Consider the following 56,745-nt stretch of genomic DNA (forward strand, 5'->3'; position numbering starts at 1 on the left):
AATAACATTTGTTTTTATAAAATTATCATTACTTTGTCCAACATAATTTTCAACAGTTTGTATTCGAGGGTCATCACTATCCACTAACCATGCAGGATTGTAGTATCTATTTACGGGAAAATATAATATTGCGTTCTTTTCAAAAATACCTTTTGTATCACCATTAATTGTTTTAGAAAACCCATAGTCAATAAATTCCTGATTCAGATTTATATTGTAATGCTGAAGCAATTCTCGTGTCTTAGTGGGTTGAGTGCTGGCAATGTCATTATAATAAATGCTTGAACCATCACCCTTTGAAAACTCAACACGAACAAAACTGTAGTTTTCTCCTACAGTTATATAGTCTTTTTTTCCAGCTTTGTAATAGGAGTTTTCCTTAGTTTCATTAATTGTGCGAAAATTGGCTCGTTTTATCTCAATTAATGAATCAACAATGCTTGAGGTAAGCAAAGTTTTACCGGAACCATTTTTCCCAACGAGTACAATGGGCTTCGGAGAGCCATTTTCATTGAAAGGAAATTCTAAATTAAATGAACTTAATGCACCATAATTATTTATGAGGATATTCTTAATATACATTTTTACTATCCTAAATACGAAACCTTTGTACTTGCTAATCATACTATTTAGTTAGACATATTGAAAATGGTTTTTCTGTATATTCTGGAAAGTATGCGACAGACATTAAATTATGTGACGTGGATCAAAACTCTCCTATTTTATCAAGAGAAGATGGCTATATCATTGATACATCTTTACTTATGTTACGTATAACATATTTTAATAGCGATTAGCGGCGTTCATTATGCAGGTATAATTTTGTTTAGCTAATATTTTAGTTGAGATAACGATGTATTATTAAGTATGCATCATTTTATTAAATGTTCTTTTTTATAACATTTTTATCATAATAAAAATGATGTGGTAAATATTCATGTGGCTATTCTTCCTTTTTCAACCAAAGGGCGAAAAAGCAAGGTCAACCCGAAGAAGCATACGCAGTAGCTTCGTAGGGTTAGCCCTTGCTTGTCTTATAATTGGTATTATTCATTAAATAATAATAAGATCTTCGCTTGCACAAGAGAAGCTATAATATAAAACTGGCGATTAATTATTATAAAAGATTTAACCAAATCTCTTGACATAAACAAAATATAAGTTATTTATAACGTATGCCATAAATAAAAGAGTTTTTATGTCATACGTCTCCTGCACCATGTGCAGTTAATATACTACTTGCCCCATATATGGGGATATTGGAAAGGTTACTTTGTTTTTGAAGTAGCCTTTCGTCTTTCAAGGCTCACCATCGCTTCTTGTTCCCACCGAAGCCAACAGAATTGAAGAACCTTATCTATCTGAAACGACTTCGAACACCCGGTTAAAGTCCAGAAAATGTATCCCATACGTAGACCAACGAAAAAGAAATAGTATTTACTGTATTTTTTTTCATGGTGTTAGGTTGATTGCTCAAGTACTGCTGCATCATGGGGGTGTGATTGGAGAAGTCCTTATCAAATGACTCATTCATATTGATTTTACTCGTTTTTTTATTCTTTCAAGTGCTCATGTGGCCCCCGGGTAAAACGCTTATAAACTCACATAAACTCATAAATTTGTAGCTCACCTGTAGCCTAAAATGTGACAGGTTACATTCTCATCATTCCTGGACTACAACAGGGGTGATACTTTGAAAACAACTCTCAGCCAGCCTTTCATTATCAACAAGTTAAGTATCAATGTTAAGCCTGCACTCAGTCGCTCTGGAAAAATCGTTTTCGAAGCTAACCCAGCTCAAAAACTCTACATTGTTTTCGATGACCACAGAGAAGCTCCTGCTGGTTTCGGGGTAAAAGCCAGTTTGACGAAAAAAACCTACGTAATCCAGCGAAGAGTAGCCTCGTCAGATCGTAATGTCAGTGAGGGTAGGAAGCCAAGTTCTGTCTTGAAAGTAAAAGTTGGAAATGTGTTCGATTTTCCAAATATTGACGAAACAAGGCAAGTAGCCAGGCAATTAGTTCAGACCATGCTCGCAACAAAGAGAAATCCCAACAAAATTAAGAGGGAAACGGATGCTTCCAAACTCGAGACTGTAATCAAGATTGTGTTGCATGAAGGCAAGCCGATCCATTTCGCCACCACGGTTATTGCGCTTTCTTCCGATAGGTATCTTGAGATGTGCGATCTTTACTCGTCTCAGGCGCTCGAGTAACTACCTGCGTCGGATTACGGCTTCGTTTTTTTGGCCTGCGATCTTAATGCTGAAATGGGCAGAAAAACGCGAAATTTAGACGCTATTACGAATGGGCAATGGTACTTATTGAAGGCTATATCATTGCCCATAATGCAGGGAGGGTTAATATTCTATGATAGAATTCTATGTTTGAGTATATATCCTCAGAATACAAAATAAAGTAACGCTATCGTTGCGTATATTATATAATTCTATTTCCAGATTACTTTATTTTAAAAAAAGACAGATTGCCTGAACAGAAAGAACCGGTGTCAATGTAGATTTGATTGGCGAATGTTGTTGTGTAGTCAACAATCATATGGCCGAAGATAAAAGTATCCGCACCGCGTATTGGATGGATATTCCCCTGTAACGAACCAAGCAGACGATCGCGTGACCATAGAACGCTATCAATATCAACTTGCTTCCCATAATCGTAGCTGTCATCTGGATAATCGGCATGGGCAATCACGTACTTCTTTGAGGACGTTTCAACCTCTATGATGTGAGGACGCTGCTTAAAAGTTAGTAATAGCTCAGTGGCTTCTTGCCTGTCTTTTTCGGTGACCGAGTCGTACCAGTAACCACCGTTTACATACCAGAAATTGCCATCCTGTGTTTCAAAAGCGTCAAGCGCCATAGCTTCATGATTACCCACTACAGAAATAAACCATAAGGTATTTAACAGTCTCAGTGTTTCAAGGTTTTCTTTTCCTCGATCAATGTTATCTCCAGTGGAGATCAAGAGATCGGTATCAGGAGAGAAATTTAATTGAGCCAGTCTGGTTAACAATAAGGAGTAACATCCATGAATATCACCAACGACCCAAATGTGGCGATAGAGATCGCTGTTGATGTCAGCATAACGAATTAATTCCATGATGTTCCTATAGCACAATTTTGGAGGCTGGTATTATAACAAAGAAGTAGGGTGATATTAATTTTTATTCTTTAAAATACACAGTTATTAAAATAACCTACAAGCTAGAAATGAACAGGTAATATATATTTTATGAATCGGTTAATTAAAGTAGACGATGTGCTTGAAAGATGCACTATTTCTCGCGCAACACTTTCCTGATTAATTGCAAAGGCATACTTTCCCGCTCAGCGGAAGCTCTATCCCGAAGGGCTTTGTTGAATAAAGAGATTGGCGGATCTGATCGTTACTGTCGTTTCAGCATCGGGTTCCCATGGCAAAGCAAAAGTTTAAAATCAACATCGGAGCGGCAGCAATGAGGTCTGGAAAAGAAAGTGGGCTATCACCGTCGTTCAGTAGCGGAAACGGTCATGTTCCGTATCAAAACCTTGCTGGGCGGCCATCTGAGCCTGCGGAACTATGGTGCGCAGGTGGGTGAAGCGATGGCGATGGCCAAAGCGCTGAACTGGATAACGTTGTTGGCAATGCCGACCAGCGTCAGGCTCGTATAACGAGTGCTCCGGTGGGAGTCCTGTATCCTTATCGTTGGCCGATTCTGAATTATTCAACCAAGCCTCATGTTGTCATAACCTACCAGATGCAGATAAAGCAGCATAAAGCGTTTTAAACGACAGCAATAAGGAAAGGGGTTGATCGTTTAATGGTACTGCGCCAAATCCTTTGTACCAGTCGCAAACCTGTTTATTTTTGGCATCAATAAGCAGGGCTACGCCACCGACCTGCAAAGCCGCCTGTATGCAACGCTTTCCGGCAGATAACAAAAGTTGTGCTCCCAGCCCTTGCCCCTGCATAGATTTGTCTACGGCTAAACGACCCAGACGAAACACTGGCACATCGTATCTCCCTAATCCTTTGCTGATTGCGCCGGGAACCTGTGCATATATCAGTGATGCAGGACTGACTGAGTAAAAGCCGTGGATACGTGTAACATCCGAATTATCAAGCGCAACATAGGTTTTCGTTGTCCCTTTCTCATGATTTTGTCGTGCATGGCGTTGCAGGAATTGGTTCAGATCGGCATCCCCACAATCAAAATTCATTCGATTGTGGGTTTTCCCTATCGCGGCCTCATGCCAGTCTGTAAACATCATTTCTTCATGTCCGGCAGGGCGAAAGCAGCGGCAAGAAGCTTTTCATTCGGCGCTGGCGGGTTATCTAAAATTTCCATGATCATTTGAGTATCGCGCTCCGTCAGATATACCCGTTCGGCGGCATCAACAATCTTCTGTGCGACAGGTAGTACGTTACTGACCACAAAATCCGTCAGGTTGGTTTGCTGGATTGCCGCAGCGCGGACTATCAACTTTTTGGCATCCGTCGATACACGTAACGACAGCCTTTCGTTAGATTCTATAGCTATCTGAGGCATGGTTTTCATCCTCCTGTTTATGAACAATATGTACAATTATAATACATATCTGTACGCTTTCAAGGCGTACATATGAGGCTGATATAGTCCAGGCATGGCAAGAAGGTCGCTCACTGTCTTTAAACAGGGGATTAACTTCGGTTTATCGCGATTGCATTATTTTAATCTCACTGATTACGTATCATCAGGGAGTTTGCTAAATATATCCATGATTCTCTTTTTTGCCGTAACTGCTTGATTGATCCTACCCGCGTAATAGGGACACAACCCTAAGCGGCGGACATCTCCTGCTCACGTTCAGAAGAAGAGAGCTGAGTTTCGCCAGCTGTAGATCTGTGATTTATACAGGTTAAGCTCGCTGGTGGCAGCGGCCACCCCAATGCGTTCCGCCAGTTTCAGGGCTTTCAGGCGTGTGCTGCTTGCGTGGCTTTTTGGTGGTTGATGCTGGTTTTGTCATGTGAGTCACCTCTTGCTTGAGCGTTTACTCACTTAGTTGCGTGTCCACTATTGCTGAGTAAGATCAGATGGTTAAAAATCAACAAAGGCCCAACGGCGTGCATTAGGCCCTGGTGATGAAGGTGGCATACGGGAGGATGTATATCCTACATTTTCATCCGGATGATGTAACAAAAATACAGATATCGGTAATGAAAGGATCATCACCGTTTAATAGAGGCCCATATATTGAGGTTCTATAATGGAAGAAGTTAACGCTGAGTTCACAATCGTTGTTGAGTCTGATCTGGATAAATATGAGTTAATTGATTTTTTATCCCAAGGGATTCCAGACATAATAAAAGTGAATTCATTATATTTAAGATACGAAAATACAATGATTACAATAGAAAGAAATTATGACTGTAATCCTAAATTGATAAATGAGAATGATGGTTGGCTGTATTATAAATATGAATTAACGGTATTTTCCATGGAGAATACCTCGTATGAATATCAGTATGAATTAGCGAATAAAATTATGAATGCTCTACGTGAGGTGGGATATCTGGCAGAATCAATTTGGTAATATACCGGTACCTATGTAACAGCATCGTCGCCACCATACATGCAGGCTAAAAAAGAGTGAATAGTCAAGCACTTCAGAAATATCTACTCGCGATATACCACCAGAACAAAATGGTCAATTTAAAACTGATGGCGTCAAAGTTACTGGTGATCGAAAGGTAGATACAACAAATTATTTTAATTTGAAAAGCATATGAAATTTACTACTTTTAATTTTAACCGATTAACAAAATTCATAGTAATTAACTCCTGATTAATTCGACATATTTTTCACTAATCATAAAGCCATTTCCCAGCTTTCGCTGACTCAGAAAACATTCTGATTGTTAAAGGTGTACGAGTTCGTTCTACATCTTCCCGTTTTAATTTAAACCATCGTGTAAGCAGTGGAGTATTCTCCCAAGGAAAATAACACGACCATTTAACTTGTGATAAATCTACATTAAATTTTTTTTCAAATTTATCCAAAGCTTCATGCAGGTCATCGCCTGGAGCTTCAAATAAATCAGAATCAAGTTCTAAAGGGATTTCTTTCCAATTGCTGTCTAAATATCCGGGAATCTCTTCACGGAAGAGTGCTAACACCTCTTGCTGAATTGTGTCCATCAAAAGGATGTCCATTGTATACGATCTTTAGGGCGTGCTATTAGGTTGTATTTTGCCTGAGTTCTCCTTGATACCTGGTAAATTGAATTCACAAGACCAACCCAACCTAACCATGGAACATATCGTGCTATGACTGCGGCAAGATTATTTGTTTTTCGCATTCTTATACCAACGGGTGTAGGAACTCTAATACCAAAAGGAGTTCGTGCATTTCGTAAAAGCATTCTCCCATACCTGGAGATAACACTTGTCCCTTTGATTGCCTCTCCCGGTTTCGTTCTGGTTTTTAACCACGGTTGCCCGGCGAGGATGGCAGCACCTGACTCAATACCAATCCCAGGTTCATCACAAAATTGCTCAAGGAAAATTACATCAAATAGTTCACCTGCTGGCAGGTTCGATTGTCCGTGGTAGAAGTAGGTTCCGTTTAGTTCTTCTGTCGTATCCATTCAATCACCTTATAGACTGTTTGCCATTCATTCCAGACATCGGGACGTTTCTGCCGCTATACTAGCCTGGTCGTCAATACGCTGTCACAGGTAAAAAGAACGTTATTCGCGAAAAGTGGATGAGGTATCGTAAGAATGCCAACATGTGGGGCAAGAGGGGGATGTCAGTTTATCGCGATATACGAGACGATAGTTTGTCAGTATAAGTTTCGGCTATTTTCCCGAGTCTGGGAGACAGTTCTTTATCACAAATAAAAAAAGCAGCAGCGAGGTGCTGCTGTATCAAAAAGCAGATTGATAAATGCAACGTAAGAGACAAATGGCCAACCGTAAAAGTGACCATAGCTATAATAATTATATTGATATTAAGTGGCAATGCAAAATATGGTCTTAATTATATCATGATGAGTTCAGCCAACGGTGATATGGCCTTATAAGGCTTGCAGTCTTTCATGGGCAGCAAGTAACGTCTGATATATGCTTAAATTCTTACTTCCGGGTTCAAGCAAAACTTTTTTAAATTCGGTCATGAGTTGCTCTTCATCTTCTTTCGAACGCATGTATTGTGGATGTTCCTGGAAGAAGGTGAGCGCCTGCTCTTTGGTTTGTTTATATTTTTCGCAAAAAATGCTTGAGCTGATTGCGCTATTTTTTGATGCGGAATTATCAGCGTTCTGGTTTGATAATGATTTATTCTTCGCAAGGTCTGACGGCACATACGGAAGAGACTGACACTCATCAATACTATTTGCGTTGGCCAGTTGCTCTTTCTGAGCGCCAGGTTGCTGTACCGGTTTGCTCACGGAGGAAGGGAGGGGCACCTGGGCACAGCCGATCAGTAAAAAGACAGGAAGACAGCTATAAAATTTTTTCATATTAACTCCAACTACAGAAGAATGAGGCGCAATGTTTTTACACAACCGTCAGAACGTTATCTGACAATAGTGATAAGGGGCGAATGCGTTTCAGGAATGCTAGCAAAAAAAACTCCTGATATAAATAATTAATTCTCCATCCCGATGACAATATCTGAATTTTTGCTGCTGCAGAACAATAAGCCAGAATTTATATACTATGAGCTGATTTTCTATTTTAAATCAGCGAGCGCTGTGCAAGTTGGCTAATTTAATTAGCGGGTGGCATCAGTTTCATAATGATTGCATCAGGATTTTGCCACCCGCTCCCGGTATTGTTTACATATTAAAATGATTTTTAACTGGTGCTGACAACTATGCTAAATACGCAGGAAGTACTTAAAGAAGGAGAGAAGCGGAAAATCCGCAGCCCGGAAGCATGGTTTATACAGACGTGTTCCGCGCAAAAGCTGCATATGTCATTTTCTGAAGGCCGACACAATGAAAACTGCCTGATTCAGGAAGGCGCGCTGCTTTTTTGCGAGCAGGCCGTTGTCGCACCAGTATCAGGAGACCTGGTTTTTCGACCGTTAAAAATTGAAGTACTCAGCAAATTACTGGCATTTATCGATGGCGCAGGATTAGTGGACACGACATATGCTGAATCCGATAAATGGGTTTTGCTGAGTCCTGAGTTTCGCGCTATTTGGCAAGATCGTAAACGCTGCGAGTACTGGTTTTTGCAGCAAATTATTACGCCTTCTCCGGCCTTCAATAAGGTACTGGCGCTGTTACGAAAAAGCGAGAGTTACTGGTTGGTTGGCTATTTACTCGCTCAGTCAACCAGCGGCAACACGATGAGAATGCTGGGAGAAGACTATGGCGTTTCTTATACCCATTTTCGTCGTTTGTGCAGCAGAGCGTTGGGCGGAAAAGCGAAGAGTGAATTACGAAACTGGCGTATGGCGCAATCGCTGCTGAATAGTGTAGAAGGCCACGAGAACATCACCCAATTAGCCGTTAATCATGGTTACTCATCGCCTTCACATTTTTCTAGTGAGATCAAAGAGCTGATCGGCGTTTCGCCGCGGAAATTATCAAATATTATTCAATTGGCAGACAAATGAAGACACATATTCTTTTGGCCAGAGTGCTGGCATGTGCCGCGCTTGTTCTGGTTGCACCTGGTTATTCTAGTGAAAAAATACCTGTAACGGGAAGTGGGTTTGTTGCGAAAGACGATAGCCTGCGGACATTTTTCGATGCCATGGCGCTACAGCTAAAGGAGCCTGTCATTGTTAGCAAAATGGCGGCACGAAAAAAAATTACGGGCAACTTTGAGTTTCACGATCCTAACGCATTACTGGAGAAGCTTTCCCTACAACTGGGGCTGATTTGGTATTTCGATGGGCAGGCTATCTATATTTATGACGCCAGTGAAATGCGCAATGCCGTGGTTTCTTTACGCAACGTCTCACTCAATGAGTTCAACAATTTTCTAAAACGCTCAGGTTTATATAACAAAAATTACCCGCTACGTGGCGATAACCGTAAAGGAACATTCTATGTTTCAGGGCCACCCGTCTATGTTGATATGGTGGTCAACGCCGCCACCATGATGGACAAGCAAAACGATGGTATTGAGCTGGGACGCCAGAAAATAGGGGTGATGCGTCTGAACAATACCTTCGTGGGCGATCGTACCTATAATCTGCGCGATCAGAAAATGGTTATTCCCGGTATTGCTACGGCCATTGAAAGGTTATTGCAGGGAGAAGAGCAACCCTTAGGTAATATTGTCAGTAGCGAACCCCCGGCGATGCCAGCGTTTTCAGCGAATGGAGAAAAAGGTAAAGCAGCAAATTATGCCGGTGGCATGAGTCTGCAGGAAGCTTTAAAGCAAAATGCCGCGGCGGGCAATATTAAAATCGTGGCCTATCCGGATACCAACAGTTTGTTAGTAAAGGGAACGGCTGAGCAGGTGCATTTTATCGAAATGCTGGTTAAAGCGCTGGATGTCGCCAAACGTCACGTAGAATTATCCCTGTGGATTGTCGATCTTAATAAAAGCGATCTGGAGCGTTTGGGCACTTCATGGAGCGGCAGTATTACTATTGGGGACAAACTTGGCGTGTCATTAAACCAGTCTTCAATAAGTACCCTCGATGGCAGTCGATTCATCGCCGCGGTCAATGCGTTAGAAGAGAAGAAACAGGCGACGGTGGTTTCACGCCCGGTATTACTGACTCAGGAAAATGTTCCCGCTATTTTTGATAACAACAGAACGTTTTACACCAAGCTGATTGGGGAACGTAATGTGGCGCTTGAGCATGTAACATACGGAACAATGATCCGAGTGCTGCCCCGTTTTTCCGCAGATGGTCAGATAGAAATGTCGCTGGACATTGAAGATGGCAACGATAAGACGCCGCAATCCGATACTACCACCTCCGTAGATGCGTTACCCGAAGTCGGGCGAACGTTAATTAGCACTATTGCGAGAGTTCCGCACGGAAAAAGTTTGCTGGTCGGTGGTTATACACGGGATGCAAATACCGATACTGTTCAAAGTATTCCGTTTTTAGGCAAATTACCGCTTATTGGTAGCCTGTTCCGTTATTCCAGTAAGAATAAAAGTAATGTTGTTCGTGTGTTCATGATTGAACCAAAAGAAATTGTCGACCCGTTAACGCCGGATGCCAGCGAATCGGTAAACAATATTCTGAAGCAAAGCGGTGCCTGGAGTGGGGACGATAAGTTACAGAAATGGGTTCGTGTTTATCTGGATAGAGGTCAGGAGGCAATTAAATGATTCCTGGCTCAACCTCCGGTATTTCATTTTCCAGAATATTGTCCCGGCAGACATCTCATCAGGATGCGACCCAGCATACTGATGCGCAACAGGCGGAAATACAACAGGCCGCAGAGGATTCGTCTCCAGGGGCGGAAGTACAAAAATTTGTCCAGTCGACGGACGAAATGTCAGCGGCGCTGGCGCAATTTCGTAACCGTCGCGATTATGAAAAAAAATCCAGTAATTTATCTAACAGTTTTGAACGCGTGCTGGAGGATGAGGCTTTACCGAAGGCGAAGCAAATATTAAAGCTAATTAGCGTACATGGCGGCGCGTTAGAAGATTTTTTACGTCAGGCGCGTAGCTTATTTCCTGACCCCAGTGATTTAGTCCTTGTGTTACGTGAATTGCTTCGTCGTAAAGATCTGGAAGAGATCGTGCGGAAAAAGCTGGAGTCGTTACTTAAGCACGTTGAAGAGCAAACCGATCCGAAGACCCTCAAGGCAGGGATTAATTGTGCGTTGAAGGCCCGGCTTTTTGGGAAAACATTATCGTTAAAACCAGGCTTATTGCGCGCCAGCTATCGGCAATTTATCCAGAGTGAATCACATGAAGTGGAGATTTACTCTGACTGGATAGCCAGTTATGGCTATCAACGTCGACTGGTGGTACTGGATTTTATCGAGGGTTCGCTATTAACCGATATTGACGCGAATGACGCCAGCTGTTCGCGTCTGGAGTTTGGCCAGCTTTTACGACGCCTGACGCAACTCAAAATGTTGCGCTCCGCTGACCTACTGTTTGTGAGTACATTGTTGTCGTATTCGTTTACCAAAGCGTTTAATGCGGAGGAGTCGTCGTGGCTACTACTGATGCTTTCGCTATTGCAACAGCCACATGAAGTGGATTCGCTGTTAGCCGATATTATAGGTTTGAATGCGTTATTGCTTAGTCATAAAGAACATGCATCCTTTTTGCAGATATTTTATCAAGTATGTAAAGCCATACCCTCTTCACTCTTTTATGAAGAATATTGGCAGGAAGAATTGTTAATGGCGTTACGTAGTATGACCGATATTGCCTACAAGCATGAAATGGCAGAACAGCGTCGTACTATTGAAAAGCTGTCTTAATTTAATATTAACAGGATACCTATAGTGCTGCTTTCTCTACTTAACAGTGCTCGTTTACGACCTGAATTACTGATTCTGGTACTAATGGTGATGATCATTTCTATGTTCGTCATTCCATTACCTACCTATCTGGTTGATTTCCTGATCGCACTGAATATCGTACTGGCGATATTGGTGTTTATGGGGTCGTTCTACATTGACAGAATCCTCAGTTTTTCAACGTTTCCTGCGGTACTGTTAATTACCACGCTCTTTCGTCTGGCATTATCGATCAGTACCAGCCGTCTTATCTTGATTGAAGCCGATGCCGGTGAAATTATCGCCACGTTCGGGCAATTCGTTATTGGCGATAGCCTGGCGGTGGGTTTTGTTGTCTTCTCTATTGTCACCGTGGTCCAGTTTATCGTTATTACCAAAGGTTCAGAACGCGTCGCGGAAGTTGCGGCCCGATTTTCTCTGGATGGTATGCCCGGTAAACAGATGAGTATTGATGCCGATTTGAAGGCCGGTATTATTGATGCGGATGCCGCGCGCGAACGGCGAAGCGTACTGGAAAGGGAAAGCCAGCTTTACGGTTCCTTTGACGGTGCGATGAAGTTTATCAAAGGTGACGCTATTGCCGGCATCATTATTATCTTTGTGAACTTTATTGGCGGTATTTCGGTGGGGATGACCCGCCATGGTATGGATTTGTCCTCCGCTCTGTCTACTTATACCATGCTGACCATTGGTGATGGTCTTGTCGCCCAGATCCCCGCATTGTTGATTGCGATTAGTGCCGGTTTTATCGTGACTCGCGTAAATGGCGATAGCGATAACATGGGGCGGAATATCATGACGCAGCTGTTGAACAACCCATTTGTATTGGTTGTTACGGCTATTTTGACCATTTCAATGGGAACTCTGCCGGGATTCCCGCTGCCGGTTTTTGTTATTTTATCGGTGGTTTTAAGCGTACTCTTCTATTTTAAATTCCGTGAAGCAAAACGTAGCGCCGCCAAACCTAAAACCAGCAAAGGCGAGCAGCCGCTCAGTATTGAGGAAAAAGAAGGGTCGTCGTTAGGACTGATTGGCGATCTCGATAAAGTCTCTACAGAGACTGTACCGTTGATATTACTTGTGCCGAAGAGCCGGCGTGAAGATCTGGAAAAAGCTCAACTTGCGGAGCGTCTACGTAGTCAGTTCTTTATTGATTATGGCGTGCGCCTGCCGGAAGTATTGTTACGCGATGGCGAGGGCCTGGACGATAACAGCATCGTATTGTTGATTAATGAGATCCGTGTTGAACAATTTACGGTCTATTTTGATTTGATGCGAGTGGTAAATTATTCCGATGAAGTCGTGTCCTTTGGTATTAATCCAACAATCCATCAGCAAGGTAGCAGTCAGTATTTCTGGGTAACGCATGAAGAGGGGGAGAAACTCCGGGAGCTTGGCTATGTGTTGCGGAACGCGCTTGATGAGCTTTACCACTGTCTGGCGGTGACGCTGGCGCGCAACGTCAATGAATATTTCGGTATTCAGGAAACAAAACATATGCTGGACCAACTGGAAGCGAAATTTCCTGATTTACTTAAAGAAGTGCTCAGACATGCCACGGTACAACGTATATCTGAAGTTTTGCAGCGTTTGTTAAGCGAACGTGTTTCCGTGCGTAATATGAAATTAATTATGGAAGCGCTCGCATTGTGGGCGCCAAGAGAAAAAGATGTCATTAACCTTGTGGAGCATATTCGTGGAGCAATGGCGCGTTATATTTGTCATAAATTCGCCAATGGCGGCGAATTACGAGCAGTAATGGTATCTGCTGAAGTTGAGGATGTTATTCGCAAAGGGATCCGTCAGACCTCTGGCAGTACCTTCCTCAGCCTTGACCCGGAAGCCTCCGCTAATTTGATGGATCTCATTACACTTAAGTTGGATGATTTATTGATTGCACATAAAGATCTTGTCCTCCTTACGTCTGTCGATGTCCGTCGATTTATTAAGAAAATGATTGAAGGTCGTTTTCCGGATCTGGAGGTTTTATCTTTCGGTGAGATAGCAGATAGCAAGTCAGTGAATGTTATAAAAACAATATAAGGGCTTAATTAAGGAAAAGATCTATGCAACATTTGGATATCGCTGAATTAGTTCGTTCCGCACTGGAAGTAAGTGGTTGCGATCCTTCACTCATCGGAGGAATAGATAGCCATTCAACAATTGTTCTGGATTTATTTGCATTGCCAAGTATCTGTATCAGCGTCAAGGACGATGATGTATGGATCTGGGCGCAATTGGGTGCTGACAGCATGGTGGTATTACAACAGCGGGCTTATGAAATCTTAATGACCATAATGGAAGGATGCCATTTTGCCCGCGGCGGGCAATTACTACTGGGGGAGCAGAATGGGGAGCTAACGCTTAAAGCCTTAGTGCATCCGGATTTTTTATCTGACGGTGAAAAGTTCTCTACTGCCTTGAATGGGTTTTACAACTATCTGGAAGTTTTTAGTCGGTCGCTAATGAGATGAAAACACCTCGTTTACTGCAATATCTGGCCTACCCACAAAAAATAACCGGCCCAATTATTGAGGCGGAATTGCGCGATGTAGCCATTGGCGAACTGTGTGAAATACGCCGTGGCTGGCACCAAAAACAGGTTGTTGCACGTGCGCAGGTGGTTGGCTTACAGCGGGAACGCACCGTGCTGAGCCTTATCGGCAATGCCCAGGGGCTGAGCCGCGATGTCGTGCTTTATCCCACTGGACGTGCGTTATCGGCGTGGGTGGGATACTCGGTATTAGGCGCGGTGTTGGATCCGACAGGGAAAATCGTTGAGCGTTTTACCCCTGAAGTGGCGCCGATTAGCGAAGAACGCGTTATTGATGTCGCACCGCCTTCTTACGCTTCGCGCGTTGGCGTCCGTGAACCGCTGATTACCGGTGTGCGCGCGATTGACGGGTTATTGACCTGTGGCGTAGGCCAGCGAATGGGCATTTTTGCCTCCGCAGGATGCGGTAAGACCATGCTGATGCATATGCTGATCGAGCAAACGGAGGCGGATGTCTTTGTTATCGGTCTTATCGGTGAACGAGGCCGTGAGGTCACTGAATTCGTGGATATGTTGCGCGCTTCGCATAAGAAAGAAAAATGCGTGCTGGTTTTTGCCACTTCCGATTTCCCCTCGGTCGATCGCTGCAATGCGGCGCAACTGGCGACAACCGTAGCGGAATATTTTCGTGACCAGGGAAAACGGGTCGTGCTTTTTATCGATTCCATGACCCGTTATGCGCGTGCTTTGCGAGACGTGGCACTGGCGTCGGGCGAGCGTCCGGCTCGTCGAGGTTATCCCGCCTCCGTATTCGATAATTTGCCCCGCTTGCTGGAACGCCCCGGGGCGACCAGCGAGGGAAGCATTACTGCCTTTTATACGGTACTGCTGGAAAGCGAGGAAGAGGCGGACCCGATGGCGGATGAAATTCGCTCTATCCTTGACGGTCACCTGTATCTGAGCAGAAAGCTGGCCGGGCAGGGACATTACCCGGCAATCGATGTACTGAAAAGCGTAAGCCGCGTTTTTGGACAAGTCACGACGCCGACACATGCTGAACAGGCATCTGCCGTGCGTAAATTAATGACGCGTCTGGAAGAGCTCCAGCTTTTCATTGATTTGGGAGAATATCGTCCTGGCGAAAATATCGATAACGATCGGGCGATGCAGATGCGGGATAGCCTGAAAGCCTGGTTATGCCAGCCGGTAGCGCAATATTCATCCTTTGATGACACGTTGAGCGGTATGAATGCATTCGCTGACCAGAATTAAAGTATTGCAGCGGCGCTGTACGGTATTTCATTCACAGTGTGAGTCGATATTACTTCGCTATCAGGATGAGGACCGCGGGCTGCAGGCCGAGGAGGAGGCACTCCTTGAACAAATAGCGGGTCTGAAATTGTTATTAGATACGCTGCGTGCAGAAAACAGACAGCTCAGTCGTGAGGAAATTTATACGTTATTACGTAAGCAGTCTATTGTTCGCCGGCAGATAAAAGATTTAGAACTCCAGATTATACAAATTCAGGAAAAACGGAGCGAGCTGGAAAAGAAAAGGGAAGAGTTTCAGAAAAAAAGTAAATATTGGTTGCGCAAAGAAGGGAACTATCAACGCTGGATAATCCGTCAGAAAAGACACTACATCCAGCGAGAGATACAGCAGGAAGAGGCCGAGTCAGAGGAGATAATTTAATGGGCGATGTGTCAGCTGTCAGTTCATCCGGAAACATTTTACTGCCGCAGCAGGATGAGGTCGGCGGTTTATCAGAAGCATTAAAAAAAGCGGTGGAGAAACATAAGACAGAATATTCCGGTGATAAAAAAGATCGCGACTATGGTGATGCTTTCGTAATGCATAAAGAAACGGCTTTACCGGTATTACTGGCGGCATGGCGACATGGCGCGCCAGCGAAATCAGAACATCACAATGGCAACGTTTCTGGTCTGCATCATAACGGAAAAGGCGAACTCAGGATTGCTGAAAAACTGTTGAAAGTCACTGCTGAAAAATCTGTCGGTTTGATCTCTGCGGAGGCCAAAGTAGATAAATCCGCAGCGTTGCTATCGTCTAAAAATAGGCCGTTAGAAAGCGTAAGCGGTAAAAAATTATCTGCTGATTTAAAAGCCGTGGAATCCGCTAGTGAAGTAGCCGATAACGCCACGGGAATCTCTGACGATAATATCAAGGCATTGCCTGGAGATAACAAAGCCATCGCGGGCGAAGGCGTTCGTAAAGAGGGCGCGCCGCTGGCGCGGGATGTCGCACCTGCCCGAATGGCCGCAGCCAACACCGGTAAGCCTGACGATAAAGATCATAAAAAGGTTAAAGATGTTTCTCAGCTTCCGCTGCAACCAACCACTATCGCCGATCTTAGCCAATTAACCGGCGGCGATGAAAAAATGCCTTTAGCGGCGCAATCAAAGCCGATGATGACTATTTTTCCGACTGCCGATGGCGTGAAAGGAGAGGATAGCTCGCTGACTTACCGTTTTCAGCGCTGGGGAAATGACTATTCCGTCAATATTCAGGCGCGGCAAGCAGGGGAGTTTTCGTTAATACCGTCAAATACGCAGGTTGAACATCGTTTGCATGATCAATGGCAAAACGGTAATCCCCAGCGCTGGCACCTGACGCGAGACGATCAACAAAATCCGCAGCAGCAACAGCACAGACAGCAATCTGGCGAGGAGGATGACGCCTGATGTCATTGCGTGTGAGACAGATTGATCGTCGCGAATGGCTATTGGCGCAAACCGCGACAGAATGCCAGCGCCATGGCCGGGAAGCTACGCTGGAATATCCGACGCGACAGGGAATGTGGGTTCGGTTGAGCGATGCAGAAAAACGGTGGTCGGCCTGGATTAAACCTGGGGACTGGCTTGAGCATGTCTCTCCCGCTCTGGCGGGGGCGGCGGTTTCTGCCGGTGCTGAGCACCTGGTCGTTCCCTGGCTTGCTGCAACAGAGCGACCGTTTGAGTTGCCCGTGCCGCATTTGTCCTGTCGGCGTTTATGCGTAGAGAACCCCGTGCCGGGAAGCGCGCTGCCGGAAGGGAAATTGTTGCACATTATGAGCGATCGGGGCGGCCTGTGGTTTGAGCATCTTCCTGAACTGCCTGCAGTCGGGGGCGGCAGGCCGAAAATGCTGCGTTGGCCGTTGCGCTTTGTAATCGGTAGCAGTGATACGCAGCGTTCGTTGCTGGGCCGAATCGGGATCGGAGATGTACTCCTGATTCGTACTTCCCGTGCGGAAGTTTATTGCTACGCGAAAAAGTTAGGTCATTTCAACCGTGTTGAAGGGGGAATTATTGTGGAAACGTTAGATATTCAACATATCGAAGAAGAAAATAATACAACTGAAACTGCAGAAACTCTGCCTGGCTTGAACCAATTGCCCGTCAAACTGGAATTTGTTTTGTATCGTAAGAACGTTACCCTCGCCGAACTCGAAGCCATGGGGCAGCAACAGCTATTATCACTGCCGACCAATGCTGAACTTAACGTTGAAATTATGGCGAATGGTGTTTTGCTGGGTAATGGCGAACTGGTACAGATGAATGACACCTTAGGCGTTGAGATCCATGAATGGCTGAGCGAGTCTGGTAATGGGGAATGATATCTCATTAATTGCCTTACTGGCATTTTCCACCCTGTTGCCATTTATTATTGCGTCAGGAACCTGTTTCGTTAAATTTTCTATTGTATTTGTCATGGTGCGTAACGCCCTGGGATTGCAGCAGATACCTTCAAATATGACGCTTAACGGCGTCGCCTTGCTGCTTTCTATGTTTGTTATGTGGCCCATAATGCATGATGCCTACGTCTATTTTGAGGACGAAGATGTCACCTTTAATGATATTTCGTCATTAAGTAAACACGTTGATGAAGGTCTGGATGGTTATCGCGATTATCTGATCAAATATTCAGATCGCGAGTTAGTTCAGTTTTTTGAAAACGCGCAACTGAAGCGTCAGTATGGAGAAGAGACCGAGACGGTAAAGCGTGACAAAGATGAAATTGAAAAACCATCAATATTTGCGTTATTACCTGCTTATGCGCTGAGCGAAATAAAAAGCGCGTTTAAAATTGGTTTTTATCTCTATTTGCCCTTTGTTGTCGTCGACCTGGTGGTATCCAGCGTGCTACTGGCGCTGGGGATGATGATGATGAGTCCGGTGACGATATCTACACCTATTAAGCTGGTACTTTTTGTCGCGCTTGATGGCTGGACCTTACTGTCTAAGGGATTGATATTACAGTATATGGACATTGCAACATGACATCATTACGAGACGGGATAGTTAAATGGATGATTTAGTGTTTGCAGGTAATAAGGCGCTCTATCTTGTTTTGATCCTGTCAGGGTGGCCGACGATTGTCGCAACGATTATCGGCCTCCTGGTAGGGTTATTCCAGACGGTAACGCAATTACAGGAACAGACGCTGCCTTTTGGCATTAAATTACTTGGCGTGTGTTTGTGCTTGTTTTTACTGTCTGGCTGGTATGGCGAAGTTTTACTCTCTTACGGGCGTCAGGTGATATTCCTGGCGTTGGCTAAGGGGTAAAAAATGTTTTACGCGTTGTACTTTGAAATTCATCACCTGGTTGCGTCTGCGGCGCTAGGGTTTGCTCGCGTGGCGCCGATTTTTTTCTTCCTGCCGTTTTTGAATAGCGGGGTATTAAGCGGCGCGCCGAGAAACGCCATTATCATCCTGGTGGCATTGGGAGTATGGCCGCATGCATTGAACGAGGCGCCGCCGTTTTTATCGGTGGCGATGATCCCGTTAGTTCTGCAAGAAGCGGCGGTAGGCGTCATGCTGGGCTGTCTGCTGTCATGGCCTTTTTGGGTTATGCATGCGCTGGGTTGTATTATCGATAACCAGCGAGGGGCAACGCTAAGTAGCAGTATCGATCCGGCAAACGGTATTGATACCTCGGAAATGGCTAATTTCCTGAATATGTTTGCCGCTGTCGTTTATTTACAAAACGGCGGTCTGGTCACGATGGTTGACGTGTTAAATAAAAGCTATCAGCTATGCGATCCGATGAACGAGTGCACGCCTTCATTACCGCCGCTATTAACGTTTATTAATCAGGTGGCTCAAAACGCCTTGGTTCTGGCCAGTCCGGTGGTATTAGTGCTGTTGCTGTCAGAAGTATTCCTGGGTTTATTGTCGCGCTTTGCTCCGCAAATGAACGCTTTTGCGATTTCACTGACGGTAAAAAGCGGTATTGCCGTTTTAATTATGCTGCTTTATTTCTCTCCGGTACTACCGGACAATGTACTTCGACTCTCTTTCCAGGCCACAGGATTAAGCAGTTGGTTTTACGAGCGAGGGGCGACGCATGTCCTCGAATAAAACAGAAAAACCGACTAAAAAACGGCTGGAAGACTCCGCTAAAAAAGGCCAGTCATTTAAAAGTAAAGATCTCATTATCGCCTGCCTGACGCTGGGAGGAATTGCCTATCTGGTGTCGTATGGCTCATTTAATGAGTTTATGGGGATAATTAAGATCATTATTGCGGATAATTTTGATCAGAGCATGGCTGACTACAGTTTGGCCGTTTTTGGGATAGGGTTAAAATATCTGATTCCATTTATGCTGCTCTGCTTAGTGTGTTCCGCATTACCGGCGTTATTACAGGCCGGTTTTGTGCTGGCGACAGAAGCATTAAAACCTAATTTATCGGCGTTAAACCCGGTAGAAGGGGCGAAAAAACTTTTTAGTATGCGCACGGTTAAAGATACGGTCAAAACCCTACTGTATCTCTCATCCTTTGTGGTGGCCGCCATCATTTGCTGGAAGAAATATAAGGTTGAAATCTTTTCTCAGTTAAATGGCAATATTGTGGATATAGCCGTCATTTGGCGTGAACTTCTCCTCGCGCTGGTATTAACTTGCCTTGCTTGCGCATTGATTGTCTTATTATTGGATGCTATTGCGGAATATTTCCTGACCATGAAAGACATGAAAATGGATAAGGAAGAAGTGAAGCGTGAAATGAAGGAGCAGGAAGGGAACCCAGAGGTTAAATCTAAAAGACGTGAAGTTCATATGGAAATTCTGTCTGAACAGGTGAAATCCGATATTGAAAACTCACGCCTGATTGTTGCCAACCCCACGCATATTACGATCGGGATTTATTTTAAACCCGAACTGATGCCGATTCCGATGATCTCGGTGTATGAAACGAATCAGCGCGCACTGGCCGTCCGCGCCTATGCGGAGAAGGTTGGCGTACCTGTGATCGTCGATATCAAACTGGCGCGCAGTCTTTTCAAAACCCATCGCCGTTATGATCTGGTGAGTCTGGAAGAAATTGATGAAGTTTTACGTCTTCTGGTTTGGCTGGAAGAGGTAGAAAACGCGGGCAAAGACGTTATTCAGCCACAAGAAAACGAGGTACGGCATTGAGCCGCGTAAAGCAGTAGCGATGTATTCATTGGGCGTTTTTTGAATGTTCACTAACCACCGTCAGGGTTTAATAACTGCATCAGATAAACGCAGTCGTTAAGTTCTACAAAGTCGGTGACAGATAACAGGAGTAAGTAATGGATTATCAAAATAATGTCAGCGAAGAACGTGTTGCGGAAATGATTTGGGATGCCGTTAGTGAAGGCGCCACGCTAAAAGACGTTCATGGGATCCCTCAAGATATGATGGATGGTTTATATGCTCATGCTTATGAGTTTTATAACCAGGGACGACTGGATGAAGCTGAGACATTCTTTCGTTTCTTATGCATTTATGATTTTTACAATCCCGATTACACCATGGGACTGGCGGCGGTATGCCAACTGAAAAAACAATTTCAGAAAGCATGTGACCTTTATGCAGTAGCGTTTACGTTACTTAAAAATGATTATCGCCCCGTTTTTTTTACCGGGCAGTGTCAATTATTAATGCGTAAGGCGGCAAAAGCCAGACAGTGTTTTGAACTTGTCAATGAACGTACTGAAGATGAGTCTCTGCGGGCAAAAGCGTTGGTCTATCTGGAGGCGCTAAAAACGGCGGAGACAGAGCAGCACAGTGAACAAGAAAAGGAATAATTATGGTAAATGACGCAAGTAGCATTAGCCGTAGCGGATATACCCAAAATCCGCGCCTCGCTGAGGCGGCTTTTGAGGGCGTTCGTAAGAACACGGACTTTTTAAAAGCGGCGGATAAAGCTTTTAAAGATGTGGTGGCAACGAAAGCGGGCGACCTTAAAGCCGGAACAAAGTCCGGCGAGAGCGCTATTAATACGGTGGGTCTAAAGCCGCCTACGGACGCCGCCCGGGAAAAACTCTCCAGCGAAGGGCAATTGACGTTACTGCTTGGCAAGTTAATGACGCTACTGGGCGATGTTTCGCTGTCTCAACTGGAGTCTCGTCTGGCGGTATGGCAGGCGATGATTGAGTCACAAAAAGAGATGGGGATTCAGGTATCGAAAGAATTCCAGACGGCTCTGGGAGAGGCTCAGGAGGCGACGGATCTCTATGAAGCCAGTATCAAAAAGACGGATACCGCCAAGAGTGTTTATGACGCTGCGGCCAAAAAACTGACGCAGGCGCAAAATAAATTGCAATCGCTGGACCCGGCTGACCCCGGCTATGCACAAGCTGAAGCCGCGGTAGAACAGGCAGGAAAAGAAGCGACAGAGGCGAAAGAGTCATTAGATAAGGCCACGGATGCGGCGGTTAAAGCAGGCACAGACGCCAAAGCGAAAGCCGAGAAAGCGGATAACATTCTGACTAAATTCCAGGGAACGGCTAATGCCGCCTCTCAGAATCAGGTTTCCCAGGGTGAGCAGGATAATCTGTCAAATGTCGCCCGCCTCACTATGCTCATGGCCATGTTTATTGAGATTGTGGGCAAAAATACGGAAGAAAGCCTGCAAAACGATCTTGCGCTTTTCAACGCCTTGCAGGAAGGGCGTCAGGCGGAGATGGAAAAGAAATCGGCTGAATTTCAGGAAGAGACGCGCAAAGCCGAGGAAACGAACCGCATTATGGGATGTATCGGGAAAGTCCTCGGCGCGCTGCTAACCATTGTCAGCGTTGTGGCCGCTGTTTTTACCGGTGGGGCGAGTCTGGCGCTGGCTGCGGTGGGACTTGCGGTAATGGTTGCCGATGAAATTGTGAAGGCGGCGACGGGGGTGTCGTTTATTCAGCAGGCGCTAAACCCGATTATGGAGCATGTGCTGAAGCCGTTAATGGAGCTGATTGGCAAGGCGATTACCAAAGCGCTGGAAGGATTAGGCGTCGATAAGAAAACGGCAGAGATGGCAGGCAGCATTGTTGGTGCGATTGTTGCCGCTATTGCGATGGTAGCGGTCATTGTGGTGGTCGCAGTTGTCGGGAAAGGCGCGGCGGCGAAACTGGGTAACGCGCTGAGCAAAATGATGGGCGAAACGATTAAGAAGTTGGTGCCTAACGTGCTGAAACAGTTGGCGCAAAACGGCAGCAAACTCTTTACCCAGGGGATGCAACGTATTACTAGCGGTCTGGGTAATGTGGGTAGCAAGATGGGCCTGCAAACGAATGCCTTAAGTAAAGAGCTGGTAGGTAATACTCTAAATAAAGTGGCGCTGGGCATGGAAGTCACGAATACCGCAGCCCAGTCAGCCGGTGGTGTTGCCGAGGGCGTATTTATTAAAAATGCCAGCGAGGCGCTTGCTGATTTTATGCTCGCCCGTTTTGCCATGGATCAGATTCAGCAGTGGCTTAAACAATCCGTAGAAATATTTGGTGAAAACCAGAAGGTAACGGCGGAACTGCAAAAAGCCATGTCTTCCGCGGTACAGCAAAATGCGGATGCTTCGCGTTTTATTCTGCGCCAGAGTCGCGCATAAAAACTGCCAAAATAAAGGGAGAAAAATATGTTAATTAGTAATGTGGGAGTAAATCCCGCCGCTTATTTAAATAATCATTCTGTTGAGAATAGTTCACAGACAGCTTCGCAATCCGTTAGCGCTAAAGATATTCTGAATAGTATTGGTATTAGCAGCAGTAAAGTCAGTGACCTGGGGTTGAGTCCTACACTGAGCGCGCCTGCGCCAGGGGTATTAACGCAAACCCCCGGAACGATCACGTCCTTTTTAAAAGCCAGTATTCAAAATACCGACATGAATCAGGATTTGAATGCTCTGGCAAATAATGTCACGACTAAAGCGAATGAGGTTGTGCAAACCCAGTTACGCGAGCAGCAGGCAGAAGTCGGAAAGTTTTTTGATATTAGCGGAATGTCTTCCAGTGCCGTTGCGCTGTTGGCTGCCGCGAATACGTTAATGCTGACGTTGAACCAGGCTGATAGCAAACTGTCTGGTAAGTTGTCATTAGTCAGCTTTGATGCAGCTAAAACGACGGCAAGCTCCATGATGCGCGAAGGGATGAATGCGTTGTCCGGTAGTATTTCCCAGAGCGCGCTTCAGTTGGGGATCACTGGCGTGGGCGCCAAACTGGAATATAAGGGGCTGCAGAATGAAAGAGGCGCGCTTAAACATAATGCCGCGAAGATCGATAAACTGACCACTGAAAGCCACAGTATTAAAAACGTGCTGAACGGGCAGAATAGCGTCAAACTCGGTGCTGAAGGCGTCGATTCTCTGAAATCGTTAAATATGAAGAAAACCGGTACCGATGCGACGAAAAATCTTAATGATGCGACGCTTAAATCTAATGCCGGAACCAGCGCCACGGAAAGTCTGGGTATTAAAGACAGTAATAAACAAATCTCCCCTGAACATCAGGCTATTCTGTCGAAACGTCTTGAGTCTGTCGAATCCGATATTCGTCTTGAGCAGAATACCATGGATATGACCCGAATCGATGCGCGCAAGATGCAGATGACGGGCGATCTGATTATGAAGAACTCGGTCACGGTCGGTGGTATTGCAGGGGCGTCCGGGCAGTACGCCGCTACTCAGGAACGTTCCGAGCAGCAAATTAGCCAGGTGAATAACCGTGTTGCCAGCACCGCATCGGACGAAGCCCGTGAAAGTTCACGTAAATCGACCAGCCTGATTCAGGAAATGCTGAAAACAATGGAGAGCATTAACCAGTCGAAAGCATCCGCACTTGCTGCTATCGCAGGCAATATTCGCGCTTAATCTGAAAGGTCATCTATACGCCATCATGGGTGTGATTTAATCGCGCTCCTGATGGCGAACTGGGGATATTATGCTTAATATTCAAAATTATTCCGCTTCTCCTCATCCGGGGATCGTTGCCGAACGGCCGCAGACTCCCTCGGCGAGCGAGCATGTCGAGGCTGCCGTGGTACCGTCTACCACAGAACATCGCGGCACAGATATCATTTCATTATCGCAGGCGGCTACTAAAATCCAGCAGGCACAGCAGACGCTGCAGTCAACGCCACCGATTTCTGAAGAGAATAATGACGAGCGCACGCTGGCGCGCCAACAGTTGACCAGCAGCCTGAATGCGCTGGCGAAGTCCGGCGTGTCATTATCCGCAGAACAAAATGAGAACCTGCGGAGCGCGTTTTCTGCGCCGACGTCGGCCTTATTTAGCGCTTCGCCTATGGCGCAGCCGAGAACAACCATTTCTGATGCTGAGATTTGGGATATGGTTTCCCAAAATATATCGGCGATAGGTGACAGCTATCTGGGCGTTTATGAAAACGTTGTCGCAGTCTATACCGATTTTTATCAGGCCTTCAGTGATATTCTTTCTAAAATGGGAGGCTGGTTATTACCAGGTAAGGACGGTAATACCGTTAAGCTAGATGTTACCTCACTCAAAAATGATTTAAACAGTTTAGTCAATAAATATAATCAAATAAACAGTAATACCGTTTTATTTCCAGCGCAGTCAGGCAGCGGCGTTAAAGTAGCCACTGAAGCGGAAGCGAGACAGTGGCTCAGTGAATTGAATTTACCGAATAGCTGCCTGAAATCTTATGGATCCGGTTATGTCGTCACCGTTGATCTGACGCCATTACAAAAAATGGTTCAGGATATTGATGGTTTAGGCGCGCCGGGAAAAGACTCAAAACTCGAAATGGATAACGCCAAATATCAAGCCTGGCAGTCGGGTTTTAAAGCGCAGGAAGAAAATCTGAAAACCACATTACAGACGCTGACGCAAAAATATAGCAATGCCAATTCATTATACGACAACCTGGTAAAAGTGCTGAGCAGTACGATAAGTAGCAGCCTGGAAACCGCCAAAAGCTTCCTGCAAGGATAACAGAAGAGGATATTAATAATGGTTACAAGTGTAAGGACTCAGCCCCCCGTCATAATGCCAGGTATGCAGACCGAGATCAAAACGCAGGCCACGAATCTTGCGGCGAATCTTTCCGCAGTCAGAGAAAGTGCCACAACGACGCTGTCAGGGGAAATTAGAGGCCCGCAACTGGAAGATTTTCCCGCGCTGATCAAACAGGCGAGTCTGGATGCGTTGTTTAAATGCGGGAAAGACGCTGAGGCGTTAAAAGAAGTTTTTACCAATTCAAATAATGTCGCCGGTAAGAAAGCGATAATGGAGTTTGCCGGGCTCTTTCGTTCAGCGCTCAACGCCACCAGTGATTCTCCTGCGGCGAAGACGCTACTGATGAAGGTGGGGGCAGAGTATACCGCGCAAATCATAAAAGATGGCCTGAAAGAAAAGTCAGCTTTTGGGCCATGGCTGCCAGAAACAAAGAAAGCGGAAACGAAGCTGGAAAACCTGGAAAAGCAGCTATTAGATATCATCAAAAATAACACTGGCGGTGAATTAAGTAAATTATCGACGAATCTTGTTATGCAGGAGGTGATGCCCTATATTGCCAGCTGCATTGAACATAACTTTGGCTGTACGTTGGATCCGTTAACCCGCAGCAGTCTTACGCAGCTTGTTGACAAAGCGGCGGCGAAGGCGGTTGAGGCGCTTGATATGTGCCACCAAAAATTAACGCAAGAGCAGGGTACCAGCGTAGGACGGGAAGCCCGGCACCTTGAAACGCAAACGTTGATACCCCTGCTGCTACGTAATGTTTTTGCACAAATTCCTGCAGATAAACTGCCTGACCCTAAAATTCCGGAACCTGCGGCTGGACCAGTACCTGATGGTGGGAAAAAAGCAGAACCTACGGGTATTAATATCAATATTAATATTGATAGCAGTAGCCATAGCGTGGATAACAGTAAGCATATTAACAATAGCCGAAGCCATGTCGATAATAGCCAGCGCCATATCGATAATAGCAACCATGATAATAGCCGGAAGACGATTGATAATAGCCGAACATTTATTGATAACAGCCAACGCCATGGCGAGTCACACCATTCGACTAACAGCAGCAACGTAAGTCATAGTCATTCGCGTGTGGATTCGACTACGCATCAAACGGAGACGGCACACAGCGCCAGCACAGGGGCAATTGACCATGGCATCGCGGGTAAAATTGACGTCACGGCTCATGCGACGGCAGAGGCTGTGACCAACTCTTCATCCGAAAGTAAAAATGGAAAGGTGGTCACGTCAGAAAAAGGCACTACGGGTGAAACCCCCTCTTTTGATGAAGTCGATGGCGTAACCAGCAAGAGCATTATCGGCAAGCCGGTACAGGCCACGGTGCACGGCGTTGATGATAATAAACAGCAAAGCCAGACGGCAGAGATTGTGAATGTGAAGCCGCTTGCCAGTCAACTGGCTGGCGTCGAGAATGTTAAAATCGATACCTTACAATCAGACTCGACGGTAATTACAGGTAATAAAGCCGGTACGACCGATAATGATAATAGCCAGACAGATAAGACTGGCCCATTTTCTGGTTTGAAGTTTAAGCAAAATAGTTTCCTCTCAACAGTACCGAGCGTTACGAATATGCATTCAATGCATTTCGACGCCCGTGAGACGTTTTTGGGGGTGATACGTAAAGCCCTGGAGCCGGATGCCTCTACACCGTTTCCTGTACGCAGAGCGTTTGACGGCTTGCGTGCGGAAATATTACCCAATGACACGATAAAGAGTGCAGCGTTGAAAGCGCAATGTAGCGATATTGACAAGCACCCAGAATTGAAAGCGAAAATGGAGACGCTTAAAGAGGTCATTACTCATCATCCACAAAAAGAAAAACTGGCTGAGATTGCACAGCAGTTTGCCAGAGAGGCGGGGCTGACCAGGCTAAAAGGGGAAACTGACTATGTGTTAAGTAATGTGCTGGACGGCCTTATCGGAGACGGTAGCTGGCGAGCTGGCCCGGCTTACGAGTCATACCTGAATAAACCTGGCGTGGATCGGGTTATTACTACCGTTGATGGCTTGCACATGCAGCGTTAATTAACCGGGAAAGATGCGATGAATATGGATATTGAAGCAAGAGTCAAAAAAGTGATTACCTCCTGTATTGCCGTTGATGTTGATAGTATCAATGGTCAGACCCATCTGGTTGAGGATCTTTACGCTGACTCATTGGATTTAATTGATATTGTATTTGGTCTTAGTGAGGAGTTTGACATTAGTTGTAATGAAAACGATCTTCCTGATATGACGACCTTTGCGGATATATGTCGTGTTGTTAAAAAAAGTCTTGAGTCCAGGGTGTAGTATTTTTGTCTCGCTTGACAACAATTGAACAAGATTAATTGTTATGAAAATCATCACACATGTAGTACCCGGTTCAGGTATGGCTGCAATATATGATGATATTGCTGACAGTTCGCGTTTTGTTATTAAAGGCAAGTTACGTCATGTTGAAAATGATCCGAAGGAGCTGCTGATATGTGTTCCGATGCGTAGTGAATGGCTATTCTACTGGATTAAAGGAGAGAAATATTGCGCCCGGCGATGGGCGCGAAAATGCATCAAAACATCATGTAACCAGATTAAATTTGAAGAAGCAATCTTATAAAAGATATAATTCAAGAGGAAAGTAAATTGCAAGCACACCAGGATATTATCGCTAATATTGGTGAGAAATTGGGTTTACCGCTCACTTTTGACGACAACAATCAGTGCTTATTACTACTCGATAGCGATATTTTTACGTCTATTGAAGCTAAAGATGATATCTGGTTATTGAACGGTATGATTATACCGTTATCGCCTGTTTGTGGCGATTCTATCTGGCGGCAGATTATGGTGATTAATGGTGAACTGGCTGCGAATAATGAAGGTACGTTAGCGTATATTGATGCCGCAGAGACGTTGTTGTTTATACATGCAATTACCGATCTGACAAATACTTACCATATTATATCGCAGCTTGAGTCATTTGTGAATCAGCAGGAAGCGCTCAAAAACATACTGCAGGAATATGCTAAAGTATGAGGAGAGAAAATTGAATAATTTAACGTTGTCTTCGTTTTCAAAAGTTGGTGTGTCGAATGATGCCCGACTTTATATTGCTAAGGAAAATACTGATAAGGCATATGTTGCGCCTGAAAAATTTTCGTCAAAAGTATTAACCTGGCTTGGAAAAATGCCGTTATTTAAAAACACTGAAGTGGTGCAAAAACATACGGAAAATATCAGAGTACAGGACCAAAAGATTTTACAGACATTTCTCCATGCACTAACGGAAAAATATGGGGAAACAGCGGTTAATGACGCACTGTTAATGTCCCGTATAAATATGAACAAACCCCTTACCCAACGTTTAGCAGTGCAGATCACGGAGTGTGTAAAAGCTGCTGACGAAGGGGTTATAAACCTTATTAATAGCAAGGATAATGTTGGTGTCAGGAATGCCGCTTTAGTCATAAAAGGCGGCGATACAAAAGTGGCAGAAAAAAATAACGATGTTGGAGCAGAAAGTAAGCAACCTTTACTCGATATCGCGCTAAAGGGACTTAAAAGAACATTACCGCAACTGGAACAAATGGATGGAAATAGCCTGCGAGAAAACTTCCAGGAGATGGCTTCAGGTAACGGCCCGCTGCGTTCATTAATGACGAATTTACAGAATTTAAATAAAATTCCAGAGGCTAAACAACTTAATGATTATGTTACAACGTTAACAAATATTCAGATAGGAGCAGACAGGTTCTCACAATGGGGAACCTGTGGGGGAGTGGTTGAGAGGTGGATTGATAAAGCCTCTACCCATGAATTAACCCAGGCTGTAAAAAAAATTCACGTTATTGCTAAAGAACTGAAAAACGTTACAGCTGAACTTGAGAAAATAAAAGCCGGCGCGCCAATGCCACAGACGATGAGCGGACCGACACTGGGCCTGGCACGGTTTGCGGTCAGCAGCATTCCAATTAATCAGCAAACCCAGGTGAAACTGAGCGATGGAATGCCTGTGCCAGTGAATACGTTAACTTTTGACGGTAAGCCTGTGGCATTAGCCGGTTCGTACCCAAAAAATACGCCGGACGCGCTGGAAGCGCATATGAAAATGCTTCTTGAAAAAGAATGCTCGTGCCTGGTGGTGTTAACGTCGGAAGATCAGATGCAGGCAAAACAATTACCACCCTATTTCAGAGGGAGCTACACCTTTGGCGAGGTGCATACCAACAGCCAAAAAGTGAGCTCAGCCAGTCAGGGAGGTGCGGTAGACCAATACAATATGCATCTGTCCTGCGGAGAAAAGCAGTATACAATCCCGGTATTACATGTCAAAAATTGGCCAGATCACCAGCCGTTACCGTCTACTAATCAGTTAGAATACCTGGCGGATATTGTGAAAAATAGTAACCAAAATGGCGCGCCGGGGCGTAGTTCATCAGATAAGCATTTACCGATGATTCATTGTCTGGGCGGAGTGGGAAGAACCGGAACGATGGCGGCGGCCCTTGTACTTAAGGATAATCCTCATAGTAATCTGGAGCAGGTACGTGCAGATTTCCGGGATTCACGGAACAATAGAATGCTGGAAGACGCCTCACAGTTTGTACAACTAAAAGCAATGCAAGCCCAGTTGCTTATGACGACGGCAAGCTGATAAAAATATAGCTTACTTTTAGAACTATCTGAAAGTAAGCTATTCCTGTCTCATTATTTGTTTACCGCGATAGAAAGTCTTTTGTTTTTCTCTTCTGCTGACATCCCTTTTAATTTTCTGTAATTCTCCCAAACTTTTTTAGCATAACGTTTCCTTATATCCGATCGTTTCGGTGACGTCCCGGCATTATAAGCGCCAACGGCCTCCCAGCTATAACCGTAGATTTTCATCATATCTGATAAAATGGATGCGCCCACAATGACAGAAATGCAGGGATCCTGTAACAACTGTTTTTCACTAATCCCCATTTTTTTCAGCCTTTTCATATGGAAGCTGTTAATTTGCATCAGGCCAAGATCGGTTGAACCATCTCGGTTATGACCAATGGCGCCAGGTTTCATCGCTGATTCCTGCTGGGCGATAGCGTAAAGTAGCTCGGATTCAATATTGAACATTTTTTCAGCCTGAAGCCAGCAATCAGCCCATGCTGTATTTATGCTAAGCAACCAGATTACGATGATAAAAAAATAATGCATATCTCCTCTCTCAGATTTTACCGTAATTTAATCAAGCGGGGATCCTGTTTCCATCTTTTGAACCAAATATTGTCTTCGTTTTTAAATTTATTCCACATTTTCTCGGCAATAGCTTCGCCGTGGGCAACCAGCACTAACGGTAATAATCCCGGATTATTATCAATACGCTGTTCGCTTTCCAGAAACTCTCTTATCGTCGGTAAGGCACGCTCACTATTCTGACAGTATTCAGCATAAAGAAGATTAACAGCAATAAGCCCTGTTATTTCCTGCGTGGATATTTCTTTAGTTAATTTTCGTGCCAGTTCATGTTTACCTTTAAGCGAAAGAAACATAACCTGCATACTTAATAATATTGGATTATCCTGCAAATGTTGTGAGCGTAATTCATCGCCTAAACGTATAGCATCATCAATACCGGTATGATAATAGGTAATCCACAGCTTAGTGATCCCTGCGGCTGCGCGCGTTGGGTCCAATTTTAAACACTCGTTAATCGTTTGTAAGGCCTCCTCCAACTGACCAGCCATGAAAAGATTCCAGCCATAATAATATTTAATATCTGCAGAGATGGGCGAAAGTAAGTTAGCTTGTTTGAATAGCAAACTCCCGACGATGTATTCTGAATGAATCGTATTAATTAGCCCCAGTAATCCTAAAGCTTGTGGATTATTGTGGTCCAGCTCTGTCGCCTTAATCGCATGTTCTTTAGCTTTGATCATGGCATTTTGTTTATCAAAAATCCCCATTTGCGCCATGCTGAGGTAGCATTCTGCCAGCGCACAGTAAGGCGCAATGCTGTTTGGCGACATGTTAACGCATTGAGTCAGCAATTTAAGCGCTTGCTGTAAGCTATAGGGGGTGTATTGATTTAACTCATGCTTACCGCGTAAGTAAACCATAGTACTGTCAATCGAATTTAGCTCGCTAATCTGCTTTGTGTCCCAGCGAAGTCCGGGAATACATCTGAGCAAAAGATTCGCAATTTTGTTTTGCAAGAGAGAAGCGGGTTGGTGTTCTATCAACTTAATGCTTTCCTGGTGCAGCAGGTGATAACCTTTAACCCGAACTATCTCGATCTGTACAATGTTATCATTACCATCGGGTATCATCTGCCCGGAGATATAATAATCGGGGCGTAATTGATCCATGAGCTCGAGAATATCCTTAACACTACGGCAGTTCTTCGTAATGGTCACCGGCAGCACGCTCAGGCCAAAGGGCGCATACTGCGATAATCCCTTCACGATAGAGTAATGCAGACTCTCGGATTGAACCTGATCCTGCATCTGAAAAGGAAGTATCGCCAATGTATGAGTCGTAGGTTGCGGCGCTGGCGGAGACACCACTACGACCGGACGATTAAACCGATAGCCCTGTCCGTACAGTGTTTCAATGTAACGATGCTCTTTATCTTCCGACAGAATACGTCGTAAGGCATAAATACAGCGGGTAAGAGATTCTTCGTTAACTTCCGCGTCGCCCCATACCTGGTCCAGTAAGGTGTTTTTACTCACAATCTCGCCGGCGGCTTCGAGCAGGATGACCAGAACGGCATATTCTTTTGGCGGAATATTGACTTTCTTTTCTGAGCGTAGCAGGGAGCCGTCCATGTTGAGTATGAAATCATCAAAGACGAATTTTTTATTCGATACAGGAACAGGATTAAAATGTGGCATGATAATAGTGTATTCTCTTACAGGGTGAAAAGTTATAATAGCTAATACAAGTCGTTAGGATAGAATCTACTGTTTCAGTAATTCTGCTGTTAGTACTAACGGTCAGGTTGAGCTTTTATTATGAGCTTAATGTCATATTGTACGGGCTCGGGTTTATATGTTTTTAACATTTGATTATTTAGCTTATGCCTGTGCTTTAAATAACTGACATGTTGGTAATAATATTGTTATAACTAACCGTGATTATCGAATGGACGCTGTCGTATATCCTGGAGCAGAGAGTCAGCGCCGGGCATCTAAATATTTACATATTTAACTTGGCCTCATTGCAATAGAGATTAGTTTTGTAGCTATCTTACTGCATTTTTTGGGGGTGTAAATGCTGCTTATTATATCTTCATGGTTAATGGTCTGATAATTACACCATCAGAACCATTTTTCTCGAAGATTTCCACTAAATGACCATTCGTTGGAAGTTTAAGAGTGTAATTTGTCTTAGGTGTCAAAATATAAATGAAAGACTGTTTTTAATGGTGCGCTTATTTTTATATTTTTTTGCAAAATAATGATATCGTCTTTTCTTTACTCCTTTCAGCTATAGCGTCAAAAAGGCAGGGGGGTTATGAGCAGTATCATCCTCAGGCTGGCCCCCAGGCATTATATCGATATCAGGATGAAGAGAAGAGGTATACCTGGCAGAAAGCTAACAAGCGTGACTGTTTCGGTGTAGACCGTTCAGGCAAATAGTTCTCAGAGGGAACGGATGATGTATAAATATGAATAAAATGCCGGCCTTAATCCACAGGGTTAAAGCCGGAAGGAGATAGTGTCATCTGGACGGATTCTTACGCTGTGAATAAGGCAATATCGGTTTACCAGTCATCATAGCGATGACAAGTTCACAAAAATCGTGTTATATAATCAGCCTTACTTTAAATTACCAGAGATATCAGTATAAGCTGTCTTCCGGACAGAACAATGATATTAAATAGCCTCCCATCCTGATATAGCGTGTTAATGCGCAGTCTGAATTTTAAATTATTACAATTTTAATAAAAATCTTTACTTGAGTGACAGATACAAAAAATGTTAATGGTTCGCCATTTTTATGAATGTCGATGGCGTAGTTTTAAAATATTTTTTGAAACATTGAATGAAGTAGGACGTGCTGTCATAACCACATTTTAATGCTACAGCATTAACATTATGGTTGCCTATGCGTAAAAGTTTTGCTGCCTGATTCATTCTTGCCGATAAGTAGATGTCGCTAAAACTGGTACCTTCTTCTGCAAGTTTCCGTTTGAGCGTTGACGTACTCATAAATATATGATCGGCAACATCCGTAAGCTTCCACTGTCTACTGGGTGACGAAGATATAATGTTGTAAACGCGCTCCTTTAACGTTATCTGAGCCGAGCTAAGGATGATCTCATAACTCTCCGGGAGTCGGAGAAAAGCAGTAAGCAGGAACAGCAGAAAATAAGGAATTAACTCTTCATTTTCAATACAACTCTTGTTGTTACAGTTACTGCAACCTTTGCTTGTATCCTTCGTACAGGAGAACGCCGTTTTCAGATGTTCAAATACCTCTCTTCTGGCAGGAAAGTCAGGCGTATAGAAGATTTTCTGCGCTTTCTCTGTGGGTACCGCCATTTTGGTTTGCTGCTCGTTTGGGATAAGTGCATAGAGAGCGCCAAGTCGTTGCGTCGGTATCTCGAGTATATCGAAATCCATGTGGCCATTGACCTCTTCAAGCGTCACGTTAACTACCTGCTCTTTTTTGAGCACCAACATCCCAGGTTCGTCACAGTAAATCGTATCGTGATTATTGCTAATCGTCAGTTTACCGCTCCGAAAGCAAACTAAAGTGAAACTGCTTACATAAAGATTTTTGATGGTAACCTGCTGAGTCTGACTTTTAATTTGCTGCCGGGTATTTGTCAAAAGTGATTTTAATTTCTGTAAGTTATCTGCGGCAGGACGCTGATGACTATTACTTACAAAGGTTACATTTTCCATATTATCCCTTTGTTGATGTTATTTTAATGTTCCTTACTGGTATCCTACTGAAAAAATCTGAGTTGTAAATGCTCTTTATTAGCGTGTGTTGGCAATGGTCTGATTGTTACACCAAAAGAACCCAAATTTGGGTAATTTATCTACAGTAGTTTAAGCCCCAATGGGGATGATGGTTCTTTTAATATGTGTTGAGACGCATTATACAGAATAAATTGATTTTATTTCTCACTTTTCATTCTATTTTCATCAGGAATCCCTGTGTCCTGTGCGGTAATCTGCTGCTATCGAGAACGACAGACATCGCTAACAGTATATATGGAAATATCAAAAGAGAAGACGATAACAAGCCCTGGGCCATACATAGTTCGATTACTTAACAGCTCACTGAACGGCTGTGAGTTTCCATTGCTGACAGGCCGAACACTCTTTGTGGTAGGTCAGAGTGATGCGCTCACTGCTTCAGGCCAACTCCCTGATATACCTGCCGATAGCTTTTTTATCCCGCTGGACCATGGCGGAGTAAATTTTGAAATCCAGGTGGATACGGATGCGACCGAAATTATACTCCATGAGCTGAAAGAAGGAAATTCTGAATCTCGTTCGGTGCAATTAAATACGCCAATACAGGTCGGTGAATTGCTTATCCTGATTCGCCCGGAAAGCGAGCCGTGGGTGCCCGAGCAGCCTGAGAAGTTAGAAACGTCTGCAAAAAAGAACGAGCCGCGTTTTAAAAACGGAATTGTAGCAGCACTGGCCGGGTTTTTTATATTGGGAATTGGGACGGTGGGGACGTTATGGATACTTAACTCGCCGCAGCGGCAGGCCGCAGAGCTCGATTCGTTATTGGGGCAGGAGAAGGAGCGCTTTCAGGTGTTGCCAGGACGGGACAAAATGCTCTATGTCGCTGCGCAAAATGAAAGAGATACGCTGTGGGCTCGTCAGGTTTTAGCGAGGGGCGATTATGATAAAAATGCGCGAGTGATTAACGAAAACGAAGAAAATAAGCGTATCTCTACCTGGCTGGATACCTATTATCCTCAGCTGGCTTATTATCGGCTTCATTTCGATGAGCCGCGTAAACCCGTTTTCTGGCTAAGCCGCCAGCGAAACACGATGAGCAAGAAAGAGCTCGAGGTGTTAAGTCAAAAGCTGAGAGCGCTAATGCCTTACGCGGATTCGGTTAACATCACGTTGATGGACGATGTTACCGCCGCAGGCCAGGCGGAAGCGGGGCTAAAACAGCAGGCGTTACCTTATTCCCGCAGGAATCATAAGGGGGGCGTAACGTTTGTTATTCAGGGGGCGCTCGATGATGTAGAAATACTCAGAGCCCGTCAATTTGTCGATAGCTATTACCGCACATGGGGAGGACGCTATGTGCAGTTTGCGATCGAATTAAAAGATGACTGGCTCAAGGGGCGCTCATTTCAGTACGGGGCGGAAGGTTATATCAAAATGAGCCCAGGCCATTGGTATTTCCCAAGCCCACTTTAATTTAACGCAAATAAGGAAGTCATTATGGCAACACCTTGGTCAGGCTATCTGGATGACGTCTCAGCAAAATTTGATACGGGCGTTCAGGATCTACAAACGCAGGTAACAGATGCGCTGGATAAATTAGCAGCAAAACCCTCCGATCCGGCGCTACTGGCGGCGTATCAGAGTAAGCTTTCGGAATATAACTTGTACCGTAACGCGCAATCGAACACGGTAAAAGTCTTTAAGGATATTGATGCTGCCATTATTCAGAACTTCCGTTAATCAGTTATAAGGTGGATTATGTCGATTGCAACTATTGTCCCTGAGAATGCCGTTATAGGGCAGGCGGTCAATATCAGGTCTATGGAAACGGACATTGTCTCGCTGGATGACCGGCTACTCCAGGCTTTTTCTGGTTCGGCGATTGCCACGGCTGTGGATAAACAGACGATTACCAACAGGATTGAGGACCCTAATCTGGTGACGGATCCTAAAGAGCTGGCTATTTCGCAAGAGATGATTTCAGATTATAACCTGTATGTTTCTATGGTAAGTACCCTTACTCGTAAAGGAGTCGGGGCTGTTGAAACGCTATTACGCTCATGATTCGTCGATATCTATATACCTTTCTGCTGGTAATGACCCTTGCCGGCTGTAAGGATAAGGATCTTTTAAAAGGACTGGACCAGGAACAGGCTAATGAGGTCATTGCCGTTCTGCAAATGCACAATATAGAGGCGAATAAAATTGATAGCGGAAAATTGGGCTATAGCATTACTGTTGCTGAGCCTGATTTTACCGCTGCGGTGTACTGGATTAAAACTTATCAGCTTCCTCCCCGGCCACGGGTGGAAATAGCGCAGATGTTCCCGGCGGATTCGCTGGTATCGTCTCCGCGAGCTGAAAAGGCCAGGTTATATTCGGCTATTGAACAGCGACTGGAACAGTCATTACAGACGATGGAGGGCGTGCTCTCCGCCAGGGTCCATATTAGTTATGATATTGATGCTGGTGAAAATGGCCGCCCGCCAAAACCTGTCCATCTGTCGGCATTAGCCGTATATGAACGAGGTTCGCCGCTTGCGCATCAGATCAGCGATATCAAGCGTTTCTTAAAGAATAGTTTTGCCGATGTGGATTATGACAACATTTCTGTTGTGTTGTCAGAACGTTCTGATGCCCAATTACAGGCTCCCGGCACACCAGTAAAACGTAATTCTTTTGCAACCAGTTGGATTGTGTTGATTATTTTGTTATCCGTGATGTCAGCAGGCTTTGGCGTCTGGTATTACAAAAACCATTATGCCCGCAATAAGAAAGGCATAACGGCTGATGATAAGGCGAAATCGTCAAATGAATAGGCAGCCATTACCCATTATCTGGCAAAGAATCATTTTTGATCCGTTATCGTATATCCATCCTCAGCGGTTGCAGATAGCGCCGGAAATGATTGTCAGACCCGCCGCCAGGGCGGCGGCAAATGAGTTAATACTGGCGGCATGGCGGCTTAAGAACGGAGAAAAGGAGTGTATTCAAAACTCACTGACGCAGCTGTGGCTGCGTCAGTGGCGCCGACTGCCGCAGGTAGCGTATTTACTCGGTTGCCATAAACTGAGAGCCGATCTGGCAAGGCAGGGAGCCTTGCTTGGCCTGCCGGATTGGGCGCAAGCATTTTTGGCAATGCATCAGGGAACAAGTTTATCTGTCTGCAATAAGGCGCCGAATCACCAGTTTTTACTTAGCGTCGGGTATGCACAGTTAAATGCCCTGAATGAATTTTTACCTGAATCTTTAGCACAGCGTTTTCCTTTGCTTTTTCCTCCATTTATTGAGGAGGCATCGAAGCAGGATGCTGTAGAAATGTCAATTTTGCTACTGGCCTTACAATATGCTCAAAAATATCCCAATTCCGTCCCCGCTTTCGCCTGTTGAGGGGATACTGATAAAGCGTAAAACGCTGGAACGTTATTTCTCTATTGAAAGATTAGAACAGCAGGCGCATCAACGGGCTAAGCGTATTTTGCGAGAGGCGGAAGAAGAGGCAAAGACCTTGCGGATGTACGCCTATCAGGAAGGTTACGAGCAGGGAATGATAGACGCGTTACAGCAGGTCGCCGCTTATCTTACTGATAATCAGACAATGGCCTGGAAGTGGATGGAAAAAATACAGATTTATGCCCGCGAGTTATTTTCAGCTGCGGTCGACCATCCCGAAACGCTTTTAACCGTCCTGGATGAGTGGCTGAGGGATTTCGATAAGCCGGAGGGGCAACTTTTTTTAACACTGCCAGTTAATGCGAAAAAAGATCACCAAAAACTGATGGTGTTGCTTATGGAGAACTGGCCAGGCACTTTTAATCTTAAATATCATCAGGAACAGCGCTTTATCATGAGTTGCGGCGATCAGATCGCAGAATTTTCACCTGAACAATTTGTTGAAACGGCAGTAGGCGTCATTAAGCATCATCTTGATGAACTTCCACAAGACTGCCGGACAATTTCTGATAACGCCATTAACGCACTTATTGATGAATGGAAGACAAAAACGCAAGCATTGTAAAATGGAGGTTATAAGGTGATACCGGGTACGATTCCGACTTCTTATTTGGTCCCGACAGCGGATACTGAAGCGACGGGTGTGGTTTCGTTGAGTGCCAGGGCCGCTATGCTGAATAATGTGGATAGCGCGCCTTTAAGCAATGGCGGCGACGTTGATCTTTATGATGCATTCTACCAACGACTTTTGGCGCTTCCTGAGTCAGCCTCTTCTGAAACGCTTAAAGATAGCATTTATCAGGAGATGAATGCCTTCAAAGATCCTAAAAGTGGTGATTCGGCTTTTGTTTCTTTTGAGCAGCAAACGGCTATGCTACAAAACATGTTAGCAAAAGTTGAACCGGGCACCCATTTATATGAGGCTTTAAACGGGGTATTAGTTGGTACAATGAATGCACAGTCACAAATGACCTCCTGGATGCAGGAGATTATTTTATCGGGCGGGGAAAACAAAGAGGCAATTGACTGGTGAACCCCCCATTGCTGGCGATTTGTGATAAGGTATGGTGTATATATTAGCAAATAATGCAGAAAATGCACCATGCCAGTGTATCTATCTTATTGATGTATATGGATTATTAAGGTATCTGCCAGGCGTTTTATTCTGAAATGATTATATTAATATTGTAAGCTTCCATTACAAAATTGTGCATAAAGTTTGTAAGAGTATCTTTTTGTGACGAAATGAACGCGCGTTGGAATGTAATTATTGGCTATAATAATAAAAAAATCGGATTTAAATCATCTCTGTGAGTTTTAATTATTTGTTTATAAGAATATAACGATTTTGAGTTCCTTATAGCACACAGGATAAAATATGGTATTGCCTTCAATGAATAAATCAGTTGAGGCCATTAGCAATAATCACCTTCAACAGCCGAACAAATTTCCATTAATAAATGGATTAGCTGACGTAAGAGACTATTATGTCGCAAACTGCTTATTATTTAAACTTAATAAAGGCAGTTTGCGAATTGAAAACGAATTTGGGGAGTTCATCGAACAATCTGCGCCGTGTTTATTTTTATTGGAAAAAGATCAAACAATCACTCTTAGTATGAGCGAAATAGAAGGGCATATTGATTTTTCTTCACTGGAAGTTTCCTATGACTTAATGCAAAAATTCTACAAAGTTTTTTACAGTACAAGAAACTATAATGATCGAGAGCTATCATTAAAAACGAAACCAAAGTATTTTTTTCATGCGGACTTGTTGCCAGGGATGAGTGATACTTTTGACTCTATTTTGCATGGTGTGGCATGTCCACGGGTTTGTAGTAATGTGAGTATTGATGATCATGATTATTCATATTTCTCATTGATGTATCTTATATCGGCATTTGTACGTAAGCCCGGTGGGTTTGATTTCCTTGAGCGAGCAATAAAAATTACGACAAAAGAGAAAGTTTATAACATTATTATCAGCGATCTCACCCGCAAATGGTCACAGGCTGAGGTGGCAGGAAAGCTGTTTATGAGCGTATCAAGTCTGAAGCGAAAACTGGCCGCTGAAGAGGTGAGTTTTAGCAAAATATATCTGGATGCTCGTATGAATCAGGCTATAAAATTATTACGTATGGGGGCTGGAAATATTTCACAAGTCGCGACGATGTGTGGCTATGATACGCCTTCTTATTTTATCGCTATTTTTAAACGGCATTTTAAGATTACACCGCTTAGCTTTATGCGTACGATGAACCATTGATTTGTGAAATTATTTTAAACGTTACTATCTGTTTGCGTTACAGATACCAAATATTTTTTTAATCGTAGTGTATATTTCAGTATCGCTACACCAGTGATATATAGTTAATGAAAGGGAATCGAAAGCGTTCATTGTCAGACATACATGGCCACCAGGCGTCGGGCAATCGTTGTACTCTAAGAGATTACAGTAAAGTAAAACAGCAAATTTAATCATTATCAGATTTGTAAAAGGAATTCATTTCGGTAACGACATTGCGCATGTAATAACGTATCTGGTCTTATTACCTTTGTAGTAAGAAGGCGTTATCTACTTGCGCAGTAGTCGCCCAGGAAGAAAAATCATTACCGAAGCTGTGGTCAGTTTTCAAAAAAGGATAAATAAATGAGAAATGTAATTATATACGGTATTAACTGGACTAATTGTTATGCCCTTCAGTCTATTTTTAAGCAAAAATATCCGGAAAAGTGCGTTAAAACGTGTAACTCATTAACCGCACTTTTGCATTCTCTATCCGATATGCCGGACGCCGGGCTGATTTTAGCTTTGAACCCGCATGAGCATGTTTATCTTTTTCATGCGTTGCAGACGCGGTTGCAGAACCGTAAAGTTTTGGTAGTGGCAGATCGCTTGTATTATATCGATCGCTGTGTGCTGCAATATTTTGGCGTTATGGATTATGTTTTAAAAGACGAACTATCCTGCGCTATCCGCTCGGATCGAGAGAAGCTCCGTCTTCCGGAAGCCTGGCTGCGTTTCTGCCACAGGCCACAAAAGAAAACCGTGGCTGCTACGTATGCTTTTAATGCCGGCGAGACGCCGGAAGAGGTATTGTTTAATATCAATCAATACGCCTGGTGGAATCTACCTCCCGGCGTCACTCAGGCGAAATATGCGCTGCTGATATTATTATCCTCCGGACATCCGGCAATTGAACTGGCGAAAAAATTTGGTCTGGGAACAAAAACCGTCAGTATTTATCGTAAAAAGGTTATGTATCGTTTGGGGATGGACTCTTCACCGCTATCGCTGTTCCGGGGACTGAAACTAGACGCGCATTTACAGCGCACTGCTTTTGCACATAACCCTGCTGTACCTGACGATAATTGCGCGTTACCGATTGCGGTAGGAATGAATTAAAATATTCTTTATCATTTATGACCATGTGTTGAGCTTTTATTATAAAAAAGATTTTTTGAGTAGTAATTCTTATATATAATCATCTGGAGGTGATTGGTTGCCAGGCTCAATCATTGAGGCATATTTTTGCGGGCAATATATTGAATCTGAAAAGTTAAAGATGATATTTTCGGTGCAGGAGCTATCATGTGGAGGGAAAAGTATGCTAAGTCCTACGACTCGTAATATGGGGGCGAGTTTATCGCCTCAGCCTGACGTCAGCGGGGAGCTAAACACCGAAGCATTGACCTGTATTGTTGAGCGTCTGGAAAGTGAAATTATAGATGGCAGCTGGATTCATATCAGTTACGAGGAAACCGATCTCGAAATGATGCCTTTTCTTGTTGCACAGGCCAATAAGAAGTATCCAGAGTTAAATCTTAAATTTGTTATGTCAGTCCATGAGCTTGTTTCCTCTATAAAGGAGACCAGAATGGAAGGCGTTGAATCTGCCCGATTTCTCGTAAATATGGGAAGTTCAGGTATCCATATTTCAGTCGTCGATTTTAGAGTTATGGACGGAAAGACATCGGTGATTTTGTTCGAACCAGCAGCGTGTAGCGCTTTTGGACCTGCTTTACTGGCGTTGAGGACCAAAGCAGCTCTTGAACGTGAACAACTGCCTGATTGTTATTTTGCTATGGTCGAGCTGGACATTCAACGAAGCTCTTCTGAATGCGGTATTTTTAGCCTGGCGCTCGCCAAAAAACTTCAGCTTGAATTTATGAACTTAGTAAAAATTCATGAAGATAATATTTGTGAACGTCTGTGTGGTGAAGAACCTTTTCTCCCGTCCGATAAAGCAGACCGCTATCTGCCGGTGAGTTTTTACAAACATACTCAAGGCGTACAACGATTAAATGAATATGTGCAGGCCAATCCGGCGGCGGGAAGCAGTATAGTAAACAAAAAGAATGAAACGCTTTATGAGCGATTCGATAACAATGCCGTTATGCTAAACGATAAAAAACTCTCTATATCCGCTCATAAAAAAAGGATAGCTGAATATAATTCTTTACTTAAACCGTAATGAAATTATGAGGTTGCCTGCCAGAGGAAATCCTTCCAGCGCCATAAAACTACTCTATATTATGACCGTATGTTTCCTGAATAGCAGGCAAAAAAGTGTTAACCTTGCGCCTCTGGTACGATTTCATTACGCCTGTCGCGCCATGTTGCGTAAATAAATACCGCAATAAACACGATGGCAAATAATACCACGATGGTCGGCGCTGGCGCGCTATCAAGATAAAAAGACAGATAAACGCCCGCAAAAGCGGTAATAACTGACAGACTCACCGCTAATCCTAGCGCGCGCGCAAAGCGTCGCGTCAGCAAAATGGCAATTGCGCCGGGGGCGATAAGCAATGAAATCGACAGAATAATGCCCACCGATTTCAGCGTGGCGACGATAGTCAGCGCAATCATACATAGCAGGCCATAATGCAGTAGTGTCGTATTCAGCCCGCTGGCTTTCGCCTGGTGCGGGTCAAAAGCGTGTAGCAGGAGATCTTTCCATTTCAGCCCAATGATTAACGCAATACCCAGTGCAATAACTGACGTTTGTACGATATCCCCCAGCGATACGCCCAGCATATCCCCAAACAGGATGTGATCCAGATGCACTTCCGATTGAATAGAAACATAGAGCACCAGACCTGCGCCAAACATCCCGGAAAAGACGATGCCCATCACCGTATCACGCTTGATGCGGCTGTTATCGTCCAGATAACCGGTCGCGATAGCGCAAAATAATCCGGCAATGAAAGCGCCAATCGCCAGGGGGATCCCCACAATATATGCCAGCACGACCCCGGGGAATACCGCATGACTCATTGCGTCGCCCATTAACGCCCAGCCTTTTAACACTAAAAACACGGACAGTAAGGCGCAGGGAATCGCCACAATGACCGAAACCATAAGGGCGTTCACCATAAAATCAAACTGAAAGGGTTCCAGTAGCGTTGTTAAGAACATGTCGGCTCCTTCTGCAGGCGGGCGCGTCGACGGTTGGCTAACAGACCGTGTTTCGGGGCGAAAATAAAGGCTGTGATGAACAGTAAGGTTTGCATGACGACAATAATTCCACCCGTGGCGCCATCCAGCCAGTAGCTAAGCCATGCGCCCAGAAAACTGGTCAGGCTGCCAATCACGACGGCAATCATGAGCAGACGTGGAAAACGGTCGGTGAGTAACCAGGCCGTCGCGCCCGGCGTGACGACGAGACAGATCACTAGGAACGCCCCAACGGTTTGCAGGGCCGCCACGGTAGAGACGGACAATAGAGTGAAAAACAACAGCTTTAGTCGACCCGGATTAAGCCCGATAGAACGCGCATGGGTTTCATCGAAAAAGACGACCATCAGATCTTTCCACTTTAACAGCAGAATCGTCAGCGAGACTGCGCCGATAATCGCCAGTTGCGCAATATCCGCTGGCGCGATCGCCAGCACGTTGCCGAGAATAATCGTCTGGATATTCACCGACATCGGATTGAGCGACACCATAAAAAGGCCGACGCCAAAAAAAGAGGAGAAGATAAGCCCGATAATCGCGTCTTCTTTCAGGCGTGAGCGTTGGTTAAGAAAGAGCATACTGCCTGCCGCCAGTCCGCCGGAAAGAAACGCGCCGAGCGAGAAGGGCAGCCCTAACATCCAGGCGCCAGCGACGCCAGGCACAATAGAGTGAGATAGCGCATCGCCAATGAGCGACCAGCCTTTGAGCAACAAATAGCAGGAGAGAAACGCGCACAGACCGCCCACCATCGCGGAGACCCACATCGCGTTGAGCATATACTGGTAGCCAAACGGCTCAACAAGCCAGTTCATGACGATTTTCCTCCGCTGGCCACGCGCCGGGAAATAAAGGGGCGCTCGTCATCGGTGATGATGTGCTCTTCGCCTCCGCTTAGCGCGATATGACGTAGAACGCCGCTAAACGCCTGTTCCAGATTCGCGGCGGTAAACGTGGTTTCGGTAGGGCCGCTGGCCAGTACGGTTCCTTTAATCATTACCGTATAGTCGCAAAACTCGGTGACGGAGCCGAGATTATGCGTTGAGACCAGCATCGTGCGGCCTTCATCGCGCAGTTCCCGCAGTAGATCGATGATTCGCGCTTCGGTTTTTACATCTACGCCGGTAAAAGGTTCATCCAGCAGGATTACCTGTCCATCCTGAGCGATGGCCCTGGCAAGAAACACACGTTTTTTCTGCCCGCCGGACAGCTCGCCAATCTGCCGGTGACGATATTCCTGCATATCCACCCGCGCCAGCGCGGCGTCAACACAGGCGTGATCATGCGCAGTGGGGCGGCGTAGCCAACCCATATGGCCGTAGCGTCCCATCATCACCACATCTTCTACCAGCACCGGAAATGACCAGTCCACTTCTTCCGATTGCGGAACATAAGCAATGAGGTTTTTTTTCAGCGCCTTGTTGACTGACTGTTGCAGGATAGTGATATCGCCCTGCGCAAGATGCACAAAGCCCATTAACGCTTTAAATAACGTAGACTTACCGGAACCATTTACGCCTACCAGCGCGGCGATTGAACCGCCAGGCACCTGAAAAGTGGCGTCCCGTAGGGCGGTATGACCGTTGCGATACGTCACCGTGACTTGATCAACGGTAATCGCAGATTGACTCATTGTTGACTCCTCAGTCCGTCGTTAATGCCGTTGACGATGGTTTCGGTCGTGACGCGCAGCAGATCCAGATAGGTTGGCACAGGGCCGTCAGCGGCGCTCAGAGAATCGACATATAGTACGCCGCCATAATGCGCGCCGGATTCACGCGCGACCTGGCGGGCCGGTTTATCGGAAACCGTACTCTCGCTAAAGATGGCGGGAATATGGTGCTTTTTAATGGTATCAATCACTTTACGCACCTGTTTTGGCGTCCCCTGTTGATCGGCGTTAATTGGCCAGAGATAAAGCTCTTTCATGTCGTTATCGCGCGCCAGGTAAGAGAACGCGCCTTCACTGGTGACCAGCCAGCGCTGATCGGCGGGAATTTTTTCCAGTTCGGCACGCAACGGATCGGCCATCTGGCGAATTTTCGCTTTATAGCGTTCGGCGTTTTGCTTATAGATCTGCGCATTATCCGGATCGTACTTCACCAGTGCGTCGCGAATGTTATCGACATAAATCAGCGCGTTTTCTGCCGACATCCAGGCGTGCGGGTTCGGTTTACCGTTATACGGGCCTTCGGTAATGCCCATCGGTTTGACGCCGGTGGAGACGACGACTTCCGGTACGCCGGAAAGGTGCTGATAAAAGCGGGTGAACCATCGCTCCAGGTTCAGACCATTCGCGAGGATAAGCTGTGCCCCCTGCGCTCGTTTAATATCGCCGGGCGTTGGCTGATACTCATGGATTTCAGCGCCGGGCTTGGTAATTGAGCTGACTTCCGCTGCGCCGCCCGCCACGTTTTTCGCCATGTCGGCAATAACGGTAAACGTGGTGATGACTTTAAATTTCTCTTTTGCATAGGCTGGCGATAGCGCGAGTATCGCGACAATACCGGCAATCAGGAGTGTTTTCAGACGATGTAGATTCGTCATAGTATCCCTCGCAACAATGTGGTTAATTAATCATCGAATATAGCCTTTGCTATGTTATATAGCACAAGGTATGAATAAATGAAAATAATTCTTATTTGCGAAATGGCGACGATATGCAGTGATAGTGCTAAAGAGGGATAAGGTGTAAAATAAATACACCTTAATGTTCGGAGAGAGCACGATGCCTGGTAAACGTATCGCTCGTGAAAAACTAACGATCAAAAAAATGATCGCGCTGTATGAAAGCCAGTGCCCACAGGCGTCAGCGGTGCAGGGGCATTACGACGCGCTGTTCGCCTACGCGCAAAAACGTCTTGATAAATGCGTATTTGGCGAGGAAAAACCCGCCTGTAAGCAGTGCCCGGTGCACTGCTATCAGCCGGCTAAACGCGAGGAGATGAAGCAGATTATGCGTTGGGCAGGTCCGCGAATGCTTTGGCGACACCCTGTCCTGACCGTGCGGCACCTTATCGACGATAAGCGCCCCGTTCCGGAATTGCCGGAAAAATATCAGCGCAAGAAGTGAAGGGGAAGCGCCAGGCCTACGGCGCGCATCATCTCCAGGCCGGATCAGATCCGGCAACCCGTTACGCTAACGCGTCTTTATCAATACCCAATCGCTTCATACGCGACAGCAGGGTGGTTCGTTTAAGCCCCAGACGCTGCGCCGCGCCTTTTGGTCCAGCCACTACGCCATTGGTCTCTTTCAGCACGCGTATAATAAGCTGATATTCATCTTCGCCTTCTTTGGCGCTTTCAGTCGCAACAGGCGAGGTATCGGGCGTTACGGCGGTAATATCCGGCAGCGACAGTTGTAGCACATTGCCGCGCGTCAGCAGCACGGCGCGCTCGACGACATTCTCCAGCTCGCGAACGTTCCCCGGCCATTCCATGCTGCTGAGCGTGCGCAGCGTTTCGGCGGGAATGCTGTCGATATTACGCCCCATTCGGCGGGCGATTTTGAAGGTGAACGCTTTGACCAGTAGTGGAATATCTTCCGGACGTTCGCGTAACGGAGGAAGCTGGATCGGAAAAACATTCAGCCGATAGTAGAGATCGTTACGGAATTCGCGATCGGCGACCATTTTTTTCAGATCGCGGTTAGTCGCGGCGATCAGCCGCACGTCGGTCTGGATCAGTTTATTGCTGCCGAGACGTTCAAACTCTTGCTCCTGAAGGACGCGCAGCAGCTTAGGCTGTAGCTCCAGCGGCATGTCGCCCACTTCATCCAGAAACAGCGAGCTTTTATCCGCCAGCTCGAAACGGCCAATCCGCTGCGCGCTGGCGCCGGTAAACGCGCCGCGCTCATGACCAAACAAATCGCTTTCCAGCAGCCCCGCCGGCATCGCGGCGCAGTTCATTTTTACCATCCTGCGCCCGCTACGTCCGCTCAGGTTGTGAATGGCGCGGGCAATCAACTCTTTACCGGTTCCCGTTTCGCCCAGAATCAGTACGGTACTGTCGCTCTGCGCCACCATCTCAACCTGCTTTAGCACGTTGTACATCGCTTCGCTGCGCCCGATGATCTCGCCAAACTCGCTGTCGACGTTATTAAGCTGCTCTGTGAGCGCCAGGTTTTCGTCGACCAGGCGTTCCTTCAGTCGGTGGATTTCCTGATAGGCCAGCGCATTATCCACGGCAATGGCTACCCGTTCGGCAATCTGACGCAGCAGCTTGAGGTTGGCGGTGGTAAACACTTTTTCTTCGCACTGCGCCAGTTTGAGCACGCCAAGCATCGTCTTGCCGGACATCAACGGCAGCAGGCAAAGCGTCTGGATCTGATTGCCCCAGGTATCGAACAGCATGCGTTCGTAGGGGGCAAGCGGATCGCGTTCGTTGAGGTTGATAAGCAGCATCTCTTTACTTTTAAAGACGCGCTCCGTGAGCGTGCCGGCTTCGTCGACTTCGCTCTGTTCGTGCGCCGGATGATGCTCATCAAGGTAGTGGGTGGAGTAGATATTCAGCTTATTTTTGCGATGGCTGCGCAACACGATGCTGATCGCGTCGATATTGAAATAGTGGTGGATCTCTTTTGCGACTTCGCTTACCAGCTCATCAATATCCAGACGCGACAGGACGGCGTTGGTGATCGCAACCAGAATACGGAAGTTATCGCGTTCGCGGCACAACAGATCATAATCGACATTATTGTTTACCCGGTTTTGAATTTGCTCGGCGACCACGCCGACAATTTGGGTAAACGTATGCAGACGGTCATATTCCTTTTCACTCCAGGGGCGATCTTCCTGACGGATGAATTCGCAGCCGCCGAAAATACGGCCCTCCGCGGCTAAAGGAAGCAGACAGTAATGACCAAATTCAGGGTAGAGGCCGCTCGCGGCAAGCTGCGGCCAGGTTTCGGTAAACTCATGGAAATTACAGTGCAATGCATCGGGGCGAGAAAGGATGCGACGTACCGGGCCGTGCGCCAGTACGGTTTCATCTTCATATTCAACAGGACGGCCATTTTCTCGCGTCGCATAATATTGTGCGCGTTGCGACTGCGCCTGCCATAGCACAATGCCGGCGCTGTCGGCGAGCGCTGAACGCTTTACCAGTTGCGAAAGCGCTTCACTGAGCGACGCCAAATCGGGCTGCTGCAATAAGGTACGAGTGATATCGAACAAGCCTTGCTGTCCAAGATCGCTCATGGGTGTATACGACATGTTGCTTTTCCAGGAAAATACCGCAAAACGGTGCGAAAACGGTAAATGAATTATAGGTATAAGTCGTAAGTTATTGCCGGATGGCTGACCGCAAACTCGCTGGTCACACACTCCGTAGGCCTGATAAGCAAAGCGCCATCAGGCGTTAATGCAGCGTTAATGCCGGATGTCGACGCAAATGCGTCTTATCCGGCCTACAGTATGCTGCCAACAGGCTGCTAGCATATACGAGGTAATGGTTCGGCGTGTGGCAAATCAAGGGTTCGCTTCACGCCATAGAGTCCGGCTAAGCGAACGCCTTTGCGTTCCACGACTTCGCCAATCAGCGCCGCATCACGTCCCAGCGGATGCGCGCGTAATGCCGCCAACGCCCGATCTGCGGCCTGCCGTTCAACGGCAATCACCAGTTTTCCTTCGTTGGCAAAGTTCAGGGCATCCAGCCCCAACAGCTCGCAGACGCCGCGCACGGCAGGTTTGAGCGGCAGTGCGGATTCGGACAATTCAATACCGTAACCGCAGGACGCCGCAAACTCATGGGCGACCGCATTCACGCCGCCGCGCGTGGCGTCACGCAATGCCTTCACTCCGTCAATATGACGCAGCGTCTGAATTAGCGGCGTTAATACTGCGCAGTCGCTCGCCAGCTCGCCATCCAGTCCCAGTTGCTCACGCAGGTTGAGGATAGTGGCGCCGTGATCGCCAAGCGTACCGCTGACTAACAGCACATCGCCAACGCTCAGCGTTTGCGCACCCCAGCGAAGATCGGCGGGAATCGCCCCCATGCCGGCAGTGTTGATAAACAATTTATCCGCCGCGCCGCGCTGCACAACTTTGGTGTCGCCGGTTACAATGGCGATACCCGCTTCCCGCGCGGTCGCCGCCATGCTATTGACCACGCTTTTTAACGTCTCCATCGGCAGCCCTTCTTCAAGGATAAAGCCGCAGGAGAGATAGCGGGGGATCGCGCCGCTCACCGCAACGTCGTTCGCCGTACCGCAAATCGCCAGTTTGCCGATATTGCCGCCGGGGAAAAAGAGCGGATCGATCACATAGCTATCGGTAGAAAACGCCAGACGGTCGCCCTCCGCCGTCAGTTGCGCCAGCTCCAGACGCGCCTGATCTTCTTGTTCCGCCAGCCACGGGTTGGCAAAGGCCTCCATAAACAGGCTATTAATCAACTGTTGCATAGCCTGGCCGCCGCTGCCGTGGGCGAGTTGTATATTGTTCAAACTTCACACTCCTGCTGACGATACTGATACCAGGCGGCGCATGCGCCTTCGGAAGAGACCATCAGCGCGCCGAACGCGGTCTCTGGATTACATGTTTTACCAAATAGCGGGCACTGATGCGGCTTGCATCTGCCGGTCAGCACTTCGCCGCAGCGGGCGCGCGGATCGTCATAGACCTGTTGTGGCGCTGGGCGGAAATGCGCTTCGGCGTCAAAGCGCTGATACTCTGGCGTCAGGTGGACGCCGGAGGATTCAATCACGCCCAGACCGCGCCACTCGCTATCGCCATTAACGCAGAACACATCGGCGATGGCCTGCTGCGCCAGCATGTTTCCGGCATCCGGCACCACGCGACGGTATTGGTTTTCAACCTGGCTTAGGGCCGCTATTTTCTGCTCAACCAGCATGACCACGCCTTGCAGTAGATCAAGCGGTTCGAATCCAGCCACCACCAGCGGGCGATTAAAATCGGCGGCGATAAACTGGTACGCCTCGGTGCCGATGACCATGCTGACGTGGCCTGGCGCAAGAAAGGCGTCAATGCCGTTGTCCGGCTGCTCCAGTAGGCTACGCAGCGTCGGGATCAGCGTAATGTGCTGGCAGAAAAAGTAGAAGTTTTGCACGTCACGCTGTTTTGCCTGCTGTAGCGTGATGGCGGTGGTCGGCATGGTGGTTTCAAAGCCCAGCCCGAAAAATACCACTTTGCGGGTCGGGTTATCCTGCGCCAGCTTCAGCGCGTCCATCGGAGAGTAAACAATACGCACATCCGCGCCGCGCGCTTTAGCCTGCAACAGAGAACCCTGTTTCCCCGGCACGCGCATGGCATCGCCAAAGGTGCAGAAAATCACCTCCGGATGGCTGGCGATTTCCACGCAACTGTCGATGCGTCCCATCGGCAGCACGCAGACCGGACAACCGGGACCGTGAATAAACTCCACGTTTTCGGGCAGTAACTGATCGAGACCAAATTTAAAAATTGCGTGGGTATGACCCCCGCAGACTTCCATAATGCGCAACGGACGTTCGGCAGTGTAAGGAAGAAGGGCGGCGCGTTCACGCAGGTGTTCAATGAGCTGCATCACCTGTTCCGGCGCACGGTACTCGTCAACAAAACGCATTATCTCTCCTCACCATACAGCAGTGCGCCGACGTCCGGCTCAACATCAAACATATTTTGTAGCGCGTCGAGCGTGTCGCGCGCTTCCGCTTCGTTAATGACGCTCATGGCGAATCCGACATGAACCAGCACCCACTGACCCAGACGCGGCTGACCGTTTTCATCACAACTGCCGACTAATGTGAGATCAACGTCGCGCTGAATGCCGCAGACGTCAACTTTTGCCTGATTGCCGTCAATGGCGCGGATTTGACCCGGCACGCCTATGCACATCGCTGCGCCTCCAGCCAGGCCAGCCACTGATCCATGCCTTCGCCGCTGGTGGCGGAAATCAGGATAATTTCAATCTCCGGGTTCACTTCACGCGCGCTGGCGATGCACTTCTCAACGTCAAAATTGAGGTAGGGCAGCAGATCGACTTTATTGAGCAGCATGAGCGACGCAGCGGCAAACATATGGGGATATTTCAGCGGCTTATCTTCACCTTCGGTCACGGAAAGCACTGCGACTTTATGCTTTTCGCCCAGATCGAAGCTGGCCGGGCAGACAAGATTACCGACGTTTTCGATAAACAGAATACCGTGGTCATCCAGCGGCAGGCGCGGCGCGGCGTCGGCGATCATTTGCGCGTCAAGATGGCAGCCTTTACCGGTGTTGACCTGAATGGCGGGCGTGCCGGTAGCACGGATGCGGGCGGCGTCGTTCACTGTCTGCTGGTCGCCTTCAATCACCGCGCACGGTACACGGTCTTTCAATTTCATCAGCGTTTCGGTCAGCAGGGTGGTTTTACCGGACCCGGGGCTGGACACCAGGTTGAGCACCAGTTGCTGGCGGGCGGCGAAACGGGCGCGGTTGCGCTCAGCCAGACGATTATTTTTGTCCAGCACGTCGATTTCAACCTCCAGCATCCGCCGCTGACTCATACCAGGCGCGTGGGTTCCGGCTTCGCCGTGGCCGTAATGCAGATCGCCTTCTGCGGTCTGACTTGGGGCAAAGTCAGGCGTTTTAATGCCGGTAATATTCAGCGCCGGGCGAGCCGCTGGGGCAAAGGGCGCGCTACGAAACGCTGAGTGCGGATTATGTTCATCGCCTTCTATATAAAGGTTGCCTTCAGCGCAACCGCAAGTCGTACACATCGCTTACTCCTGATCTTTTTCTTGTTACAGGCTTTCTGCCGGATGGCGACGCGAGCGTCTATCCGGCATTAATCTTCAGTTTCATCAATCTCTATGCGCCGAATTTGTAAGCCGTCATCGGCCACAATTCGCAGTGTATCGCTATGACATTGCGGACAACGACGTACACGGTGGGTTAACAACGTGACATATTGTTGACAATGCTCACACCAGCATTCGGCTTCCTGTTCTTCGAGGTGCAGTTTACAACCTTCTGCTATCGTGCCGCGGCATACCAGATCAAAACAAAAGGAAAGAGCGCTGGTTTCCACGCAAGAAAATGCGCCAATTTTGATCCAGACGGCTGTCACACGTTTTGCACCGTATGCTGAAGCCTGTTGTTCAATCAATTCCAGTGCCCGTTGGCAGAGGGTGATTTCGTGCATATCGCCTCCCGTAGTGGTTGCCCCTGTAAAGCAATATTTATGCCAATATTTTTATCCCCTGGCAGGTTAATGTCGACGATGACGAAATGACATGTCGTCACCGCGTCGAAACGGCAGTAACTGCGCTCGTCTGCCATTAAAAACAATAAGTTAAAAATTGGCATGGAAAATGCTTAACGCAGGCATCTCTGTTAAACGGGTAACCTGACATGACTATTTGGGAAATAAGCGAAAAGGCCGATTACATCGCGCAACGGCATCGTCGCCTACAGGACCAGTGGCATATTTACTGCAACTCGCTGGTTCAGGGGATCACCCTCTCGAAAGCGCGCCTGCATCACGCAATGAGCTGCGCGCCGGAAAGGGATCTTTGCTTTGTCCTGTTTGAGCACTTTCGTATTTACGTCGCGTTGGCGGATGGTTTTAACAGCCACACCATTGAGTACTACGTTGAAACCAAAGATGGCGAAGATAAGCAATTGATTGCACAGGCGCAGCTCGATATCGACGGCAAGGTTGATGAACGGGTTAACAACCGCGATCGCGAGCAGGTGCTGGAGCACTATCTGGAAAAAATCGCCAGCGTTTACGACAGCCTCTATACCGCTGTAGAAACCAACTCGCCGGTTAATTTGCGTCAATTGGTAAAGGGAAACAGCCCGGCGGTATAAGCCTGAGGCGTTGCCCGCTTTGATTCGCGATGTGGCGTTGCGCCATGTCATGAATGTTTTGGGGATGGGCGTGTCGATAAGTGTCGAAAATGACATTTCAACGGCATGTTTTCGTCAAAAATGACAATCACCTGAGGAATGCCTGGTGAATCGTTTTGTAATTGCTGACTCCACTCTCTGTATCGGCTGCCACACCTGTGAGGCCGCCTGTTCAGAGACGCATCGCCAGCATGGCCTGCAGTCAATGCCGCGCCTGAAAGTGATGCTGAATGAAAAAGAATCTGCGCCGCAGCTTTGTCACCACTGTGAAGATGCGCCATGCGCCACGGTATGCCCGGTTAACGCGATTAATCGCGTTGACGGCGCTGTCCAGCTTAATGAAAGCCTGTGCGTGAGCTGCAAACTGTGTGGTATTGCCTGTCCGTTTGGCGCTATTGAGTTTTCCGGCAGCCGTCCGCTGCATATTCCAGCGAACGCCAATACGCCGAAAGCGCCGCCCGCGCCGCCAGCGCCTGCGCGCGTCAGTACGTTGCTCGACTGGGTGCCGGGCGTACGCGCTATCGCGGTGAAATGCGACCTGTGCAGCTTTGACGAGCAAGGCCCGGCCTGTGTGCGGATGTGCCCGACTAAAGCGCTACACCTGGTGGATAACACGGATATCGCCCGCGCCAGCAAACGTAAACGTGAGCTGACGTTTAATACCGATTTTGGCGATCTCACCTTGTTTCAGCAGGCTCAGAGTGGGGATGCATAATGAGTTCACTTTCACTGATTACTAGCGGCGTCGCGTGGTTTGCCGCCGCCGCCGTTCTGGCGTTTCTGTTTTCGTTTCATAAAGCGCTGAGCGGCTGGATTGCCGGTATCGGCGGCGCGGTCGGCAGCCTGTGTACGGCAGGCGCGGGGTTCACCGCGCTGACCAGCGCCGTTACGGTGAGCGGCGTGATGCCGTTTACCGGTCACATGCTGCAAATAACGCCGCTGAATGCTATCTGGCTGATTACGCTGGGGCTGTGCGGCCTGTTCGTCAGCCTGTTCAATATCGACTGGCATCGCCATCCACAGGTAAAAGCCAACGGACTGTTGATCAACCTGCTGATGGCGGCAGCCGTCTGCGCCGTGGTCGCCAGTAACCTGGGGACGATGGTGGTGATGGCGGAAATCATGGCGCTCTGCGCCGTGTTCCTCACCGGCGGTAGCAAAGAGGGCAAACTGTGGTTTGCGCTGGGCCGTCTCGGTACGCTGCTGCTGGCAATCGCCTGCTGGCTGGTGTGGCAGCGCTACGGCACGCTGGATCTGGGGCTGCTGGATCAACGCGCTCAGCAACTGCCGCTGGGCTCCGATATCTGGCTGCTCGGCGTTATCGGCTTTGGTCTGCTGGCCGGGATTATCCCGCTACACGGTTGGGTGCCGCAGGCGCACGCCAACGCCAGCGCTCCCGCCGCCGCGCTGTTCTCGACCGTGGTGATGAAAATCGGGCTGCTGGGCATTCTCACGCTATCTCTGCTTGGCGGCAATGCGCCGCTGTGGTGGGGCGTGGCGCTGTTGGTGCTTGGGATGATCACCGCCTTTGTCGGTGGTCTGTACGCGCTGATGGAGCATAACATTCAGCGCCTGCTGGCCTATCACACGCTGGAAAATATCGGCATCATTTTGCTCGGTCTGGGCGCAGGCGTTACCGGGATTGCTCTCAATCAGCCGGTACTGATCGCGCTGGGTCTGACCGGCGGGCTCTATCATCTGCTGAACCATAGCCTGTTCAAAAGCGTGCTGTTTCTGGGCGCGGGCAGCATCTGGTTCCGTACCGGTCATCGCGACATCGAAAAACTGGGCGGTATTGGTAAACGGATGCCGGTTATTTCTATCGCCATGCTGGTCGGTCTGATGGCGATGGCGGCGCTGCCGCCGCTGAACGGCTTTGCCGGCGAGTGGGTGATTTACCAGTCCTTCTTCAAACTGGGCAACAGCGGCGCGTTTGTTGGTCGTCTGTTAGGACCGCTGCTGGCGGTTGGCCTGGCGATTACCGGCGCGCTGGCGGTGATGTGTATGGCGAAAGTGTACGGCGTGACGTTCCTTGGCGCGCCGCGCACGAAGGAAGCTGAAAACGCCAGCTGCGCGCCGATCCTGATGGGCGTCAGCGTGGTTGCGCTGGCTATCTGCTGTGTGATTGGTGGGGTTGCCGCGCCGTGGCTGTTGCCGATGATTTCCACTGCGGTACCGTTGCCGCTGGAAACCGCGCACACCACCGTATCGCAGCCGATGATCACGCTGCTGTTGGTCGCCTGTCCGCTACTGCCGTTCATCATTATGGCGATGTTCAAAGGCAACCGTCTGCCGTCGCGTTCTCGCGGCGCGGCCTGGGTGTGCGGCTACGACCATGAGCAGTCGATGGTGATTACCGCGCACGGTTTCGCCATGCCGGTGAAAGAGGCCTTTGCCCCGGTACTCAAACTGCGTAAGTGGCTCAACCCGGTATCGTTGATTCCGGGCTGGCAGAACGCGGCGGCCGCGGAGCTGTTCCGTCGTCTGGCGCTGATTGAGCTGGCGGTGCTGGTGGTGATTGTGGTTTCACGAGGAGCCTGAAAATGAGTGTGTTTTATCCGTTAATTCAGGCGCTGGTGCTATTTGCCGTTGCGCCATTGCTGTCCGGTATTACTCGCGTGGCGCGCGCCCGTCTACACAATCGCCGTGGGCCGGGCGTGTTGCAGGAGTACCGCGACATTATCAAACTGCTCGGTCGCCAGAGTATTGCGCCCGCTGATTCCGGCTGGGTTTTTCGCCTGACGCCGTTTGTGATGGTCGGCGTGATGCTGACTATCGCCACCGCGCTGCCGGTCGTCACCGTTGGATCTCCGTTGCCGCAACTGGGTGATTTAATCACCCTGATTTACCTGTTCGCCATCGCGCGCTTCTTCTTCTCTATTGCAGGCCTGGATACCGGCAGTCCGTTCACCGCGATCGGCGCCAGCCGTGAAGCGATGCTCGGCGTGCTGGTGGAGCCGATTTTGCTGCTGGGTCTGTGGGTCGCCGCGCAGGTGGCGGGTTCAACTCATATCAGCAATATCGCCGATACCATTTATCACTGGCCTGTCGCGCGCAGTATTCCGCTGATTCTGGCGCTGTGCGCCTGCGCCTTCGCCACCTTTATCGAAATGGGCAAGCTGCCGTTCGACCTGGCGGAAGCGGAGCAGGAGTTGCAGGAAGGGCCGTTGACCGAATACAGCGGTAGCGGCTTTGCGGTGCTGAAATGGGGCATCAGCCTTAAGCAACTGGTGGTGCTGCAAATGTTCGTCGGCGTGTTTCTGCCGTGGGGACAGATGGAAACCTTCAGCGCAGGCGGACTGTTGCTGGCGCTGGTGATTGCCGTCGTCAAGCTGATTGTCGGCGTACTGGTGATCGCCCTGTTTGAAAACAGCATGGCGCGACTGCGTTTTTGCGCCACTTCACGCGTGACCTGGGCCGGTTTTGGGTTTGCGTTTTTAGCCTTCGTCTCCTTGCTGGCGGCGTGATTTAAGAGAGTTTGAGCATGTCTGAAGAAAAATTAGGTCAACAATACCTTGCGGCGCTGCACCAGGCGTTTCCGGGCGTCGTGCTGGACGAAGCCTGGCAGACCAAAGATCAGCTGACTATTACGGTAAAAGTGAACTATCTGCCGGAAGTGGTGGAGTTTCTTTACTACCAGCAGGGTGGGTGGCTGTCGGTGCTGTTCGGTAATGACGAACGCCAGTTGTGCGGCCACTATGCCGTTTATTACGTGCTGTCGATGGAGCAGGGCACGAAGTGCTGGATTACCGTCCGCGTTGAAGTGGATGCCAATAAGCTGGAATTCCCATCCGTTACGCCGCGCGTACCGGCTGCCGTGTGGGGTGAGCGCGAAGTACGCGACATGTACGGTTTAATCCCGGTCGGTCTGCCGGACGAGCGCCGTCTGGTGCTGCCGGACGACTGGCCGGATGAACTCTATCCGCTGCGTAAA

General features: G+C 47.2%; 60 protein-coding genes and 2 pseudogenes (2 of these 62 cut by a window edge). 41 read left to right on the forward strand and 21 right to left on the reverse strand.

The genetic code is table 11. From position 1 onward, the window contains the following. Positions 1-582, reverse strand: partial view of an AAA family ATPase gene (locus NBA72_RS04610; RefSeq protein ID WP_052940660.1) — the 5' portion only. 1,389 nt of this gene lie to the left of the window's left edge; the window shows 582 of its 1,971 coding nt (coding positions 1-582); the start codon lies at positions 580-582; the stop codon falls past the left edge of the window. A 1,111-nt stretch (positions 583-1,693) separates the two neighbouring features. On the opposite strand from NBA72_RS04610, the gene NBA72_RS04615 reads away from it, so the two are divergent. Next, a complete protein-coding gene (locus NBA72_RS04615; RefSeq protein WP_042948874.1) occupies positions 1,694-2,215 on the forward strand; it encodes a hypothetical protein in 522 nt (173 codons plus the stop codon). A gap of 244 nt (positions 2,216-2,459) precedes the next feature. Here the strand turns inward: NBA72_RS04615 and pphB are convergent, their stop codons facing one another. Further along, positions 2,460-3,116: a protein-serine/threonine phosphatase gene (gene pphB / locus NBA72_RS04620; protein ID WP_042948875.1), complete on the reverse strand. Its 657-nt coding sequence runs from the start codon at positions 3,114-3,116 to the stop codon at positions 2,460-2,462. A 336-nt stretch (positions 3,117-3,452) separates the two neighbouring features. Between pphB and NBA72_RS04625 the strand changes: the two are divergent. Further along, positions 3,453-3,667 (forward strand): annotated as a pseudogene (locus tag NBA72_RS04625) (IS5/IS1182 family transposase); the annotation flags it as partial. Positions 3,668-3,739: 72 nt separating this feature from the next. Here NBA72_RS04625 and NBA72_RS04630 read toward each other — a convergent pair. From NBA72_RS04630 to NBA72_RS04640, 3 genes and pseudogenes are all read right to left on the reverse strand, one after another. Then, positions 3,740-4,267, reverse strand: a complete 528-nt coding sequence (locus NBA72_RS04630) for a GNAT family N-acetyltransferase (protein ID WP_000971655.1) — start codon at positions 4,265-4,267, stop codon at positions 3,740-3,742. Next, a complete protein-coding gene (locus NBA72_RS04635) occupies positions 4,264-4,554 on the reverse strand; it encodes a DUF1778 domain-containing protein (protein WP_000855694.1) in 291 nt (96 codons plus the stop codon). The genes NBA72_RS04630 and NBA72_RS04635 overlap by 4 nt, the downstream gene beginning before the upstream one ends. A gap of 269 nt (positions 4,555-4,823) precedes the next feature. Further along, positions 4,824-5,002 (reverse strand): annotated as a pseudogene (locus NBA72_RS04640) (IS3 family transposase); the annotation flags it as partial. Positions 5,003-5,242: 240 nt separating this feature from the next. Between NBA72_RS04640 and NBA72_RS04645 the strand changes: the two are divergent. Next, positions 5,243-5,569 carry a hypothetical protein gene (locus tag NBA72_RS04645; RefSeq protein WP_042948876.1) on the forward strand — a complete coding sequence of 109 codons (327 nt, stop codon included), beginning with the start codon at positions 5,243-5,245 and terminating at the stop codon, positions 5,567-5,569. Positions 5,570-5,841: 272 nt separating this feature from the next. Here the strand turns inward: NBA72_RS04645 and NBA72_RS04650 are convergent, their stop codons facing one another. The 3 genes from NBA72_RS04650 to invH form a co-directional block, all read right to left on the reverse strand. Next, positions 5,842-6,189 (reverse strand): DUF1493 family protein, encoded by a 348-nt coding sequence (locus NBA72_RS04650; protein WP_001555786.1) that lies wholly within the window; start codon positions 6,187-6,189, stop codon positions 5,842-5,844. Then, positions 6,174-6,623 (reverse strand): STM2901 family protein, encoded by a 450-nt coding sequence (locus NBA72_RS04655; protein ID WP_024156634.1) that lies wholly within the window; start codon positions 6,621-6,623, stop codon positions 6,174-6,176. Before NBA72_RS04655 ends, NBA72_RS04650 begins: the two co-directional genes overlap by 16 nt. A 431-nt stretch (positions 6,624-7,054) precedes the next feature. Further along, positions 7,055-7,498 carry an SPI-1 type III secretion system invasion lipoprotein InvH gene (invH, locus tag NBA72_RS04660; protein WP_000715096.1) on the reverse strand — a complete coding sequence of 148 codons (444 nt, stop codon included), beginning with the start codon at positions 7,496-7,498 and terminating at the stop codon, positions 7,055-7,057. 455 nt (positions 7,499-7,953) lie between these two features. Here invH and invF point away from each other — a divergent pair, with 455 nt between their 5' ends. The 22 genes from invF to sptP all read left to right on the forward strand — a co-directional run bounded on the left by invF (position 7,954) and on the right by sptP (position 29,815). Beyond that, positions 7,954-8,604, forward strand: coding sequence for a type III secretion system transcriptional activator InvF (gene invF, locus NBA72_RS04665; RefSeq protein ID WP_001728903.1), 651 nt, complete (start codon positions 7,954-7,956; stop codon positions 8,602-8,604). Further along, entirely contained in the window at positions 8,601-10,289 is a 1,689-nt protein-coding gene (invG, locus tag NBA72_RS04670; RefSeq protein WP_000848101.1) for a type III secretion system outer membrane ring protein InvG, read from the forward strand. Before invF ends, invG begins: the two co-directional genes overlap by 4 nt. After that, the gene (invE, locus tag NBA72_RS04675; RefSeq protein WP_000612171.1) at positions 10,286-11,404 is read left to right on the forward strand and encodes a type III secretion system gatekeeper InvE; all 1,119 of its coding nucleotides are present in this window, start codon (positions 10,286-10,288) and stop codon (positions 11,402-11,404) included. Before invG ends, invE begins: the two co-directional genes overlap by 4 nt. 24 nt (positions 11,405-11,428) lie before the next feature. Then, the gene (invA, locus tag NBA72_RS04680) at positions 11,429-13,486 is read left to right on the forward strand and encodes a type III secretion system export apparatus protein InvA (protein WP_000927219.1); all 2,058 of its coding nucleotides are present in this window, start codon (positions 11,429-11,431) and stop codon (positions 13,484-13,486) included. A 23-nt stretch (positions 13,487-13,509) separates the two neighbouring features. Further along, positions 13,510-13,917, forward strand: coding sequence for an SPI-1 type III secretion system chaperone SpaK (gene spaK / locus NBA72_RS04685; RefSeq protein WP_001164066.1), 408 nt, complete (start codon positions 13,510-13,512; stop codon positions 13,915-13,917). Next, positions 13,914-15,209, forward strand: coding sequence for a SctN family type III secretion system ATPase InvC (invC, locus tag NBA72_RS04690; RefSeq protein ID WP_000856766.1), 1,296 nt, complete (start codon positions 13,914-13,916; stop codon positions 15,207-15,209). Before spaK ends, invC begins: the two co-directional genes overlap by 4 nt. Next, positions 15,187-15,630, forward strand: a complete 444-nt coding sequence (gene spaM / locus NBA72_RS04695; RefSeq protein WP_001747512.1) for an SPI-1 type III secretion system protein SpaM — start codon at positions 15,187-15,189, stop codon at positions 15,628-15,630. The genes invC and spaM overlap by 23 nt, the downstream gene beginning before the upstream one ends. Continuing rightward, the gene (gene spaN / locus NBA72_RS04700; RefSeq protein WP_023137851.1) at positions 15,630-16,640 is read left to right on the forward strand and encodes an SPI-1 type III secretion system protein SpaN; all 1,011 of its coding nucleotides are present in this window, start codon (positions 15,630-15,632) and stop codon (positions 16,638-16,640) included. The genes spaM and spaN overlap by 1 nt, the downstream gene beginning before the upstream one ends. Continuing rightward, on the forward strand, positions 16,640-17,551 hold the full coding sequence (gene spaO, locus NBA72_RS04705; RefSeq protein ID WP_000058734.1) for an SPI-1 type III secretion system protein SpaO: 912 nt from the start codon (positions 16,640-16,642) through the stop codon (positions 17,549-17,551). The genes spaN and spaO overlap by 1 nt, the downstream gene beginning before the upstream one ends. After that, entirely contained in the window at positions 17,541-18,215 is a 675-nt protein-coding gene (gene spaP, locus NBA72_RS04710) for an SPI-1 type III secretion system export apparatus protein SpaP (protein ID WP_000526016.1), read from the forward strand. The genes spaO and spaP overlap by 11 nt, the downstream gene beginning before the upstream one ends. A 25-nt stretch (positions 18,216-18,240) precedes the next feature. Then, positions 18,241-18,501: an SPI-1 type III secretion system export apparatus protein SpaQ gene (spaQ, locus tag NBA72_RS04715; protein ID WP_000342503.1), complete on the forward strand. Its 261-nt coding sequence runs from the start codon at positions 18,241-18,243 to the stop codon at positions 18,499-18,501. A 3-nt stretch (positions 18,502-18,504) separates the two neighbouring features. Further along, positions 18,505-19,296, forward strand: coding sequence for an SPI-1 type III secretion system export apparatus protein SpaR (gene spaR, locus NBA72_RS04720; RefSeq protein WP_000498965.1), 792 nt, complete (start codon positions 18,505-18,507; stop codon positions 19,294-19,296). Next, the gene (gene spaS, locus NBA72_RS04725; protein ID WP_000097717.1) at positions 19,283-20,353 is read left to right on the forward strand and encodes an SPI-1 type III secretion system export apparatus protein SpaS; all 1,071 of its coding nucleotides are present in this window, start codon (positions 19,283-19,285) and stop codon (positions 20,351-20,353) included. Before spaR ends, spaS begins: the two co-directional genes overlap by 14 nt. Positions 20,354-20,490: 137 nt before the next feature. Continuing rightward, on the forward strand, positions 20,491-20,988 hold the full coding sequence (gene sicA, locus NBA72_RS04730) for a SycD/LcrH family type III secretion system chaperone SicA (RefSeq protein ID WP_000386309.1): 498 nt from the start codon (positions 20,491-20,493) through the stop codon (positions 20,986-20,988). A gap of 2 nt (positions 20,989-20,990) precedes the next feature. After that, the gene (gene sipB, locus NBA72_RS04735; protein ID WP_042948881.1) at positions 20,991-22,772 is read left to right on the forward strand and encodes an SPI-1 type III secretion system needle tip complex protein SipB; all 1,782 of its coding nucleotides are present in this window, start codon (positions 20,991-20,993) and stop codon (positions 22,770-22,772) included. 27 nt (positions 22,773-22,799) lie between these two features. After that, on the forward strand, positions 22,800-24,029 hold the full coding sequence (sipC, locus tag NBA72_RS04740) for an SPI-1 type III secretion system needle tip complex protein SipC (RefSeq protein WP_000909028.1): 1,230 nt from the start codon (positions 22,800-22,802) through the stop codon (positions 24,027-24,029). 70 nt (positions 24,030-24,099) lie between these two features. After that, positions 24,100-25,131, forward strand: a complete 1,032-nt coding sequence (gene sipD / locus NBA72_RS04745) for an SPI-1 type III secretion system needle tip complex protein SipD (protein ID WP_023202619.1) — start codon at positions 24,100-24,102, stop codon at positions 25,129-25,131. Positions 25,132-25,149: 18 nt separating this feature from the next. Next, positions 25,150-27,207 (forward strand): SPI-1 type III secretion system effector SipA, encoded by a 2,058-nt coding sequence (gene sipA, locus NBA72_RS04750; RefSeq protein ID WP_042948882.1) that lies wholly within the window; start codon positions 25,150-25,152, stop codon positions 27,205-27,207. Positions 27,208-27,225: 18 nt separating this feature from the next. Next, positions 27,226-27,474 (forward strand): acyl carrier protein, encoded by a 249-nt coding sequence (locus NBA72_RS04755; protein WP_001055579.1) that lies wholly within the window; start codon positions 27,226-27,228, stop codon positions 27,472-27,474. Positions 27,475-27,517: 43 nt separating this feature from the next. Further along, positions 27,518-27,778, forward strand: coding sequence for a hypothetical protein (locus NBA72_RS04760; protein ID WP_000692252.1), 261 nt, complete (start codon positions 27,518-27,520; stop codon positions 27,776-27,778). 26 nt (positions 27,779-27,804) lie between these two features. After that, complete coding sequence (gene sicP, locus NBA72_RS04765; RefSeq protein WP_001147851.1) at positions 27,805-28,197, forward strand: chaperone SicP; 393 nt, start codon at positions 27,805-27,807, stop codon at positions 28,195-28,197. Beyond that, positions 28,184-29,815, forward strand: coding sequence for an SPI-1 type III secretion system effector GTPase-activating protein SptP (gene sptP, locus NBA72_RS04770; RefSeq protein WP_042948883.1), 1,632 nt, complete (start codon positions 28,184-28,186; stop codon positions 29,813-29,815). Before sicP ends, sptP begins: the two co-directional genes overlap by 14 nt. A 53-nt stretch (positions 29,816-29,868) precedes the next feature. Here sptP and iagB read toward each other — a convergent pair whose 3' ends face one another. From iagB to hilD, 3 genes are all read right to left on the reverse strand, one after another. Then, entirely contained in the window at positions 29,869-30,351 is a 483-nt protein-coding gene (gene iagB, locus NBA72_RS04775; RefSeq protein ID WP_023138963.1) for an SPI-1 type III secretion system invasion protein IagB, read from the reverse strand. A 17-nt stretch (positions 30,352-30,368) separates the two neighbouring features. Then, entirely contained in the window at positions 30,369-32,030 is a 1,662-nt protein-coding gene (hilA, locus tag NBA72_RS04780) for a transcriptional regulator HilA (protein ID WP_001120085.1), read from the reverse strand. A gap of 1,089 nt (positions 32,031-33,119) precedes the next feature. After that, positions 33,120-34,049, reverse strand: coding sequence for a transcriptional regulator HilD (hilD, locus tag NBA72_RS04785; protein WP_000432699.1), 930 nt, complete (start codon positions 34,047-34,049; stop codon positions 33,120-33,122). A gap of 315 nt (positions 34,050-34,364) precedes the next feature. On the opposite strand from hilD, the gene prgH reads away from it, so the two are divergent. The 10 genes from prgH (at position 34,365) to avrA (ending at position 41,998) form a co-directional block, all read left to right on the forward strand. Continuing rightward, positions 34,365-35,543 (forward strand): type III secretion system inner membrane ring protein PrgH, encoded by a 1,179-nt coding sequence (gene prgH / locus NBA72_RS04790; protein ID WP_042948884.1) that lies wholly within the window; start codon positions 34,365-34,367, stop codon positions 35,541-35,543. Between the two features lie 24 nt (positions 35,544-35,567). Then, the gene (gene prgI / locus NBA72_RS04795) at positions 35,568-35,810 is read left to right on the forward strand and encodes a type III secretion system needle filament protein PrgI (protein WP_000235229.1); all 243 of its coding nucleotides are present in this window, start codon (positions 35,568-35,570) and stop codon (positions 35,808-35,810) included. 18 nt (positions 35,811-35,828) lie between these two features. Further along, positions 35,829-36,134 (forward strand): type III secretion system inner rod protein PrgJ, encoded by a 306-nt coding sequence (gene prgJ / locus NBA72_RS04800; protein WP_000020431.1) that lies wholly within the window; start codon positions 35,829-35,831, stop codon positions 36,132-36,134. Further along, entirely contained in the window at positions 36,131-36,889 is a 759-nt protein-coding gene (prgK, locus tag NBA72_RS04805) for a type III secretion system inner membrane ring lipoprotein PrgK (protein WP_000621238.1), read from the forward strand. Before prgJ ends, prgK begins: the two co-directional genes overlap by 4 nt. Next, positions 36,861-37,460: an oxygen-regulated invasion protein OrgA gene (gene orgA, locus NBA72_RS04810; RefSeq protein WP_077907222.1), complete on the forward strand. Its 600-nt coding sequence runs from the start codon at positions 36,861-36,863 to the stop codon at positions 37,458-37,460. Before prgK ends, orgA begins: the two co-directional genes overlap by 29 nt. Beyond that, complete coding sequence (gene orgB, locus NBA72_RS04815) at positions 37,417-38,088, forward strand: type III secretion system linker protein OrgB (protein WP_000916655.1); 672 nt, start codon at positions 37,417-37,419, stop codon at positions 38,086-38,088. Before orgA ends, orgB begins: the two co-directional genes overlap by 44 nt. Before the next feature lie 15 nt (positions 38,089-38,103). After that, on the forward strand, positions 38,104-38,556 hold the full coding sequence (locus NBA72_RS04820; protein WP_000612177.1) for a type III secretion system effector protein OrgC: 453 nt from the start codon (positions 38,104-38,106) through the stop codon (positions 38,554-38,556). Positions 38,557-38,901: 345 nt separating this feature from the next. Further along, entirely contained in the window at positions 38,902-39,789 is an 888-nt protein-coding gene (gene hilC, locus NBA72_RS04825) for an invasion transcriptional regulator HilC (RefSeq protein ID WP_000243998.1), read from the forward strand. 384 nt (positions 39,790-40,173) lie between these two features. Beyond that, positions 40,174-40,929 (forward strand): transcriptional regulator SprB, encoded by a 756-nt coding sequence (gene sprB / locus NBA72_RS04830; protein ID WP_001246665.1) that lies wholly within the window; start codon positions 40,174-40,176, stop codon positions 40,927-40,929. A 160-nt stretch (positions 40,930-41,089) separates the two neighbouring features. Continuing rightward, complete coding sequence (gene avrA, locus NBA72_RS04835; protein WP_077917556.1) at positions 41,090-41,998, forward strand: type III secretion system YopJ family effector AvrA; 909 nt, start codon at positions 41,090-41,092, stop codon at positions 41,996-41,998. A gap of 98 nt (positions 41,999-42,096) precedes the next feature. On the opposite strand, the gene sitD is transcribed toward avrA, so the two are convergent. Genes sitD through sitA form a run of 4 tightly spaced genes read right to left on the reverse strand, consistent with a single transcriptional unit; the run spans position 42,097 to position 45,528 of the window. Continuing rightward, on the reverse strand, positions 42,097-42,945 hold the full coding sequence (sitD, locus tag NBA72_RS04840) for an iron/manganese ABC transporter permease subunit SitD (RefSeq protein ID WP_000480209.1): 849 nt from the start codon (positions 42,943-42,945) through the stop codon (positions 42,097-42,099). Beyond that, positions 42,936-43,796: an iron/manganese ABC transporter permease subunit SitC gene (gene sitC, locus NBA72_RS04845; RefSeq protein ID WP_042948886.1), complete on the reverse strand. Its 861-nt coding sequence runs from the start codon at positions 43,794-43,796 to the stop codon at positions 42,936-42,938. Before sitC ends, sitD begins: the two co-directional genes overlap by 10 nt. Beyond that, positions 43,793-44,614 carry an iron/manganese ABC transporter ATP-binding protein SitB gene (sitB, locus tag NBA72_RS04850; RefSeq protein ID WP_000083153.1) on the reverse strand — a complete coding sequence of 274 codons (822 nt, stop codon included), beginning with the start codon at positions 44,612-44,614 and terminating at the stop codon, positions 43,793-43,795. Before sitB ends, sitC begins: the two co-directional genes overlap by 4 nt. Beyond that, complete coding sequence (gene sitA, locus NBA72_RS04855; protein ID WP_042948887.1) at positions 44,611-45,528, reverse strand: iron/manganese ABC transporter substrate-binding protein SitA; 918 nt, start codon at positions 45,526-45,528, stop codon at positions 44,611-44,613. The genes sitB and sitA overlap by 4 nt, the downstream gene beginning before the upstream one ends. Positions 45,529-45,709: 181 nt before the next feature. Here sitA and NBA72_RS04860 point away from each other — a divergent pair, with 181 nt between their 5' ends. Continuing rightward, a complete protein-coding gene (locus NBA72_RS04860; RefSeq protein WP_001117938.1) occupies positions 45,710-46,054 on the forward strand; it encodes a nitrous oxide-stimulated promoter family protein in 345 nt (114 codons plus the stop codon). 61 nt (positions 46,055-46,115) lie between these two features. Here NBA72_RS04860 and flhA read toward each other — a convergent pair whose 3' ends face one another. The 6 genes from flhA to hypA form a co-directional block, all read right to left on the reverse strand. Then, entirely contained in the window at positions 46,116-48,194 is a 2,079-nt protein-coding gene (gene flhA, locus NBA72_RS04865; protein ID WP_000122692.1) for a formate hydrogenlyase transcriptional activator FlhA, read from the reverse strand. Between the two features lie 218 nt (positions 48,195-48,412). Next, positions 48,413-49,423, reverse strand: coding sequence for a hydrogenase expression/formation protein HypE (gene hypE / locus NBA72_RS04870; RefSeq protein ID WP_042948888.1), 1,011 nt, complete (start codon positions 49,421-49,423; stop codon positions 48,413-48,415). Next, positions 49,420-50,541 (reverse strand): hydrogenase formation protein HypD, encoded by a 1,122-nt coding sequence (hypD, locus tag NBA72_RS04875; protein ID WP_001212956.1) that lies wholly within the window; start codon positions 50,539-50,541, stop codon positions 49,420-49,422. Before hypD ends, hypE begins: the two co-directional genes overlap by 4 nt. Next, entirely contained in the window at positions 50,541-50,813 is a 273-nt protein-coding gene (gene hypC, locus NBA72_RS04880) for a hydrogenase 3 maturation protein HypC (RefSeq protein WP_000334871.1), read from the reverse strand. Before hypC ends, hypD begins: the two co-directional genes overlap by 1 nt. Beyond that, entirely contained in the window at positions 50,804-51,676 is an 873-nt protein-coding gene (hypB, locus tag NBA72_RS04885; RefSeq protein WP_000337636.1) for a hydrogenase nickel incorporation protein HypB, read from the reverse strand. Before hypB ends, hypC begins: the two co-directional genes overlap by 10 nt. A gap of 68 nt (positions 51,677-51,744) precedes the next feature. Beyond that, positions 51,745-52,101, reverse strand: a complete 357-nt coding sequence (gene hypA, locus NBA72_RS04890) for a hydrogenase maturation nickel metallochaperone HypA (protein ID WP_000544461.1) — start codon at positions 52,099-52,101, stop codon at positions 51,745-51,747. A 209-nt stretch (positions 52,102-52,310) separates the two neighbouring features. Here hypA and hycA point away from each other — a divergent pair, with 209 nt between their 5' ends. The 5 genes from hycA to hycE all read left to right on the forward strand — a co-directional run. Next, positions 52,311-52,772, forward strand: coding sequence for a formate hydrogenlyase regulator HycA (gene hycA, locus NBA72_RS04895; protein ID WP_000158075.1), 462 nt, complete (start codon positions 52,311-52,313; stop codon positions 52,770-52,772). Between the two features lie 145 nt (positions 52,773-52,917). Continuing rightward, a complete protein-coding gene (hycB, locus tag NBA72_RS04900; RefSeq protein ID WP_001079163.1) occupies positions 52,918-53,526 on the forward strand; it encodes a formate hydrogenlyase subunit HycB in 609 nt (202 codons plus the stop codon). Next, positions 53,526-55,352: a formate hydrogenlyase subunit 3 gene (hycC, locus tag NBA72_RS04905; RefSeq protein ID WP_042948889.1), complete on the forward strand. Its 1,827-nt coding sequence runs from the start codon at positions 53,526-53,528 to the stop codon at positions 55,350-55,352. Before hycB ends, hycC begins: the two co-directional genes overlap by 1 nt. A 2-nt stretch (positions 55,353-55,354) precedes the next feature. Then, complete coding sequence (locus tag NBA72_RS04910; RefSeq protein WP_000110563.1) at positions 55,355-56,278, forward strand: respiratory chain complex I subunit 1 family protein; 924 nt, start codon at positions 55,355-55,357, stop codon at positions 56,276-56,278. Positions 56,279-56,295: 17 nt separating this feature from the next. Beyond that, positions 56,296-56,745: the 5' end (the start) of a formate hydrogenlyase subunit HycE gene (gene hycE, locus NBA72_RS04915; RefSeq protein WP_001288155.1), read on the forward strand. Its footprint extends 1,260 nt past the window's final position; the window shows 450 of its 1,710 coding nt (coding positions 1-450); the start codon lies at positions 56,296-56,298; the stop codon falls past the right edge of the window.

Source organism: Salmonella sp. NW1250 (assembly GCF_051812965.1).
Classification (GTDB): Bacteria; Pseudomonadota; Gammaproteobacteria; order Enterobacterales; family Enterobacteriaceae; genus Salmonella; species Salmonella enterica.

What these genes read in the sequence shown, in the direction of transcription:
- prgJ (WP_000020431.1), top strand. Translation starts at nt 35,829, where the DNA reads ATGTCGATTGCAACTATTGTCCCTGAGAATGCCGTTATAGGGCAGGCG.
- prgI (WP_000235229.1), top strand. Translation starts at nt 35,568, where the DNA reads ATGGCAACACCTTGGTCAGGCTATCTGGATGACGTCTCAGCAAAATTT.
- NBA72_RS04635 (WP_000855694.1), bottom strand. Translation starts at nt 4,554, where the DNA reads ATGAAAACCATGCCTCAGATAGCTATAGAATCTAACGAAAGGCTGTCG.
- hypA (WP_000544461.1), bottom strand. Translation starts at nt 52,101, where the DNA reads ATGCACGAAATCACCCTCTGCCAACGGGCACTGGAATTGATTGAACAA.
- spaS (WP_000097717.1), top strand. Translation starts at nt 19,283, where the DNA reads ATGTCCTCGAATAAAACAGAAAAACCGACTAAAAAACGGCTGGAAGAC.
- sipA (WP_042948882.1), top strand. Translation starts at nt 25,150, where the DNA reads ATGGTTACAAGTGTAAGGACTCAGCCCCCCGTCATAATGCCAGGTATG.
- sitC (WP_042948886.1), bottom strand. Translation starts at nt 43,796, where the DNA reads ATGAACTGGCTTGTTGAGCCGTTTGGCTACCAGTATATGCTCAACGCG.
- NBA72_RS04630 (WP_000971655.1), bottom strand. Translation starts at nt 4,267, where the DNA reads ATGATGTTTACAGACTGGCATGAGGCCGCGATAGGGAAAACCCACAAT.
- sprB (WP_001246665.1), top strand. Translation starts at nt 40,174, where the DNA reads ATGAGAAATGTAATTATATACGGTATTAACTGGACTAATTGTTATGCC.
- orgA (WP_077907222.1), top strand. Translation starts at nt 36,861, where the DNA reads ATGATAAGGCGAAATCGTCAAATGAATAGGCAGCCATTACCCATTATC.
- sptP (WP_042948883.1), top strand. Translation starts at nt 28,184, where the DNA reads ATGCTAAAGTATGAGGAGAGAAAATTGAATAATTTAACGTTGTCTTCG.
- avrA (WP_077917556.1), top strand. Translation starts at nt 41,090, where the DNA reads ATGATATTTTCGGTGCAGGAGCTATCATGTGGAGGGAAAAGTATGCTA.
- NBA72_RS04645 (WP_042948876.1), top strand. Translation starts at nt 5,243, where the DNA reads ATGGAAGAAGTTAACGCTGAGTTCACAATCGTTGTTGAGTCTGATCTG.
- sipB (WP_042948881.1), top strand. Translation starts at nt 20,991, where the DNA reads ATGGTAAATGACGCAAGTAGCATTAGCCGTAGCGGATATACCCAAAAT.
- hypB (WP_000337636.1), bottom strand. Translation starts at nt 51,676, where the DNA reads ATGTGTACGACTTGCGGTTGCGCTGAAGGCAACCTTTATATAGAAGGC.
- invH (WP_000715096.1), bottom strand. Translation starts at nt 7,498, where the DNA reads ATGAAAAAATTTTATAGCTGTCTTCCTGTCTTTTTACTGATCGGCTGT.
- invF (WP_001728903.1), top strand. Translation starts at nt 7,954, where the DNA reads ATGTCATTTTCTGAAGGCCGACACAATGAAAACTGCCTGATTCAGGAA.
- sitB (WP_000083153.1), bottom strand. Translation starts at nt 44,614, where the DNA reads ATGAGTCAATCTGCGATTACCGTTGATCAAGTCACGGTGACGTATCGC.
- pphB (WP_042948875.1), bottom strand. Translation starts at nt 3,116, where the DNA reads ATGGAATTAATTCGTTATGCTGACATCAACAGCGATCTCTATCGCCAC.
- spaR (WP_000498965.1), top strand. Translation starts at nt 18,505, where the DNA reads ATGTTTTACGCGTTGTACTTTGAAATTCATCACCTGGTTGCGTCTGCG.
- NBA72_RS04760 (WP_000692252.1), top strand. Translation starts at nt 27,518, where the DNA reads ATGAAAATCATCACACATGTAGTACCCGGTTCAGGTATGGCTGCAATA.
- invE (WP_000612171.1), top strand. Translation starts at nt 10,286, where the DNA reads ATGATTCCTGGCTCAACCTCCGGTATTTCATTTTCCAGAATATTGTCC.
- hypC (WP_000334871.1), bottom strand. Translation starts at nt 50,813, where the DNA reads ATGTGCATAGGCGTGCCGGGTCAAATCCGCGCCATTGACGGCAATCAG.
- flhA (WP_000122692.1), bottom strand. Translation starts at nt 48,194, where the DNA reads ATGTCGTATACACCCATGAGCGATCTTGGACAGCAAGGCTTGTTCGAT.
- sitD (WP_000480209.1), bottom strand. Translation starts at nt 42,945, where the DNA reads ATGTTCTTAACAACGCTACTGGAACCCTTTCAGTTTGATTTTATGGTG.
- prgK (WP_000621238.1), top strand. Translation starts at nt 36,131, where the DNA reads ATGATTCGTCGATATCTATATACCTTTCTGCTGGTAATGACCCTTGCC.
- invG (WP_000848101.1), top strand. Translation starts at nt 8,601, where the DNA reads ATGAAGACACATATTCTTTTGGCCAGAGTGCTGGCATGTGCCGCGCTT.
- spaP (WP_000526016.1), top strand. Translation starts at nt 17,541, where the DNA reads ATGGGGAATGATATCTCATTAATTGCCTTACTGGCATTTTCCACCCTG.
- prgH (WP_042948884.1), top strand. Translation starts at nt 34,365, where the DNA reads ATGGAAATATCAAAAGAGAAGACGATAACAAGCCCTGGGCCATACATA.
- sicA (WP_000386309.1), top strand. Translation starts at nt 20,491, where the DNA reads ATGGATTATCAAAATAATGTCAGCGAAGAACGTGTTGCGGAAATGATT.
- spaQ (WP_000342503.1), top strand. Translation starts at nt 18,241, where the DNA reads ATGGATGATTTAGTGTTTGCAGGTAATAAGGCGCTCTATCTTGTTTTG.
- hycA (WP_000158075.1), top strand. Translation starts at nt 52,311, where the DNA reads ATGACTATTTGGGAAATAAGCGAAAAGGCCGATTACATCGCGCAACGG.
- NBA72_RS04650 (WP_001555786.1), bottom strand. Translation starts at nt 6,189, where the DNA reads ATGGACATCCTTTTGATGGACACAATTCAGCAAGAGGTGTTAGCACTC.
- hycC (WP_042948889.1), top strand. Translation starts at nt 53,526, where the DNA reads ATGAGTTCACTTTCACTGATTACTAGCGGCGTCGCGTGGTTTGCCGCC.
- hilA (WP_001120085.1), bottom strand. Translation starts at nt 32,030, where the DNA reads ATGCCACATTTTAATCCTGTTCCTGTATCGAATAAAAAATTCGTCTTT.
- NBA72_RS04755 (WP_001055579.1), top strand. Translation starts at nt 27,226, where the DNA reads ATGAATATGGATATTGAAGCAAGAGTCAAAAAAGTGATTACCTCCTGT.
- sipC (WP_000909028.1), top strand. Translation starts at nt 22,800, where the DNA reads ATGTTAATTAGTAATGTGGGAGTAAATCCCGCCGCTTATTTAAATAAT.
- hypD (WP_001212956.1), bottom strand. Translation starts at nt 50,541, where the DNA reads ATGCGTTTTGTTGACGAGTACCGTGCGCCGGAACAGGTGATGCAGCTC.
- iagB (WP_023138963.1), bottom strand. Translation starts at nt 30,351, where the DNA reads ATGCATTATTTTTTTATCATCGTAATCTGGTTGCTTAGCATAAATACA.
- sitA (WP_042948887.1), bottom strand. Translation starts at nt 45,528, where the DNA reads ATGACGAATCTACATCGTCTGAAAACACTCCTGATTGCCGGTATTGTC.
- spaN (WP_023137851.1), top strand. Translation starts at nt 15,630, where the DNA reads ATGGGCGATGTGTCAGCTGTCAGTTCATCCGGAAACATTTTACTGCCG.
- sipD (WP_023202619.1), top strand. Translation starts at nt 24,100, where the DNA reads ATGCTTAATATTCAAAATTATTCCGCTTCTCCTCATCCGGGGATCGTT.
- spaK (WP_001164066.1), top strand. Translation starts at nt 13,510, where the DNA reads ATGCAACATTTGGATATCGCTGAATTAGTTCGTTCCGCACTGGAAGTA.
- NBA72_RS04860 (WP_001117938.1), top strand. Translation starts at nt 45,710, where the DNA reads ATGCCTGGTAAACGTATCGCTCGTGAAAAACTAACGATCAAAAAAATG.
- spaM (WP_001747512.1), top strand. Translation starts at nt 15,187, where the DNA reads ATGCATTCGCTGACCAGAATTAAAGTATTGCAGCGGCGCTGTACGGTA.
- spaO (WP_000058734.1), top strand. Translation starts at nt 16,640, where the DNA reads ATGTCATTGCGTGTGAGACAGATTGATCGTCGCGAATGGCTATTGGCG.
- hilD (WP_000432699.1), bottom strand. Translation starts at nt 34,049, where the DNA reads ATGGAAAATGTAACCTTTGTAAGTAATAGTCATCAGCGTCCTGCCGCA.
- NBA72_RS04910 (WP_000110563.1), top strand. Translation starts at nt 55,355, where the DNA reads ATGAGTGTGTTTTATCCGTTAATTCAGGCGCTGGTGCTATTTGCCGTT.
- hilC (WP_000243998.1), top strand. Translation starts at nt 38,902, where the DNA reads ATGGTATTGCCTTCAATGAATAAATCAGTTGAGGCCATTAGCAATAAT.
- orgB (WP_000916655.1), top strand. Translation starts at nt 37,417, where the DNA reads ATGCTCAAAAATATCCCAATTCCGTCCCCGCTTTCGCCTGTTGAGGGG.
- NBA72_RS04655 (WP_024156634.1), bottom strand. Translation starts at nt 6,623, where the DNA reads ATGGATACGACAGAAGAACTAAACGGAACCTACTTCTACCACGGACAA.
- invC (WP_000856766.1), top strand. Translation starts at nt 13,914, where the DNA reads ATGAAAACACCTCGTTTACTGCAATATCTGGCCTACCCACAAAAAATA.